The sequence below is a fragment of the Enterococcus sp. AZ091 genome (assembly GCF_051714805.1).
Classification (GTDB): domain Bacteria; phylum Bacillota; class Bacilli; order Lactobacillales; family Enterococcaceae; genus Enterococcus_D; species Enterococcus_D gallinarum.
Map to the genome: position 1 here is coordinate 1,498,217 of NZ_JBIOSO010000001.1, position 57,671 is coordinate 1,555,887.

53 protein-coding genes, 2 pseudogenes and 2 riboswitches (1 of these 57 cut by a window edge) are annotated in these 57,671 nt (G+C 39.4%); of the genes and pseudogenes, 50 read left to right on the forward strand and 5 right to left on the reverse strand.

The genetic code is table 11. From position 1 onward, the window contains the following. The first annotated feature begins 308 nt into the window (after nt 1–308). Nucleotides 309–737 carry a GNAT family N-acetyltransferase gene (locus tag IGJ28_RS07530; protein WP_086338632.1) on the forward strand — a complete coding sequence of 143 codons (429 nt, stop codon included), beginning with the start codon at nt 309–311 and terminating at the stop codon, nt 735–737. A gap of 138 nt (nt 738–875) precedes the next feature. On the opposite strand, the gene IGJ28_RS07535 is transcribed toward IGJ28_RS07530, so the two are convergent. Further along, nucleotides 876–1,733 carry an AraC family transcriptional regulator gene (locus IGJ28_RS07535; protein WP_170081572.1) on the reverse strand — a complete coding sequence of 286 codons (858 nt, stop codon included), beginning with the start codon at nt 1,731–1,733 and terminating at the stop codon, nt 876–878. A gap of 142 nt (nt 1,734–1,875) precedes the next feature. Between IGJ28_RS07535 and IGJ28_RS07540 the strand changes: the two genes are divergently transcribed. The 23 genes and pseudogenes from IGJ28_RS07540 (at nt 1,876) to IGJ28_RS07650 (ending at nt 21,974) form a co-directional block, all read left to right on the forward strand. Further along, the gene (locus tag IGJ28_RS07540; RefSeq protein ID WP_252712603.1) at nt 1,876–3,231 is read left to right on the forward strand and encodes a PTS sugar transporter subunit IIC; all 1,356 of its coding nucleotides are present in this window, start codon (nt 1,876–1,878) and stop codon (nt 3,229–3,231) included. Nucleotides 3,232–3,308: 77 nt separating this feature from the next. Continuing rightward, nucleotides 3,309–5,144: a glycoside hydrolase family 35 protein gene (locus IGJ28_RS07545; protein WP_305039383.1), complete on the forward strand. Its 1,836-nt coding sequence runs from the start codon at nt 3,309–3,311 to the stop codon at nt 5,142–5,144. A 568-nt stretch (nt 5,145–5,712) separates the two neighbouring features. Continuing rightward, the gene (locus IGJ28_RS07550) at nt 5,713–6,114 is read left to right on the forward strand and encodes an RNA polymerase sigma factor (protein ID WP_438845314.1); all 402 of its coding nucleotides are present in this window, start codon (nt 5,713–5,715) and stop codon (nt 6,112–6,114) included. After that, nucleotides 6,108–6,353 carry a helix-turn-helix domain-containing protein gene (locus IGJ28_RS07555; RefSeq protein ID WP_002360096.1) on the forward strand — a complete coding sequence of 82 codons (246 nt, stop codon included), beginning with the start codon at nt 6,108–6,110 and terminating at the stop codon, nt 6,351–6,353. The genes IGJ28_RS07550 and IGJ28_RS07555 overlap by 7 nt, the downstream gene beginning before the upstream one ends. A gap of 348 nt (nt 6,354–6,701) precedes the next feature. Continuing rightward, nucleotides 6,702–7,013 (forward strand): helix-turn-helix transcriptional regulator, encoded by a 312-nt coding sequence (locus tag IGJ28_RS07560; RefSeq protein ID WP_002297662.1) that lies wholly within the window; start codon nt 6,702–6,704, stop codon nt 7,011–7,013. A 102-nt stretch (nt 7,014–7,115) separates the two neighbouring features. Beyond that, nucleotides 7,116–8,294 (forward strand): tyrosine-type recombinase/integrase, encoded by a 1,179-nt coding sequence (locus IGJ28_RS07565; RefSeq protein ID WP_438845315.1) that lies wholly within the window; start codon nt 7,116–7,118, stop codon nt 8,292–8,294. Between the two features lie 425 nt (nt 8,295–8,719). Beyond that, a complete protein-coding gene (locus tag IGJ28_RS07570) occupies nt 8,720–9,559 on the forward strand; it encodes an MBL fold metallo-hydrolase (RefSeq protein WP_005471944.1) in 840 nt (279 codons plus the stop codon). 157 nt (nt 9,560–9,716) lie between these two features. Continuing rightward, complete coding sequence (locus tag IGJ28_RS07575) at nt 9,717–10,418, forward strand: hypothetical protein (protein WP_156232654.1); 702 nt, start codon at nt 9,717–9,719, stop codon at nt 10,416–10,418. Between the two features lie 123 nt (nt 10,419–10,541). Then, a complete protein-coding gene (locus IGJ28_RS07580) occupies nt 10,542–10,676 on the forward strand; it encodes a hypothetical protein (RefSeq protein WP_260279286.1) in 135 nt (44 codons plus the stop codon). Nucleotides 10,677–11,070: 394 nt separating this feature from the next. Continuing rightward, a complete protein-coding gene (locus IGJ28_RS07585) occupies nt 11,071–11,805 on the forward strand; it encodes a GntR family transcriptional regulator (RefSeq protein WP_438845316.1) in 735 nt (244 codons plus the stop codon). 15 nt (nt 11,806–11,820) lie between these two features. Then, the gene (locus IGJ28_RS07590) at nt 11,821–12,990 is read left to right on the forward strand and encodes an SIS domain-containing protein (protein ID WP_103301288.1); all 1,170 of its coding nucleotides are present in this window, start codon (nt 11,821–11,823) and stop codon (nt 12,988–12,990) included. A 15-nt stretch (nt 12,991–13,005) separates the two neighbouring features. Then, complete coding sequence (lacD, locus tag IGJ28_RS07595) at nt 13,006–14,001, forward strand: tagatose-bisphosphate aldolase (protein WP_252712363.1); 996 nt, start codon at nt 13,006–13,008, stop codon at nt 13,999–14,001. 46 nt (nt 14,002–14,047) lie between these two features. Further along, complete coding sequence (locus IGJ28_RS07600; protein ID WP_252712362.1) at nt 14,048–15,829, forward strand: glycoside hydrolase family 35 protein; 1,782 nt, start codon at nt 14,048–14,050, stop codon at nt 15,827–15,829. Further along, a complete protein-coding gene (locus tag IGJ28_RS07605) occupies nt 15,826–16,305 on the forward strand; it encodes a PTS system mannose/fructose/N-acetylgalactosamine-transporter subunit IIB (protein ID WP_003127719.1) in 480 nt (159 codons plus the stop codon). The genes IGJ28_RS07600 and IGJ28_RS07605 overlap by 4 nt, the downstream gene beginning before the upstream one ends. Before the next feature lie 10 nt (nt 16,306–16,315). Beyond that, nucleotides 16,316–17,203: a PTS mannose/fructose/sorbose/N-acetylgalactosamine transporter subunit IIC gene (locus IGJ28_RS07610; RefSeq protein WP_252712361.1), complete on the forward strand. Its 888-nt coding sequence runs from the start codon at nt 16,316–16,318 to the stop codon at nt 17,201–17,203. After that, the gene (locus IGJ28_RS07615; RefSeq protein ID WP_252712360.1) at nt 17,193–17,999 is read left to right on the forward strand and encodes a PTS system mannose/fructose/sorbose family transporter subunit IID; all 807 of its coding nucleotides are present in this window, start codon (nt 17,193–17,195) and stop codon (nt 17,997–17,999) included. The genes IGJ28_RS07610 and IGJ28_RS07615 overlap by 11 nt, the downstream gene beginning before the upstream one ends. A 22-nt stretch (nt 18,000–18,021) precedes the next feature. Continuing rightward, nucleotides 18,022–18,425 (forward strand): annotated as a pseudogene (locus IGJ28_RS07620) (PTS sugar transporter subunit IIA). 182 nt (nt 18,426–18,607) lie between these two features. Continuing rightward, entirely contained in the window at nt 18,608–19,033 is a 426-nt protein-coding gene (locus IGJ28_RS07625) for an Rrf2 family transcriptional regulator (protein ID WP_438845317.1), read from the forward strand. 130 nt (nt 19,034–19,163) lie between these two features. Further along, nucleotides 19,164–19,802: an NAD(P)H-binding protein gene (locus IGJ28_RS07630; RefSeq protein ID WP_003127726.1), complete on the forward strand. Its 639-nt coding sequence runs from the start codon at nt 19,164–19,166 to the stop codon at nt 19,800–19,802. A 184-nt stretch (nt 19,803–19,986) separates the two neighbouring features. Beyond that, nucleotides 19,987–20,448: a GAF domain-containing protein gene (locus IGJ28_RS07635; RefSeq protein WP_005471961.1), complete on the forward strand. Its 462-nt coding sequence runs from the start codon at nt 19,987–19,989 to the stop codon at nt 20,446–20,448. Nucleotides 20,449–20,686: 238 nt separating this feature from the next. Further along, a complete protein-coding gene (locus IGJ28_RS07640; protein WP_021149510.1) occupies nt 20,687–20,914 on the forward strand; it encodes a hypothetical protein in 228 nt (75 codons plus the stop codon). 295 nt (nt 20,915–21,209) lie between these two features. Then, a complete protein-coding gene (locus tag IGJ28_RS07645; protein WP_252712358.1) occupies nt 21,210–21,632 on the forward strand; it encodes a hypothetical protein in 423 nt (140 codons plus the stop codon). A 9-nt stretch (nt 21,633–21,641) separates the two neighbouring features. Continuing rightward, on the forward strand, nt 21,642–21,974 hold the full coding sequence (locus IGJ28_RS07650) for a hypothetical protein (RefSeq protein WP_021149512.1): 333 nt from the start codon (nt 21,642–21,644) through the stop codon (nt 21,972–21,974). Nucleotides 21,975–22,088: 114 nt separating this feature from the next. Here IGJ28_RS07650 and IGJ28_RS07655 read toward each other — a convergent pair whose 3' ends face one another. Further along, nucleotides 22,089–22,433: an antibiotic biosynthesis monooxygenase family protein gene (locus IGJ28_RS07655; protein ID WP_081131300.1), complete on the reverse strand. Its 345-nt coding sequence runs from the start codon at nt 22,431–22,433 to the stop codon at nt 22,089–22,091. 310 nt (nt 22,434–22,743) lie between these two features. Between IGJ28_RS07655 and IGJ28_RS07660 the strand changes: the two genes are divergently transcribed. Together IGJ28_RS07660 and IGJ28_RS07665 are read left to right on the forward strand one after the other, a co-directional pair. After that, nucleotides 22,744–24,399, forward strand: a complete 1,656-nt coding sequence (locus IGJ28_RS07660; protein WP_252712357.1) for a peptide ABC transporter substrate-binding protein — start codon at nt 22,744–22,746, stop codon at nt 24,397–24,399. Nucleotides 24,400–24,455: 56 nt separating this feature from the next. After that, a complete protein-coding gene (locus tag IGJ28_RS07665) occupies nt 24,456–25,340 on the forward strand; it encodes a C40 family peptidase (protein ID WP_003127735.1) in 885 nt (294 codons plus the stop codon). A gap of 138 nt (nt 25,341–25,478) precedes the next feature. Here IGJ28_RS07665 and IGJ28_RS07670 read toward each other — a convergent pair whose 3' ends face one another. Continuing rightward, nucleotides 25,479–26,180: a GntR family transcriptional regulator gene (locus IGJ28_RS07670; RefSeq protein ID WP_003127738.1), complete on the reverse strand. Its 702-nt coding sequence runs from the start codon at nt 26,178–26,180 to the stop codon at nt 25,479–25,481. Nucleotides 26,181–26,367: 187 nt separating this feature from the next. Here IGJ28_RS07670 and IGJ28_RS07675 point away from each other — a divergent pair, with 187 nt between their 5' ends. Both IGJ28_RS07675 and IGJ28_RS07680 read left to right on the forward strand, forming a co-directional pair. Then, on the forward strand, nt 26,368–27,672 hold the full coding sequence (locus tag IGJ28_RS07675) for a PTS sugar transporter subunit IIC (protein WP_003127739.1): 1,305 nt from the start codon (nt 26,368–26,370) through the stop codon (nt 27,670–27,672). A gap of 13 nt (nt 27,673–27,685) precedes the next feature. Next, nucleotides 27,686–29,104 (forward strand): glycoside hydrolase family 1 protein, encoded by a 1,419-nt coding sequence (locus IGJ28_RS07680; protein ID WP_113850069.1) that lies wholly within the window; start codon nt 27,686–27,688, stop codon nt 29,102–29,104. 65 nt (nt 29,105–29,169) lie between these two features. Here the strand turns inward: IGJ28_RS07680 and IGJ28_RS07685 are convergent, their stop codons facing one another. Then, nucleotides 29,170–30,270 (reverse strand): mandelate racemase/muconate lactonizing enzyme family protein, encoded by a 1,101-nt coding sequence (locus IGJ28_RS07685; protein ID WP_252712356.1) that lies wholly within the window; start codon nt 30,268–30,270, stop codon nt 29,170–29,172. Between the two features lie 254 nt (nt 30,271–30,524). Here IGJ28_RS07685 and IGJ28_RS07690 point away from each other — a divergent pair, with 254 nt between their 5' ends. Continuing rightward, nucleotides 30,525–31,502, forward strand: a complete 978-nt coding sequence (locus tag IGJ28_RS07690; protein ID WP_252712355.1) for a choloylglycine hydrolase family protein — start codon at nt 30,525–30,527, stop codon at nt 31,500–31,502. Between the two features lie 275 nt (nt 31,503–31,777). Here IGJ28_RS07690 and IGJ28_RS07695 read toward each other — a convergent pair. Further along, a pseudogene (locus tag IGJ28_RS07695) lies at nt 31,778–33,210 on the reverse strand (helix-turn-helix domain-containing protein). Nucleotides 33,211–33,411: 201 nt separating this feature from the next. Here IGJ28_RS07695 and IGJ28_RS07700 point away from each other — a divergent pair. The 21 genes from IGJ28_RS07700 to IGJ28_RS07800 all read left to right on the forward strand — a co-directional run. After that, complete coding sequence (locus IGJ28_RS07700) at nt 33,412–36,921, forward strand: vWA domain-containing protein (protein WP_195972115.1); 3,510 nt, start codon at nt 33,412–33,414, stop codon at nt 36,919–36,921. A 3-nt stretch (nt 36,922–36,924) separates the two neighbouring features. Then, on the forward strand, nt 36,925–38,340 hold the full coding sequence (locus IGJ28_RS07705; RefSeq protein WP_252712352.1) for a SpaH/EbpB family LPXTG-anchored major pilin: 1,416 nt from the start codon (nt 36,925–36,927) through the stop codon (nt 38,338–38,340). Then, nucleotides 38,337–40,214 (forward strand): SpaH/EbpB family LPXTG-anchored major pilin, encoded by a 1,878-nt coding sequence (locus IGJ28_RS07710; RefSeq protein WP_252712351.1) that lies wholly within the window; start codon nt 38,337–38,339, stop codon nt 40,212–40,214. The genes IGJ28_RS07705 and IGJ28_RS07710 overlap by 4 nt, the downstream gene beginning before the upstream one ends. A 276-nt stretch (nt 40,215–40,490) precedes the next feature. Continuing rightward, entirely contained in the window at nt 40,491–41,348 is an 858-nt protein-coding gene (locus IGJ28_RS07715) for a class C sortase (RefSeq protein WP_113850063.1), read from the forward strand. Nucleotides 41,349–41,586: 238 nt separating this feature from the next. Further along, nucleotides 41,587–41,752, forward strand: a riboswitch (cobalamin riboswitch). Between the two features lie 218 nt (nt 41,753–41,970). After that, nucleotides 41,971–42,930, forward strand: coding sequence for an ABC transporter substrate-binding protein (locus IGJ28_RS07720; protein WP_252712350.1), 960 nt, complete (start codon nt 41,971–41,973; stop codon nt 42,928–42,930). Continuing rightward, nucleotides 42,923–43,930: a FecCD family ABC transporter permease gene (locus IGJ28_RS07725; protein WP_002345869.1), complete on the forward strand. Its 1,008-nt coding sequence runs from the start codon at nt 42,923–42,925 to the stop codon at nt 43,928–43,930. The genes IGJ28_RS07720 and IGJ28_RS07725 overlap by 8 nt, the downstream gene beginning before the upstream one ends. After that, the gene (locus IGJ28_RS07730) at nt 43,927–44,694 is read left to right on the forward strand and encodes an ABC transporter ATP-binding protein (protein ID WP_041119380.1); all 768 of its coding nucleotides are present in this window, start codon (nt 43,927–43,929) and stop codon (nt 44,692–44,694) included. Before IGJ28_RS07725 ends, IGJ28_RS07730 begins: the two co-directional genes overlap by 4 nt. A gap of 130 nt (nt 44,695–44,824) precedes the next feature. After that, complete coding sequence (locus tag IGJ28_RS07735) at nt 44,825–45,265, forward strand: EutP/PduV family microcompartment system protein (protein ID WP_002345867.1); 441 nt, start codon at nt 44,825–44,827, stop codon at nt 45,263–45,265. Further along, the gene (locus tag IGJ28_RS07740) at nt 45,265–45,846 is read left to right on the forward strand and encodes a cob(I)yrinic acid a,c-diamide adenosyltransferase (protein WP_041119595.1); all 582 of its coding nucleotides are present in this window, start codon (nt 45,265–45,267) and stop codon (nt 45,844–45,846) included. Before IGJ28_RS07735 ends, IGJ28_RS07740 begins: the two co-directional genes overlap by 1 nt. A gap of 44 nt (nt 45,847–45,890) precedes the next feature. After that, a riboswitch (adenosylcobalamin (AdoCbl) riboswitch) is annotated at nt 45,891–46,040 on the forward strand. A 295-nt stretch (nt 46,041–46,335) separates the two neighbouring features. Continuing rightward, a complete protein-coding gene (locus tag IGJ28_RS07745) occupies nt 46,336–47,466 on the forward strand; it encodes a 1-propanol dehydrogenase PduQ (protein WP_438845318.1) in 1,131 nt (376 codons plus the stop codon). Nucleotides 47,467–47,625: 159 nt separating this feature from the next. Continuing rightward, nucleotides 47,626–47,973, forward strand: a complete 348-nt coding sequence (gene eutS / locus IGJ28_RS07750) for an ethanolamine utilization microcompartment protein EutS (protein ID WP_002345864.1) — start codon at nt 47,626–47,628, stop codon at nt 47,971–47,973. 27 nt (nt 47,974–48,000) lie between these two features. Further along, nucleotides 48,001–48,573 (forward strand): ANTAR domain-containing response regulator, encoded by a 573-nt coding sequence (locus IGJ28_RS07755; RefSeq protein WP_041119376.1) that lies wholly within the window; start codon nt 48,001–48,003, stop codon nt 48,571–48,573. Next, nucleotides 48,574–50,007 carry a sensor histidine kinase gene (locus tag IGJ28_RS07760; protein WP_041119374.1) on the forward strand — a complete coding sequence of 478 codons (1,434 nt, stop codon included), beginning with the start codon at nt 48,574–48,576 and terminating at the stop codon, nt 50,005–50,007. Nucleotides 50,008–50,092: 85 nt separating this feature from the next. Then, nucleotides 50,093–51,517: an ethanolamine ammonia-lyase reactivating factor EutA gene (gene eutA / locus IGJ28_RS07765; protein ID WP_103301274.1), complete on the forward strand. Its 1,425-nt coding sequence runs from the start codon at nt 50,093–50,095 to the stop codon at nt 51,515–51,517. Nucleotides 51,518–51,534: 17 nt separating this feature from the next. Continuing rightward, a complete protein-coding gene (locus IGJ28_RS07770) occupies nt 51,535–52,899 on the forward strand; it encodes an ethanolamine ammonia-lyase subunit EutB (protein ID WP_002345860.1) in 1,365 nt (454 codons plus the stop codon). Nucleotides 52,900–52,916: 17 nt separating this feature from the next. Beyond that, nucleotides 52,917–53,819, forward strand: coding sequence for an ethanolamine ammonia-lyase subunit EutC (gene eutC, locus IGJ28_RS07775; RefSeq protein WP_208775192.1), 903 nt, complete (start codon nt 52,917–52,919; stop codon nt 53,817–53,819). A 12-nt stretch (nt 53,820–53,831) separates the two neighbouring features. Further along, the gene (eutL, locus tag IGJ28_RS07780; protein ID WP_002345858.1) at nt 53,832–54,485 is read left to right on the forward strand and encodes an ethanolamine utilization microcompartment protein EutL; all 654 of its coding nucleotides are present in this window, start codon (nt 53,832–53,834) and stop codon (nt 54,483–54,485) included. A 13-nt stretch (nt 54,486–54,498) separates the two neighbouring features. Further along, nucleotides 54,499–55,140: a BMC domain-containing protein gene (locus tag IGJ28_RS07785; RefSeq protein WP_171918045.1), complete on the forward strand. Its 642-nt coding sequence runs from the start codon at nt 54,499–54,501 to the stop codon at nt 55,138–55,140. Next, on the forward strand, nt 55,131–56,603 hold the full coding sequence (locus tag IGJ28_RS07790; protein ID WP_252712346.1) for an acetaldehyde dehydrogenase (acetylating): 1,473 nt from the start codon (nt 55,131–55,133) through the stop codon (nt 56,601–56,603). The genes IGJ28_RS07785 and IGJ28_RS07790 overlap by 10 nt, the downstream gene beginning before the upstream one ends. Nucleotides 56,604–56,756: 153 nt before the next feature. Further along, on the forward strand, nt 56,757–57,044 hold the full coding sequence (gene eutM / locus IGJ28_RS07795; RefSeq protein ID WP_002345855.1) for an ethanolamine utilization microcompartment protein EutM: 288 nt from the start codon (nt 56,757–56,759) through the stop codon (nt 57,042–57,044). A 68-nt stretch (nt 57,045–57,112) separates the two neighbouring features. Further along, a protein-coding gene (locus tag IGJ28_RS07800; protein ID WP_252712345.1) for a hypothetical protein crosses the window boundary here: on the forward strand, nt 57,113–57,671 show its 5' portion. The gene runs 5 nt beyond the window's last position; only the first 559 of its 564 coding nucleotides appear in the window; it begins with the start codon at nt 57,113–57,115; its stop codon lies beyond the right edge, outside the window.

The following is a 57,671-nucleotide window of genomic DNA, read 5'->3' on the forward strand; positions in this document are numbered from 1 at the left end:
ACAAGTTGCCTGATTCTTTTTTAATAAAAGAATTAGACTTTAAAGATCAGTTTAAAAATGGAGAAGATTAGTATGTATAGATATATAATAGAGAGTATTAATTAAACATTCTATTCGTACAAAAAAATGGCTAGGGAACAAAATATTGAATCTATAACAATAGATTACCCTAAAATAAATGGGTGACTTATTACCAAGATTTCTATAGGAATAAAATTAAGAGTTATGCGCGTTTGATAGGTAAAATGTTTAAATAATCACTTTCTATATTTCTAAAGTTAAATCTAAGTTATTGAAGTATTTATTATATGATTGAAGGTTATAATGTGATTAAAAGTTTTGATATTCTAGAAAATAAAAAAAGAATTAATCAAATATTGCTAGAGGAGTTAGCTGAGAAAAAATCAATTTATAAAAGAGAAGAAAAAGAAATATCATTCTCATATTTTATTGAAAATGATTACGCAGGAGGAATTGTTGGGAAAGTAATATTCTCTACTTGTTATATCGATTTATTCGCTGTAAAAAAGAAATATAGGAGTAAAGGTATTGGAAGAGAATTATTTAATACAGTTGAAAATTATTGTCGAATAAATAGTGTTAAATATATTTATTTAACAACTCAAGATTATCAGGCTTTGGAATTTTATTTACATTTTGGATGTAAGGTATTTGGAGAATTACCTGATGTTCCTTTTAAGAATACAACAAAATTTTTTTTGATTAAGATAATCTAGTACTATATATGAGCTATAACATTAACTTGTTACCTTTAAAAATTAGTTGAAAGCAGAAATATCATTAAGCGTAATAATAGTTGAAGCTAGTTAAGTAGGGAAATAACTAGTTTCAACTATTTTTTAAACGTGTATTGTTTATTTAAATCTTATGTTTTTTAACTGATCTTTATTAAGCTTTCTAAATTTAGAAGGGCAGTAACCTAGAGTTTTGGAAAAAGTTTTAGAAAATAAAAATTCATCTTTGTATCCAACTTTTTGAGCTATTTCTTTAATTGTATTATCGGAATCAATTAGTAGATCTACAGCGACTCTAATTCTATGATTGGTTATTATTTTTTTAGGACTAGAGTTAAATTTAGATATACATAGTTTATATAGCTGACTGTAACTTATGTTAAAATATTGAGCTATTTTTTTAGGAGAAATATCGTTCATATAATGGTTATTAATATAGTCAATAATGTTAACTTGAGTTGGTTTATTTGTGATTAAAGAAGGTGCCAAAAAAGTTTTTTTAATATGATATAAAAAATCATATATACTTGCTATATTTCTTAATTCTTTTAAAGTTTCCGGTTCATCAATTAGTTCTCTATTTTCACATACTATTTTCAATAGTATGTTTTTTATTTTTTTATTCATATTCTTAGTCAAGCTAACTGTATGAGTATTTAGTAAAGTTGTTTCTTTCAAAAATTCAGAAGTCTTATCACCTTGTATACCTAACCAAATCAGTGTCCAAGGTTCCTTTTTATCTGTATAATACTTCACTTTTTGACCTTGAAAAAAAAAGAAAATATCGTGTTCTTTAAGTTCAAAATGTTGAGCTTCTACTTCTAAGAATCCCTTACCAGATAAAACATAATGAAATATCCATTTTTGTTGAACTATATAATTACGAATAGAAGAATTGGGATGATAAGATTCATATCCGCATTGGGAAAGGGAAATTGGAGCAGAAACTGACTTATTATGATACCAAAAATCCTCCATTATTATCCTCCTCTATAGAACTAATTATGAAGAAAATACCATGTTTTAAGTATAAATTATCATGTTCAAATGGTCAAAAAAATTTATATACTATAACTGGATAGCGCTTTCTAATTTTTTTCTTTTTGAAGGAGTGAATGTGATGATTGATAAAATAATGAATACAATTCAGAATAAAGTTTTACCTATAGCTACTAAGATTGGGAATCAACGATTTTTGGTAGCTTTAAGAGATTCATTTATAGGGACAATGCCTATAGTAATGACAGGTTCAATTGCGTTGTTAATCAATGCTTTTTTGGTTGATATTCCTGATCAGTTTAATTTACAAAAGATTACGTCGTTCTTCCAATGGTGGGTGGATATTAATAACTTGGTTTTTAAAGGTAGCATTTCGATAGTAGCTTTGCTTTTTATTTATTGTTTAGGAGTAAATATTGCCAAAATATATAAAACAGATACTTTGTCTTCAGGACTAGTCGCACTGTCTTCATTTATTATTTCCATAGGTAATTCTATGACTTCAACTTACAATTTATCGAATAATAATAATATTGACTTAACAACACTATTTACTGGGGTTGAGGGAATAAAAGTTACAGGTAGCAGTTTAAATGTGACTATATCAGGATTGTTGCCTGGTACTCAAATTAATTCAAATGGTTATTTTACTGCAATAATCATAGGTTTTTTATCTTCAATTATTTTTTGTAAACTCATGAATAAAAATTGGACAATTAAATTACCTGATACAGTTCCTCCAGCTATTGCTAAACCATTTTTATCAATAATTCCAGCTCTAGTTTCATTGTATATAGTAGCTATTTTTACTTTTTCATTCACTAAAATTACGGATTTATTAATTATAGATTGGATATACAAAGTATTACAAACACCGATGTTAGGCTTATCTCAAAGTTTTCTTGCAGTGGTATTAGTGGCAGCCTTAACACAATTTTTCTGGTTTTTCGGTATTCATGGTGGAAATGTTATGGCGCCTATTATGGAAGGTGTATTTGGAGTGGCTCTATTAGCTAATTTAGAAGCTTATCAAAACAATGAAACTATTCCTTATGTTTGGACAAGCGTATCATACGGATCGTTTGTCTGGTATGCAACTTTAGGTTTATTAATTGCGATTTTTTGGGTATCAAAAAATAGTCATTACAAAGAAGTTGCAAAACTTGGAATTATGCCTGTTTTGTTTAATATTGGTGAACCAGTAATGTATGGATTACCTACTGTATTAAATCCTATTTTATTTATTCCATTTTTGTTATGTCCTGCTGTAATGTCTAGTGTGGCTTATTTAGTAACAGATTTAGGTTGGGTTTCTCCAGTAACACAAAATGTAACTTGGGTAATGCCACCGGTCTTATATGGATTCTTTTCGACAGGATTTGATTGGAGATCAATTATTTTATCAATTATTAATTTATTTTTAGCCACGTTAATTTATTTGCCATTTGTTAGAATGGCAAATAAGAAAATTGGATAATTTTTTATTAAGTCGTAGTTAGTGTGTATTAGAAGTATGATAAGCCTCATTTTTGATATATTAAGGAAGTAGAAGACATGCAAACGTTTGAGATAAAAGAAGAATTTTTGGTAGATGGAAAACCAACTAAATTGATTAGTGGCGCGATCCATTATTTTCGCATGACACCGGCACAATGGGAAGATAGTTTATACAATTTGAAAGCACTGGGTGCGAATACCGTAGAGACTTATATTCCTTGGAATCTGCATGAGCCAGTGGAAGGCATCTATGACTTTGAGGGGATGAAAGACATCGTCGCTTTTGTGTCATTGGCGCAAGAACTTGGCTTGATGGTCATTTTGCGGCCATCTGTCTATATTTGTGCGGAATGGGAATTCGGCGGGCTACCTGCTTGGTTGCTGAAAGAGCACGTGCGATTGCGTTCAACTGATCCACGATTTATGGCAAAAGTCCGTTCTTATTTCAGTGTGCTTTTACCAAAATTAGTTCCTTTGCAAGTGACACATGGCGGACCAGTCATCATGATGCAAGTCGAAAATGAATATGGTTCTTATGGTATGGAGAAAGAGTACTTGCGGCAAACGAAACAGTTGATGGAAGAATTCGGTATTGATGTTCCGTTATTTACGTCAGATGGTGCTTGGGAAGAAGTGCTGGATGCGGGCACACTGATTGAAGAGGATGTTTTCGTAACAGGAAATTTCGGGAGTCATTCCAAAGAGAACGCTGCAGTGATGAAGGCATTTATGGCAAAACACGACAAAAAGTGGCCGATTATGTGCATGGAATACTGGGACGGTTGGTTCAATCGTTGGGGAGAACCGATTATCAAGCGTGATGGCCAAGATTTAGCTAATGAAGTCAAGGATATGTTAGACTTGGGTTCATTGAATCTCTATATGTTCCATGGCGGAACCAATTTTGGTTTTTATAATGGTTGTTCTGCTCGTGGTGTGTTGGATTTGCCACAAGTGACTAGCTATGACTACGATGCGTTATTGACGGAAGCTGGCGAGCCGACTGAGAAATACTTCCATGTACAAAGAGCCATTAAAGAAGTATGTCCTGAAGTGTGGCAAGCCGAGCCCCGCAGGAAAACATTTGGTTCTTTAGGAACATTCCCTGTGCAAAACAGCGTCTCACTGTTGGCGGTAAAAGACCAGATGATGACGGCCCAAGAAACGATGTATCCAATAACGATGGAAGAAGCAGGACCTGGTTATGGGTATATGCTTTATTCAGTAAACTTAAAAAATTATCATCACGAAAATAAGCTCAAAGTTGTGGAGGCCAGTGACCGATTGCATCTTTTTGCAGACGGTAGCCTGCAGACAATTCAATATCAAGAAAACCTTGGGGAAGAAGTGATGATCAAGGGTACGCCAGAGAAAGAATGGATTGAACTAGATGTTTTAGTAGAGAACTTAGGCCGAGTGAACTATGGCTTTAAATTGAATGGGCCGACACAAGTGAAAGGCATTCGTGGGGGAATCATGCAAGACATCCATTTTCATCAAGGCTATCGGCAATATGCATTGACATTGTCAGCAGATCAACTCAAAAAAATCGATTATACTGCCGGTAAAAATCCGGCCCAGCCTTCTTTTTATCAAGTTGAATTCACATTGACTGACCTCGCGGATACATTTATCGATTGCCGCAGCTATGGCAAAGGGGTGGTCATCGTCAACGGTATCAACTTAGGTCGTTACTGGCAAAGAGGACCGATTCATTCCTTGTATTGTCCGAAAGAGTTTTTGAAAAAAGGCACAAATGAGATCGTGATTTTTGAAACGGAAGGGATAGAAATTAATGAGCTCATCTTTTGTGGACAACCGATAGTCAAGAAACTTTTGACTAATGATTTTTCTGAAATAGGTTCAAATATCCATAACCATATAGACAGCTAGTTTAAATTTATTGCAGCAAACCAATCATTGTATGTGTCGCGATTTTTCCAAATCTCAATACTTATTCTAACGCATCACAAATATTTATCTCAACAAGTCTCGAATGATTTTTACTTTTCATTTATGGTTCAAGAAGTGAATAGTTTACACTTTCTTTTGAGATTGACTTATATTCGCGATAAACATCCTAAATGATAGTAGATAATTTAAGCATTTGATCGTTGATAAAAGGTATAATTATAGATTTATCACAGATACATTGCTTTTTTCGAAGAAACTATAAAAAATGAGAGTCTAGGTTATTTGAGAATATCAATTGAGCAAGTACAAATAACTCCAAATTTAGTAATATTCCTAAGTGATTATTGGTGAGTAATTAAAAAGGAATACTCAAGCTACATGTATAGCATAGAAAATCAGCATTCAATCAGACAATTAGGATTGAATGCTGACTTTTTTGTTATATTGATATTTTTAATTATCTTCTTTATTTTCTTCTAGTTTTTCGAAAAATAGGTATTCTCTGATTGTTGTATTAGTGGAAAGGGGATAAAGGAGCATATTGATCGTGCAACAAAACAACAATGAGATATCTACACAACACCAATTTGATGCCTACTGTAAAAAAGTATTACGCAATGAAGCTAAGTCTATTCGAAAACGAAACGATAAAATAAAAGAAAATGAGGAACCATTAAATGATTTAAATGAAGGTAAGTATTCACAAACTCATTTAGATGAGCAAGATGTTTATTTCTTATTTGGAATGGAGATATTAATTTCAGATCAGAAGTTATCAGCAGCAATTGATCAATTATCGGATACAAGGAAAAAGATTGTTTTACTTTATTATTTTGCAGGTTTTAATGATACTGGGATAGGTAAAATTTTCAACATGAGTACAAGTGGTATCTGGTATCAACGAACGAAAGCGGTTGAACAATTGAAAATGGAATATGGCTTATGGTAGACAAACAAAGGAACCAACATTACCCATTAGTTCCTATATCTATTATCTTATCTGCTTTGAAAGAAGACCCAATTTCAATCAAAATGATACTTAAACATTACCACGGTTATATAACTAAGTTATGTTTAAAAAATGGATTTAATGAGGTGGGGCAATTTATTACCTATGTAGATGAATATATGCTAAGACAGCTAGAAATTAAATTGATAGAGGCTATATTGAAATTTAAAGTTAACTAATTAAAAAGTCCCCTTTCCACTTTTTCTATCTAAAAGAATCTTCTAATATTTGAGAGATATGTTTTTTAGTTAGAAAACCTATTGATCATTGAAAATTAAATAAATTCTATCAGTACGTTAACACTTCAAGGAGCATATTTTAGTTGCGCCATGATCTCTTATTGTAAAGAAGGAGCGATTAAAATTCTGAAATAGTTTTTATAGTCAATAAAAAGCGATGATTTGAAGTTGGGATAATGATACTTCCGTAAGGCTCGCCGTAAACTTGGGGAGAGGTGAAATTCCTATGTACTTTTGACAAAAGTGGCTGATAGATTAATTATTGTTAATAGAAAGGAAGAGACAATCATGTCAAAGAATAACAATAAAAGTAATTCATCAGAGTTAGAAAAATATTTGTTTCATCCAGAAAAGATAGAGGATTCTAATAATAAAATGAAGAGGATAAATCAACTACCATTAGTTTTAACGAATAAAGATTTAAAAGAACAATTTCAAATAAGTGATAGTACTTTAAACCGTCTTATAAAATTAGGTGATTTTCCAAGCTGCTGGTTTGGCATTAGAGGACATTACCTTAGAGATGACATTTTAGAATGGGTAAAAAAAGGAAATGAAGAATATTTTTGCGATCAGTTTCGTTTATTACGATTATTGTAGAATTTATCTTTTCGTCTGCATGTTGTATAATTATTTCATAGATAGAAAGATTTTCAAGCACTTCCGATTGTTGGGTTCCTTCGTAATTGGAGGTAAGAATAAATGGAAAATATGAGTCGTTTTAAAAAACATATTACTGCAACGGGAAAAATTACTTGGTACTTTCAGGCTTTTCGAACTACGAGACGAGGTTTTAATTCTAAACGTGAAGCTCAGCTTGCTTATCTTGAAATGGAAAAACAACACAGAAATAAGCAAAAAAGGCTTGCTAGTAATGATAAATTTAGTGTTGTTAGTCAAAAGTGGTTTGAATATTATCGATCACTAAACGAACAAAAGGTGGCAACGTATGATAAACGAGAAGAACAGGTGAAAATACTTAATCGATGGATTGGTGGTAAAAAATTAAGTAGTTTATCATCAGAAGAACTACAAAAATTCCTTTTCATTTTAAAAGAAAAGGGAATTGATGGCGTTAATGTTGGTTATGCTAAAAATAGTTTACAATCTCTTGTTCAGGTTCTAAATATGGTTTTTAATTATTGTAAGAAAAAGAATTTGATAAATGAGAATCCAATGAAGTTTGTTAAAATGCCTAAATATCAGTTATCTGTTAAAGATTTAAAAGAGTCTGTCAACAGTTTAGAAGATAAGTTTTTAACAGTGGATGAATTACGAGCTTTTTTAAACTATGGGATAGTTTATGAAGAGTTACCCATGTCTGTTCTTTTTCATGTTTTGTTTTATACTGGGTGTCGTGTGAGTGAAGCGCTTGCTTTACAGCCTCAAGATATAGATTTTGAACGAAATGAAATTTTGTTTTATAAACAGACAGCAGTAAAAGGAAAAAGTAAAGATTTTCGAATAGAAACTACAAAAACTGTTAGTTCTGCAAGAAGAGTACCCGTCACACCATTAGTAATGGAGAAATTACAAGAATTAATTGATGTATTAAATAAAACAAAAAGAAATAGTAATTTTGTTGTAGATGAAACTTATTTATTTGTTTATCTCGATCCTGGAAAGCGTGGAGTTCCTTATCGTCGTGAATATGTAAACGATCATGTTAAACGTTGTGTAGAGCGATGTGGAATTAACAAAGATTTTCACACCCATTTGGCTCGTCATACTATGGCTAGTTTAGTGGCAGAGTATTGCAGTTGGGATGTTTTAAAGGATCGTTTAGGTCATACAGACAGTACAACCTCAAAAATATATCGCCATTTAACATCAACTGAAAAGTTAAAGCTTCTGACTGCTTTTAATTCTTTAGAAGGTTAAAAAGATGGTGAAAGTACTGGTATTACAGGATTCTTGAAAAACAATTTTTTAATAGGTTAGTCAAAGTGTAGTCAGAGGCAATAAAAATTCTTTTATATCAATACTGTAAAGACTTTTCACAAGTATCAAAGAAATTCGTCGTTAATCATTTATTATCAGATGAAGCAAAAGCCCTTGTTTTCAAGGGCTTTTTTCTTTTGGTCAGGAGGGGTCTATCATTTGCTTTAATACCTTATGCGCAAGTAAATAAGGCTGATCATGTAGCTGCATGTTTTTTAACAGTATCCCGAAAATTGTCTTTTGTTCTGACTGAGGATTCGATTGAATCCGAAGAAAAGTTTGATTAGAATCTCGAAAAAGTCATGAAAGTCGATAAAAATTATGCTATACCTAAACAAAGATAAAAATTGAAATGAGGGATGAGGATGAAAGTCACTTATTTGGGTACTGCTGCGGCAGAACGTGTTCCAGCCATATTTTGTAATTGTAGGATCTGCCGTCATGCGATGGAGAAAAAAGGCCGGGAGATTCGGACCCAAACGCAAGCGTTGTTGGATGATGGCAAGCTTTTGATCGATTTTCCTGGGGACAGTTACCTGCACCGATTGAGTGGTCGAGTGGATTATAATCGCGTCGAAGCATTATTGCTGACCCACTGGCACTCAGATCATTTTTACGGAGAAGATTTAGCTTATCGAATGTCCGGATATGCCAATGGGATCACGACTCAATTGGCTGTCTATGGCAATGCCTATGTGAAAGGTTTTTATGACCGAGCGTTCCAATTGGAAGGACGTTACGATGAACAACGCCTGACGTATCATCTTTTGGAAGCGTATCAAAAAACATGGATCAATGGCTATGAAGTGTATTCTTTACCGGCACAACATGGTCATTTTGCCGAAGATTGTTTTATCTATGTCATCAAAGATCCAACAGGCAAAACACTTCTCTATGGACACGATACAGGCTACTTGACGGAAGAGATGTTTGCTTTTTTAGAAGCAAATAAGTTTATTTTTGATTGTGTATCAATGGATTGCACGGGGCAGACCAATGCTGACCAGATGGCCAATCATATGAATTGGTCGCAAAATATTCAAATGAAACAGGAGCTGATGGATCGCAAGTTAGCGACTGAAAAGACGATCTTTGTCGCCAATCATTTCTCTCACAATGGAGGGAGAACCTATCAAGAGATGGCAGATCTCTCAGCTTCAGAAATGATCATTACCGCATATGACGGGTTGGAGATCCATCTTTAATCCGTCTGACGATTAATTCATGAATACTGAATGTCAACAACTCAAAAGGGAGGCAAACAATAAAAATAGATCATGAAAATAGCGTGTTAAGTGGGAAACGATGTCCAGCGAGATTTAGGTGCTAGAGAAATGAGTAAATAAAGAGGAATGATTTTTCATGAGAAATCAGAAATTTGAATACTATATGCGAGAATTAAACCTGATTAAAAGACAAAACTGGATTGAAAATGACCTATATCATCTAGTTGCGGAAATGATTAAGGCTGGCAAAAATATGTCTAGGCTATCTTTAAGAGATGTAAGCTTGCGAAGTAGGAGTCCAAAAGGTCAGATATTCTATGGCTTATCTTCATTTCCTGATTTTGTCATCTTGGATGAACGGTTTGATAATTCAGATAATCTTGCCGGGGGAAGTGTAAATATAGCGAATAAAAATTTGATTTATGGCTGCGTTGAAGTAAAAAATGTCGATGAGAAGCTATTAGATCTAGAATCAATCGATCTAATATCAGAATTTGAGAAAGCAAAAAAACCAGGAAATGAACTGAATCAAGATTTAGGCCAACTCTTAGGACAAATACTATGGTTTAAAAAAGTTTTGTATACAAATGGCAATATATGGAAATTCTACAAACGAACAAGTCAAGAAACAGATAACTTTCTTACTGACAAATGTATAGAAAAGTTATTTGAGGATCGTATGAAAAATGAGGCCCCTGATTACAAATGGTATGCAGGACTAAATGACGATAATTTAAAGATTGAAAAAGTTTTTGAGTTTGTCTTAGAGAGTGATATAAAAAAAGAAGTATGGGAAGAATTTCTAAATAGCTTATATTCGATTAACTGGGAAGGATAAAGACGCTATTGTGGAAGAATAATCATCTTTTAGAAGTGGATCAGGTTGTTTTACTTGCGGCTCAATGGATTGCAGGGGGCAGAAACATGCTGATTCAATGGCCAATCATATCACAATAGTCGAATGAAGCAAGAATGGATGGATCTCAAGGGATTGACTGAAAAAGGGATCTCTGTTGCCAATTACTTCTCACAATGGGTGAACTTATCAGCAAATAACGGATCTCTCAGCTTCAGAAATGATTATTACCGCATATGACAGGGGTGGAGAGCTATCTTTGAGCCACTTGGAAATCGTCTAGCACGTATAACGCTATCGTCAGTTTAATAAGCGAGTTGAGGACCTATATTTGATCTCCTCGATTCGCTTTTTTTGATAGTCTGAGATAAACCGCTTGCTGATGAAGGAGTGTAGCTAATAAAAAAAAGATACCAGTTGAAGTGCGAAAAAGAAAAAAATAGAAGTTGTTCTTGAATGAAAATAGTTGGAAAATCATTTTTCATTTTCTTTTATGCCTGTTAAAGTCAATGATACCAATCATATTAACAAGACCAAAAATGAAAATACAAAAAAAACTGTTCTTAGTATTGACTCATAAAAAATACCACTACTATACTTGTATTGTGGTTATAACCAGTTAGGAGAGACATCGATGCAAAATACATTTCAATCAAAATCACTTTATTATCAGCTGGTAGAAATATTGAAACAACGAATCGAAAACAGTATGGTCGCTCATGATAAGCTGCCATCAGAAAGAGAGTTGACCAGTTTTTATGGCGTTAGTCGCACGACGGTGCGACTAGCATTGCAAGAACTGGAAAAAATGGGCTACATTTATCGACAACATGGAAAAAGAACCTTTGTTTCGGAATTAAGGACAAATGCGACTGATCTAGCTGGCGCATATAGTTTTACCGAACAAATGCGGGCAATGGGCAAACATCCTGAAACCAAGATATTGGCCTTCAAGAAGATTGAAGCAACCAAGTATTTAGCGGGGCATATGAATGTTCAATTAGGTGAACCTTTGTTTCAGTTAGACCGTTTGCGTTTAGCCGACGATCTGCCAATGATGATCGAGAAATCCTATTTGCCAGTGAAGCTATTTATGACACTATCTCGGGAACTGCTATCGATAAAACCGTTATACGATTTGTTTTCTGAAGATTTCAATCAAATGGTACGATCGGCTGACGAAGAATTTTATGCCAGTATTGCCCAGAAAGAAGATAGTGAGCTGCTAAATATTCCAGAAGGATCACCAGTGCTCCATTTAGTTCGCTCAACCTATAATCTCGAGAACGAAGTGATTGAATTTACATTAAGTGTGGCACGGGCCGATAAGTTTCATTATAAGATCAGGCATCTGCGTTCCACTAACTGAATTGGAGGAAAGAAAATGTTTATGTTGTCAAAAGAAGAACTGCAAAAGCTAGGAGCAGAAAATACTACCCGAGAAATTCGACAACAACCGGAACTGTGGCATGAGACGTTTGACCGTTATCAAGAAACAGTCGCAGATCTAGATCGTTTGTTTACAGATGCGAAACAACATGCTGGAGAGCGACCGATCCGCGTCATTTTTACAGGGGCCGGAACCTCTCAATATGTGGGGGATACACTAATTCCGTTTCTTACTAGTCAAGGAAATACGAATCAGTTCATTTTTCAAAGTATTGGTTCGACCGATATCGTTGCTACGCCAAAAGAATACCTGATTCCTGATGAGACAACGATCTTGGTCTCATTTGCCCGTAGTGGAAATAGTCCAGAAAGTCTAGCCGCAGTTAAGATGGCCAATCAGCTGGTCAACAAGATCTATCATATCGTGATCACCTGTGCACCAGACGGATTATTGGCTACACAAATGCCTGCAAAAAAAGAAAATCTAGTTTTACTAATGCCAAACAAAGCCAATGACGCTGGTTTTGCTATGACAAGCAGTTTCAGCTGTATGACGCTGACTGCGCTACTTATTTTTGATCAAGCAAGCAATCAGCAAAAAGAAAGATATGTTCATCAATTAAGCCGACTAGGAGAAGAAGTCATCCAACGAGAATCAGAGATCCAAGGGTATCTGGCATCAGACTTTCATCGCATCATTTACTTAGGTTCGGGAAGCTTAGGCGGATTGACTAGAGAAGCGCAATTGAAAGTTCTCGAGTTGACTGCTGGAAAAATCGCAACCGTTTTTGATACATCTTTAGGATTCAGACATGGTCCCAAATCTTTTGTCAATGAGCAAACATTGGTTTTCCTGTTTGTCAGCAATGACTCATATACGCAGAAATACGATGTAGATATGCTGGACGAAATCAAAAATGACGGTATTGCCCAACGCGTTGTTGGAATTGGTCAAAAGGGTTCATTGTTTAGTGGTGATTCCTTTGAATTAGCTGCAGATTCGTTACTGCCGGATGGCTATCTTGCTTTAGCAGATATCATGGTAGCCCAAACGATCGCATTACTTTGTTCGGTGAAGGTTGGTAATACACCAGATACACCATCGCCAAGTGGAACAGTCAATCGTGTGGTCAAAGGTGTAACGATTTATCCATATGAAAATTAGGAAAGAGTGTGAAGCATGTTAGAATGGTCCGAAAATAAAAGACAAGCAATGGAACGTTTATCGACGCCGCAGGGCATTATTACCGCCCTGGCGATTGATCAGCGTGGTGCACTGAAGAAAATGATGTCAGCTTTAGGGATGGAAGCGACGAAAGAAACGATTGAGCGGTTTAAAACCCTGATTTCACAAGAATTGACGCCCTATGCCTCAGCCATTTTATTGGATCCAGAATATGGGTTGCCTGCTGCACAAAAACGTGCAGCAGAGAGCGGTCTTTTGCTAGCATATGAGAAAACCGGTTACGATCAAACCGTTCCTGGTCGCTTTCCTGATTTACTTCCGGATTGTTCAGTTATTCGGCTTAAAGAATCAGGTGCTGATGCGGTGAAATTTTTGCTGTATTACGATTGCGATGAAGAAGAGGAAATCAATTTTCACAAGCAAGTTTTTGTTGAACGAATTGGAAGCGAATGCATGGCTGAAGGACTGCCATTTTATTTAGAGTTATTGTCATATGATGCTAAAAATGTAGACACGAAATCGCTTTCCTATGCCAAAGCAAAGCCGCGCAAAGTGATCGAAATGATGAAAGAATTCTCGAAAACCCAGTATAAAGTAGATGTCTTAAAGGTTGAAGTACCAGTAAACATGTCATTTGTTGAAGGGGGTGCAACAGGGGAGATCGCCTATACACGTCAAGAAGCTGCCGCTTATTTTAAAGAACAAAGCGACGCAACAGATTTGCCATATATCTTCTTAAGTGCTGGGGTCTCAGCGGCATTATTCATGGAAACATTGCGTTTTGCCAAAGATGCTGGGGCACGATTCAACGGTGTACTCTGTGGCAGAGCAACTTGGAAAGATGCAGTCGCTCCTTTTGTTGAAAAAGGAGAAGCGGCAACTTTAGAATGGCTGACAGAACAAGGGACACAAAACATTCGTCAATTGAATGAAGTGATAAGAGAAACTGCCGTTTCGTGGCATGAGAAAGTAGTACAGCCAGTCCAATAGAGCAATTCACCTTGCAAAGCTGACTACTAATGAATGGGAGCAGAACATGGCTACGTTTGAAATAAAAGAAGAGTTTTTAATGAATGGTTCTCCTTTTAAACTACTATCTGGTGCGATTCATTATTTTCGGGTCCATCCGGATGATTGGGGGCACTCTCTTTATAATTTGAAAGCGCTTGGATTTAATACCGTCGAAACCTATGTGCCTTGGAATTTGCACGAACCGCATAAAGGGTTATTTCAGTTTGAAGGCATTCTTGATTTAGAGCATTTTTTGTCCTTGGCACAAGAGCTTGGTCTGTATGTCATCCTGCGACCTTCTCCATATATATGCGCCGAATGGGAATTCGGCGGGTTACCTGCTTGGCTACTAAAGGAGTCTGGACGATTAAGAGCATGTGATCCGAGCTATTTAGCGCATGTGGCGGAATACTACGATGTATTACTTCCAAAAATCATTCCCTACCAGTTGAGTCATGGAGGGAACATTCTAATGATCCAAGTGGAAAACGAATATGGGTCATATGGTGAAGAAAAAGCTTATTTGAGAGCTATCAAAGAAATGCTGATAAACCGTGGCATTGATATGCCTTTATTTACTTCGGATGGTCCTTGGCAAGCCGCTTTACGAGCTGGCAGCTTGATTGAAGACGATGTATTGGTCACAGGGAATTTTGGTTCCCGGGCAAAAGAAAACTTTGCAGCGATGCAGGATTTTTTTGATCAGCACAACAAAAAATGGCCTTTGATGTGTATGGAATTCTGGGATGGCTGGTTCAATCGCTGGAATGAACCAATTATTCGGAGAGACCCAGATGATCTCGCTGAATCAGTCAAAGAAGCTTTGGAAATCGGTAGTGTCAATTTATATATGTTTCACGGGGGAACTAATTTTGGATTTATGAATGGTTGTTCGGCTAGAGGCGCAGTCGATTTACCGCAGGTCACTTCCTATGACTACGATGCACCATTGGATGAGCAAGGGAATCCGACAGCAAAGTATTACGCATTGCAGAAAATGCTAAAAGAACATTTTCCAGAATATGAACAGCACGAACCGCGCAGCAAAACATCTCTATCAATGGAACTTCAACTACAAGATAAAGTCAGTTTGTTTTCTGTTATCGATCAAATCAGTCAGCCGGTCAAGACGGTTTATCCGCAAACGATGGAACAATTGGACCATCCTTATGGCTATTTGTTGTACCGCACGAAGAAACGGCGGGACGCGGAAACAGAAAAGCTCCGGATCATTGATGGAAATGATCGTGCCCAGATTTTCTTGAATGAAACATTCCTTGCAACGCAATATCAAGGAGAAATTGGTGAAGACTTATTGATTAAGCAAGCGGCAGAAGAAAATCAATTGGATATTCTAGTAGAAAATATGGGGCGAGTCAACTATGGACATAAGCTGACAGCAGAGACCCAGCGAAAAGGGATTTGTAGAGGTGTGATGGCTGATCTGCACTTTGTGACCAACTGGACTCATTACTGGCTAGACTTCAGTAAGTCATCAGCAATTGATTTTACGCGGGACTGGCATCCAGAACAACCCGGGTTTTATCGTTATTCCTTTGTGCTAGAGGAAAAAAGAGATACTTTTATTGATTTGACAGGATTCGGCAAAGGAGTTGTTCTGGTCAACAATGTCACTGTTGGACGCTTTTGGGAAGTGGGCCCCATTTTATCATTGTACGTACCAAGCGGATTTTTGAATCACGGGGAAAATACAATCATTATTTTTGAAACGGAGGGCTGCTTTGCAAAAGAAGTACATTTGAGAAAAGAACCGGTTTATAAAACGATGGAGGCGAAAAAAGTATGAGTATTATTGGTGTACGTATTGATGGACGATTGATTCATGGACAAGTGGCAAACTTATGGACGACCAAGCTGAATATTAGCCGAATTATGGTTGTGGACGACGATGTAGCAGAAAATCCAATCGAAAAGAGTGGCTTGAAATTAGCAACGCCTGCAGGGGTCAAGTTAAGTATCTTGCCGATTGAGAAAGCAGCTGCCAATATTTTGGCTGGAAGATATGATTCTCAACGGTTGTTGATTGTTGCTAAAAAACCTGACCGTTTGCTCAAACTAGTGGAATTAGGTGTGCCGATCACTGAAATAAATGTTGGAAACATGTCCCAAACAGCTGAAACAAAGTCTATTACCAAGTCAATCAATGTTGTTCCCGCAGATATTGCTGATTTCAAAGAACTTGCTAGCAAAGGTGTGAAACTTTTTGCACAAATGGTCCCTAGCGATAAAGCTGAAAACTTTATGAGCCTTTTAGAAAGATAGGAGAATCAATATGGAAATTCATTGGTGGCAAATTTTATTATTATCATTATATGCAGGTTATCAGATTCTAGATGAATTACAGATCTATTCTTCAATGAGTGCGCCCGTTTTTGCTGGTCTTTTTTCAGGGTTAGTGATGGGAGATATCACAACCGGTTTATTGATTGGTGGTAGTATGCAACTGACAGTCCTTGGTGTAGGAACTTTTGGCGGTGCTTCGCGGATCGACGCCAATTCGGGAACGGTTTTGGCCACGGCATTCTCTGTTGCATTAGGAATGGATCCAGAACAGGCAATTGCTGCAATTGCTGTACCGGTAGCTAGTTTGATGATTCAATTAGATATTTTAGCTCGTTTTGCGAATACGTATTTTGCTCATAGAATCGATACCCACGTGGAAAATATGAATTTCAAAGCCATCGAACGAAACTTTTTGTTGGGCGCAGCACCGTGGGCGCTATCACGACTTGTTCCTGTATTTCTCGCGTTGGCTTTCGGTGGCGGATTAGTCGAAAACGTTGTTAGTTATTTGAATGGTGATTTAAAGTGGTTAGGCGATGGATTATCCGTTGCCGGAGCAGTCTTACCAGCTGTAGGTTTTGCAATTTTACTTCGTTATTTACCAGTAAAAAAACATTTTCCTTATCTTATTTTAGGCTTTGTTTTGACAGCATTATTAACAACGGTATTTAGCAATATCCAACTATTGGGCAGCAGTGTAGCAAGTGTTGTAAAAGATTTCAGCGGTACCTTCAACGCATTACCAATGTTGGCAATCGCACTAATTGGTTTCGCATTTGCCGCTATCAGCTACAAAAATGGACAAGCACGTCCAGCAAATAATACCGCACAAAACGAGCAGCATTCGGAAGGAGAGATTGAAGACGATGAAATCTAATGTTAAATTAACGAAAAAAGACTTCCAACAAATCAATCGGCGCAGCCTATTTGGTTTCCAACTAGGATGGAACTATGAACGGATGCAAGGCTCAGGTTACTTGTACACCATTTTGCCGCAACTACGTAAAATCTATGGGGACAACACCCCTGAATTAAAAGAAATGATGAAAACGCATACGCAGTTTTTTAATACATCAAATTTCTTCAATACCATTATCACGGGGATTGATCTAGCGATCGAAGAAAAAGAGGGATTTCAGGCAAAAGATACCATTTCAGGGTTGAAAGCCGGGTTGATGGGACCTTTCGCAGCGATCGGTGATTCGATTTTCGCAGCCCTAGTGCCAACGATTTTTGGTGCATTGGCTGCGAATATGGCCATCAATGGAAATCCGATCGGCATCTTTATCTGGATCGTTGCACAAATCGTAGTCATGATCTTTCGTTGGAAACAACTGGAATTTGCTTATAAAGAAGGTATTTCCCTTGTGACAACCATGCAAAGCCGCTTAACAGCATTAACAGATGCAGCGACATTACTGGGTGTTTTTATGGTAGGAGCATTAGTGGCAACAATGGTCAATGTAAAATTTGCTTGGGCACCAAGTATTGGTGAGGTCACATTGAATATGCAAAACAATATTGATATGATTTTGCCGCGGCTCTTACCAGCAGCTATTGTCGGGATTGTCTATTGGATGTTAGGAAAGAAAAACATGACATCAACCAAAGCAATTTTCGTCGTATTGATCGTCAGTGTGGCACTGTCGGCGTTAGGAGTTATTTCGAAGTAGATGGAAAGTAGGTAGGAAGTTGATGGAAAAGCAATTAGTCTTGATTAGTCATGGCCGGTTTTGTGAAGAATTGAAAAAAGTACAGAAATGATCATGGGGCCTCAGTCAGAGATCCAGACAGTCCCATTATTACCAGAAGAAGGTGCCGATGATTTTCGCCAAAAACTAGCAGCTGTCATCGCTGACAGTCAAAACCCTGTGGTCTTTGCTGATCTGCTAGGAGGAACCCCATGCAATGCGGCTTCTCGGTTAATCATGGAAGGTGCGACATTTGAGCTGTATGCAGGAATGAATATGCCGATGGTGATTGGCTTCCTCAACCGCACATTGACAGGAGATCCATTGGATTATGAACAATTTGGTAAAGAGAATATCCAACATGTCAACACGCTTCTCACTGCATTAGCAGATTTTGAAGAAGATTAAGCAGAGGCAAAGACATTAGAAGTTGATCAGCAAAGAAAAACCGGCATTAGCTGTACTTCTTACCTATCACCTATTTGCCTTAACCAAACGACAAAAAGCGCTGAAAAGCCCCAACTCTTTGAACAATTCCCTAAAAAAAGGTATGATAACTAAAAGTATATTTTTGAAGGGACATCAAAGGGATGAAGTACTCAACGAAATACAGCGATGCCATTCATATTCTGGCCTATATTGAAATGTTGAAGGGAACCGATCTATCCAGTGATCGAATTGCTCAAAGTGTCGAGACCAATCCAGCCTATGTCCGCCGAATCATGAGTGATTTGCGAACAGCTGGCTTGATTGAGAGTCAACGGGGAAAAGCTGAACCTAAATTACTAAAAAAACCCGAAGAGATCACTTTGCTAGACATTTATTCAAGTGTTGAAAAGGACCAACGATTGTTGCATATTGACAAAAAAACCAATCCTAATTGTTTGATTGGCGGTAGCATTCAGGAAGTTCTAGATGAGACCTATGAGCGTCTGCAAAAAAAAATTGAGTTAGGGATGCAACAGATCACACTAGCAGATATCATAGATAAACTCAATGTGGCTGCTGAAAAATGAAGAGAGACAGCTCCGTTTCAAAAGCAAATGCTTGACGAAAAGGAGCTTTCTTTTTATAATCAACATGTAACTTTAAAAGTTACATGTATTTTTCTACATGTACAAGTTTAAAGATGAAAGGAAGAGAGCAATGAAAATTGGAATTATTGGTGCAACAGGAAATGCTGGTTCAGCGATTTATCGGGAAGCAAGTGCACGAGGACATGAAGTCGTAGCTATCGTACGCAATGAAGAAAAAGCAAAGGAAATGTTTGGGAATTCTGTCAAAACAATAACCAAAGACGCGTTTGAATTGAAAAGAGGCGAGTTGGAAGGTTTTGATGCTATCATTGATGCGTTTGCTACTAGCCCTGATCAAGCCTATCTACATGTCGACTTAGCAGCCCGTTTGATCCATCTTTTCCGTGGAAAGAAAACTAGATTGTTCTTCATTTTAGGGGCGGGTAGTTTACTGAATGATGCTGGCGACTTGAATGTTAATGACTTGAAAAAAGCACCTGATAGTGAAAGCTGGATCGCGATTCCAGAAAATCAATTAGACGAGTACAATTTTTTATTAACTGTTAAAAATGTTGATTGGGTAGGAATTTCTCCAGGGAACCTTTTCCAAGCTGGGGAAGCTAAACCGGCTATTTTAGGAAAAGATCACTTGCTTCAAAATGATGCCGGACAATCTGTCACATCTAGCGGAACATTGGCAAAAGCTATTTTGGATGAGTTAGAAGTCCCTCAATATCAACAAACAAGATTTACAGTTATTGATGCCTGATTTTTTTGACGATCGGGATGGTCTTGAGGAGCAAAGGAGCGGAAAGAACAGTAATGCTTTCATAATGTTTCTTCCAAGAAAACAGGAAAGAAACCATTTTAGAAGAAAGAGTTTTCGAAATTCAAGAATTCTACCAAGACAAAACTCTGCGAGTTGCTTATAATCAATAGCAGAGGTGATGGATATGGAGAAAAAAGAAGCATACGAGCTGATGCTCCTTCAGTTAAAAGGATTGTTAGAAGCGGAGAGTAACTGGTTAGCGAATCTGGCTAATTCTTCCGCATTGCTGAATGAAACGTTACCAGATACGGTCTTTGCCGGCTATTATCTGTTTCAAGAAGGCGAATTGATTCTAGGTCCTTTCCAAGGTCGCGTGTCTTGTACCCGCATCCAGTTAGGAAAAGGGGTCTGCGGGGAGTCCGCTGCTGAGAAAAAGACTATGATCGTCGATAATGTCAAAGAACATGAGAACTACATATCTTGTGACTCGGCAGCAATGTCAGAAATCGTTGTGCCAATGCTGGACAATGACCAACTGATCGGAGTATTAGATATCGATAGTTCGAAAACAAGTAGTTATGACGAGATCGATCAACTTTTCTTAGAAAAATTTGCCGCTTCGCTAGTAGCTGCACGGCGTAATTGATAAAACGAGCAGCGAATCGTGTTCGCTGGTACAAAAGAAATACCCAAACGATAGAAAGCGCAACTTTAGTTCTTGAAGTTGCTGAATTGCCGGCTTGTTTCTGAGGCAACTTCTATTCGTTTGGTTTTTTTGTCTGTACTGGTTTTTTGTGCGAATCAATGCGTATTACTTTTAATTATTAAAAAACGATGATATTATGATAACATAATTAGAAAAATTAAATTTGAAGGTGGAAATTATGAATTGTGATAACATTGTTTTAGGAAAAGCGTATGAATGTAAACCGGTAGGTATGCAAAGGAGGATCATCGGTGAGGTAATCCGAAAAATGGAAAATTGTGTGGTGATGAGTGTCGTAAGATATGATGGCATTGATCATGATGAAATCGAGGAACGATGTGGAAGAGTCGTTGCTCGGTATAATGAAATCTATGGACCAGCTTTAGTCGAATGTTTTTTTAGTTAAAAAAAGACAGAAGCTTATTGTTTAAAAACAGGAAAATAATGAGCTCAACAATTAAAAATAACAATTTAATCAATAATGTTTACGATGTTAGCCAAATTTTTTCAGCAAAGAGTATCCTTTGCTGTCTGGGACAGTAACTTTCAAGGGCAGAATACTTGCCTAATAGTTACGGCTCCTATTTTCTGCTATCATCGTTTTTTGTATGCTGCGATAAACTGTTAGGCGGCCAATAAATTTCAATAAAGACTTAATGATGGTACAATAAATTAAAATCGTACGCCTGGAGGAGAATGTTATGAGAGCTGAATTAGTGATCTTAGAAGAAGAGGAGTTACTGTTTAAGCTTCCCAATGAACAAGGTTTATTACAAATTGCAGATCATGATCGTGTGACACAGCTTGATAATACTGTGTTTTTTCTTGTTAAGAATCATGCGGTAACAGCTATTACAACGGATACATTGCTGGACTTGACTCAGCCCCATGATCGAATCATTAGTATTACTCCTAGCTGGGAAATCCAGGCACCTTACCTTGCACATTATTATCAGGAGAAGTATGGTTTGTTGAAGAAAAAAAGTGAAGCGATCCCAGGTGAGCAAAGTGAGCTCATTGCAACTTGCGCAAAAAATTTTGACTTATTGTTAGATAAACTTGGCTATTACCAAAATACCACTTCCCTTGATCCAGTGAAAAAAACAAAAGCAAGGCATCAATGAAAAAAAGAATTGCAGGATCGACCTTTCTATATTGACTATCAAGGAAGTCAGGCAACTGTTTATTGGCAAAAGCGCAATGAAATGCGAATCGAAAAAGGGGCAAAATTAGCCGAAGAAATTCCATATAATAAAGACGGTTCCTTGGGATTTTCTGCTCGCTTAGGAGAAAAAATCCGCCAAGATCATCAAGCAGCGATTAAGGATCATTGCACGATAGAAGAAGTTATTTTAAAAAGTGTCAATGAGGTTGGTCTGTTTCTTTACTACGGAGGGACCAATGGTTGGTTGCAGTTAAAAGACCCATCCGGGCAGACACTCCACGAACTAACCGTGGTGGGCTGACACGACAAATACGCGATACGCAGTCGAAGGACAACGCTTGTCAGATGAAATGGATTCTCATCGGCAAGCGCTGCCCTTCTTTTTTAGCTGAACTTTCTTGAAATAAGTTTCAACTCAGTTCTTGCTGAAAGATACAAGTGAGTCGTCAAATAAGGAATAATCTTGTCCACTCTTGTTTATTACTACGGAAGGTTTTCCGTTTCCTTCTTTTTCTGCACGATAAGCTTCACGGTGTTTTTGCAAGTGTTCGGGCCGCTTTAGCCAGGCTTGGAAATGTTTCTTTTCTTGCCATTTTGAGACGAGTTGAAAATCGACTGATGCTTTTTTTTCGTTGATCCAACATTCAGATTGGAGACAGCCTTCAAACGTTTTCATCGAGGCGATATCTTTGCGGATCTTTTCTGAAAATGTTTCTTTTGCTTCTGCTAAAACTTCAAATGTCACAGTTTTGATATACATGACCAACACTCCTTTTTGTGGTAAATGCACGATTTGACTTTGCATCATCATTTTCCAATTAGTATAGCTGTAATTGAGAATGATTGTCAATTAGGTCGGTATTTTTCTTAGAAAATACTTGCTTAGTGAAAAAAGATGTTTCTTTCCTACCTAAGAACAGCTAGGAAAGATCTCTCCATAGGACCTTTCTCTAGGTATCTTTGAAGATTCTTTCAAGTAAGGGAATTTGACAGAAAGATTCGAATCACGGTAAACTTCACTTAACAAAACAGAATTTTTAGAATTATCTGAAAAATAGGAGGCGTCAAGAATGACAACCAAAGCAAGAGTTATCGGATCACTCATCGTTTATAGCTTTTTTCTAGCAGCCTGTCAACAGCCGTCATCGAAAACCACAGATTCAACCAAGTCAGCAAATGCCAATCAGCCAATGCTGAATGTTCAGTTTTCTGCTGAAATGGGGAGCGCCGATTTGTCGTTAGCAACCGATTCTTACAGTTTTATTACCTTGAACAATGCCTATGAAGGACTTTATCGCCTCGATGAAAACAATGAACCCGTGATTGCCGGTGCGAGTGAAGACGCAATGGTCAGTGAAGATGGGGTGGTGTACACGATCAAATTACGAGAAGATGCCAAATGGTCCAATGGGGAACCTGTCACAGCAGAGGATTATGTCTTTAGCTGGCAACGAACGGTTGATCCTGCTACCGCCTCCAACTATGCCTACATGCTAGCACCAGTCAAAAATGCTGCAGCTATTTCCGATGGAACGAAGGATAAAAGTGAACTAGGGATCGAAGCCGTCACGAGTCATGAATTGAAGATTACATTGGAAAAAGCAACGCCTTATTTTAAATCTTTACTCGCTTTTCCTACTTTTTTCCCGCAGAGTGAAGCGGTTGTTCAAGAACATGGGGATCAATATGCCTTAACAAGTGCGAATGCAGTCTACAATGGTCCTTTCACATTGGAGGATTATGATGGTCCAGGTACAGATATTCAATGGACACTCAAGAAAAATCCTGAGTATTGGGATGCAGAGTCAGTGAAGTTATCCGGAGTTCAGTTTGATGTCGTCAAAGAATCTTCAACTAGCTATAATTTGTATGAAAGCGGGCAAGCAGATGACATCACATTGAGTGGGGAACTGGCGATGCAAAATGTAAATCACAAGGATTATGTTGTTCAACCGAGCGCGACGACCCAGTATTTAGAAATGAATCAAGCAGCGGAGGACTCACCGTTTCGGAATGAAAAGTTGCGGCAAGCAATTTCCTATAGCCTTAATCGTCAGCAAATCGTTGATCAGATTTTAGGTAATGGGTCACTTCCAGCTGTTGGATTTGTTCCTTCTGATCTAGCCTTTAATCCTGAAACGAAAACAGATTTTGTTAAAGATGCAGGGACTTCGCTGCCTTATGATGAAGAACAAGCCAAGAAATTGTGGGAGCAAGCAAAATCCGAACTAAGAAAAGATACCCTCACCTTTGAATTACTCACCTCAGATACCGATCAATCAAAGAAATTAGCCGAATACATTCAAGGAACGCTTCAACAGACCCTTGAAGGATTGACTGTAGAAGTGACTAATGTTCCTTTTTCTGTGCGATTAGATCGTTCCAATAGCGGAGATTTCGAAATGGTCATGAACAATTGGATCGGTGATTATGCAGATCCGATCAATTTCTTGGAACTTTTCAAAAAAGATAGTTCATACAATCGCGGAAAATGGTTAGATGATACCTATGATAACTTGATTTCAGAAGCATCCGATGCATATGCCAACGATCCTCAAGCACGTTGGCAAAATATGGTGGAAGCTGAGCAGATTTTGAATGAAAAATTGGGCGTGATTCCATTATTTCAAAGCGCAGAGGCTCATTTACGTTCCCCTAAAATCAAAGGCTTAGTGGTCCATAGTGTCGGTGCAGCCTATGACTACAAGAATGTTTCCCTAGAGTAAAGAAACAAGCAGTAAGTTAGAAGAGAATGATCAATAAATCAGCAAAGGAGAACCTAGTGAAAAAAGCAGTCCAAGCAGCTATGACTTTTTTATGGAAACAGCCGCAGCAAAATGCAGTTTTAACAAAAATCAATGCGCAACCTTTAGAAGCAGTCCATTCGTTTTTATCAGCAGCAGATGCAATGACTCTCTATGAAGAGGACTTGGTTGATTCAGAGATTCTTTATGGGACCGTTGTCGAAGTCGTTCAAGAAAAAGAAGAATGGGCAGAAATCATTGTCTTAGACCAAGCAAGTAATAAAAATCCCCGAGGCTACCCAGGGTATGTTCCTAGCAACGTATTGACTGTCATAGACGAGAAATATGGATTGGGGAAAAATCAGAAGGTAGCAGTAATCAAACCAACTGCTGTCCTGCAATTCAAAGATCATCAAAGAATCCTTTCTTTCGGAACACTGCTGGATTGGCTTTTTGAGGACGCTGAGTGGTATCATGTGATGACACCTGAAGGACCAGCTGAAATTTCTAAAACACAAGCCCAACGAATCGATCAAGGAAACTCAACAACTCCCCGACAGTTGATCGAGATGGCAGAACAATTTCTGGATTTGCCTTATGTATGGGCAGGGATCAGCAGCAGTGGCTTTGACTGCTCAGGGTTTATGTATAGTTTGCATCGGGTCAATGGTATTTTGATTCCTCGGGATACCATTGAACAAGCGCAAGCGGGTGTACAGCGATCTTATGAACAGGCGCAGCCAGGTGATCTATTGTTGTTCGCATATGAAGAGGGAAAAGGAAAAGTCCATCACGTCGGTCTTTATTTAGGTGCAGACGAGATGATCCACTCACAGACCCCAGGCTCCAAAGTCATGAAAACAAAGATCACTGGTTCTGCTTATGAGCCGGAATTGGCAGTTGTCACTCGGTATATCGACTAGAAACAGCCGCAATAAGAAAGAATGAGGTAGAAATCGCAAGTGATAGAAACAAAAAAATAGCAGTAACCGAGGAAAGCCCACCATTTTTGCAGAATGCAGCAAGAAATGGCGGGCTTTTTGACCGATCAAAAAAAGAGATCAGTTATTAGCGACAATAAAGTCACCCATATCGTATCGATGCCGGGATTGTGAAAATTCAAAAGGTATCCCATTTTCTAAGTAAACCGTTTGCTCGACTTCTAAAATGGGGTCATTGGGGGAACAAATCAAATGCTGCTGGTCATAGATATCTGGACGGTCGGCTTTGATCCTTCGAATCGATGTGCCAATCGGTAAGTGCAATGTATTGGAAATGTATTCATAAACGGAAGCTTTGAGAACCTCTTCGGTGATGCCGGGAATCACTGCGACTGGCATAATGGTATATTCCAGCGCGACCGGGACGTCATCCAATAATCGCAAACGAACAATATCATAGATTCGATCTTCTTTACCAAGTCTCAATTTTGTTTGTTCTTGCTCATCAGCCAAAAGCGTATCAAAGGAAATGATTCTGCTTGTGAGTTTGCCAGTCTTTCCTAAGCGCTTGGTTAATCCGCGGTTCACTCGGGCGTTATAATCGAAGGTAGAATAGGCTTCACTGACAAAAGTGCCAGTGCCTTTTTTGGCATAGATGATTCCCTCTACTTGCAACAAATTCAACGCCTTTTGAATGGTTACTCGGCTAGTTTTATACGTAATGGCTAATTCAGTTTGTTTAGGCAGCTTCTGATTCTTCTCATACTTTCCATGACTGATTTGTGTACGAATATCTGCTGCAATATCATGATAGTAAGCCAAATCATTTCCTCCTTTTTTGAAGCATAATCGATTTTGCTGAGTATGTAAACCTCGACGTTTACATACTCAGCTTTTTGCTTCTTTCGACGATTTACAGAATGAAAAAAATCCAGTAAATTGAGATTGTAATCGGTTGCATTTGGTTTGTTTATTTTGGTTAATCATAGAGGAGCTAGGAGGAGTAAAAATGGAAGGGTTTATGGATCGATTGGCAAATGGCTTAGGTAAAGTTGCTACGAGAATCAATAGTTGGCGGTACATCATGGTAATTAAGAACGCTTTTGCCGCTTTGATACCAGTCATTATCACAGGTGCCTTTGGGACCTTATTTTCAGCAATGGTTTTTGATTCGGAGAACGGCTTAGCAAAAATTGATGCGCTCAGCTTTTTAGAAAATCTAAAGCCGATCTCTTCGGCAGTCAGTTATGTAACACTTAGTTTTCTAACGATTTATGCTGTTTTTTTAATTGGGATCGAACTGGCAAAACTGAACAAAATCGATGGTGTTTTCCCTGGGATCATTGCAGTGATGTCTTACTTATCGGTCAATCCGATGGTTTTTGAATTCTTACATGAAGATGCTACTGTTATTGCCGAGAATGTTTTAGCGAAACAATATACAGATACGAAAGGTTTATTCTTGGGCATGTTCGTGGCAATCCTATCAATTGAACTTTATGCCTGGCTTTGCCGCCAAAAAAGATTGCAAATCAAGATGCCGGAAAGTGTTCCTGCCAATGTCTCAGCAAGTTTCTCGGCGCTTTTCCCTACAATATTAACAGTAACGATCATTGCGACAGTTGGCTTTGCTATCAAAGCCATCACAGGAATGTATGCTTACGATATCATTTATAATATTGTGCAAAAACCATTAGAAGGGATAGTACAAGGTCTGCCTGGTATCTTGTTGTTGATGTTTATTGCACAAGTTTTCTGGGTCATTGGTATCCACGGCAATCAGATGGTCAAACCAATTCGTGAACCATTACTGCTAGCGGCTATCGCCGTGAATACAGAAGCCTTTGAGGCAGGAAAAGAAGTGCCTAACATCATTACGATGCCATTCTGGGATATGTATATGAGTATGGGAGGATCAGGTGTCACCATTGGCTTGCTGATTGCTATCTTGATTGCAGGCAAGCGTGAAGATATGCGTCAAATCACGAAGCTGTCCTTAGCACCAGGCATTTTCAATATCAATGAACCTGTTATTTTCGGTATGCCGATCATGCTGAACCCGATCTTGGCAATTCCATTTATTCTGACCCCGATTATTACCGGCACGGTGGGTTATATTGCTACATCCATCGGTTTTGCAGCAAAAGCGGTTGTGATGGTACCGTGGCCAATGCCGCCAATCGTCAATGCCTACTTAGCTACAGCAGGAGACATCGGTGCAGTGGTCACACAAATCATCTGTATTTTATTATCGATCATTATTTATTTGCCATTCGTTATCGTAATGAATCGTTCAACGAACGAAGTGGCATAAAAAGGAGAGGCTTATGTTAATTGAAATACCAGAAACATTTATCTTAGGGGCCGCTTCTTCTGCTTGGCAGACAGAAGGCTGGCAAGGAAAAAAAGCGGGTCAGGATTCTTTCTTGGATCAATGGTATCAACAAGAGCGTTTTGTCTGGCATGAAGGCTATGGACCGGCCGTTGCAACGAACTTCATGGAACAGTATGGTGAAGACATTGAGCTGATGAAAGAGATTCATCTGACACATTATCGCACATCCATCAATTGGGCACGCTTTTTTACCGACTATGAGAAGTTGATCGTCGATGAAGAATATGCAGCCCATATCGATGCGGTGATCAATGCATTGATTGCTGCAGGAGTAGAACCCATGTTGTGTCTGGAACACTATGAATTGCCTGCCTACTTATTAGACACGTATGATGGCTGGAGTTCTCGGTATGTTGTCGAATTGTATAGCAAGTATGCAGCAATCGCCTTTGAACGTTATGGTGATCGGGTCAAGCACTGGTTCACTTTCAATGAACCTATCGTGATCCAGACCCGTTGCTATCTTGATGCGATTCGCTGGCCCCATGAACAAAATACGAAGAAATGGATGCAATGGAATTATCATAAAACATTAGCTTCTGCATTAGCGATAAAAACATATCATGAAAAAGGCTATCAAGGCAGAATCGGCTGCGTATTGAATCCTGAAATGGTGTATGCTCGTTCTTCTTCGATAGAAGATCAGCAAGCGAAAAAAATGTACGATCTTTTCTTCAACCGAGTCTTTTTTGATCCGATGATTAAAGGCATTTATCCCGAAGAACTGATTGCATTATGTAAAGAGCATGATATTTATTTTGATCCTGCAAAAGAAGACTTAGAAGTGATCCAACAACATACGGTTGATTTTTTAGGAATCAATCAATACTATCCAAAGCGTGTGCGGGCACCTTATTATCAGTGGAATGCTGAAACACCGTTTCATCCGGAGCGATTCTATGAGAACTTTGATCTTCCCGGCAAACAAATGAATCGTTCTAGAGGGTGGGAAATCTATCCGAAAGTCATGTATGACATGGCAAACTACCTCAAAGAAAATTACGGCAACATTCCTTGGCTGATCACAGAAAATGGCATGGGTCGGGAGAATGAAGAGGCGTTCATGGATGAGAATGGTCAGGTAGTAGATGACTATCGGATCCAATTCATTTCCCAACATCTTTATTGGCTTTTAAAAGCAGTGGAAGAAGGGGCGAATTGCGAGGGTTATATGCTCTGGGCTTTTACCGACTGTATCTCACCGATGAATGCCTTTAAAAACCGTTATGGGCTGGTGCGGATCGAAAGAAATGCTGCCCGTACCCGTTCTTTGAAAAAATCAGCCTATTGGTATCGAGAATTAATTGATGAACGTCGCTTGTCCTATGAGGAATTGCCGCTTATTCTTTAAACTAAGTACATTAAGATTAGAGAAGCTGTGACAAATCTTTTGTCACAGCTCCTTGTGTATATTGCTTAAAAATCCAATTGATGAGGGGCTAATTTGTCCCAGTCAAAGGTCACACCAATTCCCGGTTCTTCTGGCGCGATAGCCATTCCATCCTCTGGATCAATCATCAGAGGGCGAGTGGTGTATTGATCGATCGGGAAACTATGCATCTCTAGGTATCCGGCATTAGGCATGGCAGCCAGCAGACTGACATGAAGCTCTTGCATGCCGTGAGTCGAGATACTGACATTATGCAACTGTGTCAATGCCGCAATTTTCAGCCAGCCAGTGATCCCTCCACAATTCGAGGCATCCGGTTGAGGAAAATCGACTTGACCATAAGATAACATATGAGCAAATTCAATTGGTGTTCGTAAATTTTCTCCGCCAGCAATTGCTATTTGACCTTCTTTAGCGATTCGAGCATATCCTTCGTAGTCTTCGGGAATCGTTGGCTCTTCCAAAAAGAGAATATCAAAAGGCGCCATCAATTTAGCGGCTTTGACGGCTTGTTCAACGGACCAGCTCATATTGGCATCCACCATAAAGGTAATATCGGGACCGATCAATTTACGAACGGCTTTGATGCGGGCGATATCTTCCGCCAGTGTTGCTTGCCCTAACTTGATTTTGACAGCCCGTAATCCCATATCCAAATATTTTTGATTGTTGGCTAATAATTTTTCTAATGGAAAATTCAAGTCAATGGCACCGCCATAGCAGTTTACTTTATTGCTGTGTCCTCCCAAAAGTTTATATAATGGTTCTCGTGCTTTTTTTGCGCGCAGATCCCAAAGGGCAATATCACAGGCGGCAATGGCAAAGCTTGCTAGACCACCTCGGGCAATGTAATGGATGCCCCAATTCATCTGTTCCCAAAGAGCTTCCACACAAGCAGGATCTTTTCCTAGCAGGATATGTTTCAGTTCTTTGTCGATCAATTTAGCGATCGACTCTCCTCCAAAACCACCCGTATACGTATAACCGATACCTTCTCTACCATCATCCGTGCGAACTTTGACGATTGGCACCTCAAAGTGAGTGTGTAATCCGTGTTTGGCATCTTCCATTAATTCTGGTAAGGGAATCCGATAGTAGGAAGTTTGGATTTCTGTGATCGTGGACATAAAATTCCTCCTTTTCCAATAATGTTAACGTGTGCATTATTATCTTAACATCCACGTGGTAAGAATTCAAGCGGTTTCATTTGTAGTTTGAGTTGTCAATCTCTTTCTATTATTGTAATAATCCTGTTTTTCCAGCGACCTTTAACCAAGTGATTCCGATCTGAAAAGGAGTCAAATTTCTTGGTGGGAACACGCTGAAATAGTTGAACTTCTGTGCAACCCAAGCTATGATGAACAAAAAGGAGATCACACATATGTGTACAAGTTTCACGCTGACTGCTCATGGACAGACTTTTTTTGCTCGGACGATGGACTTTGCATTTTTGCTAGACGGCGAACCAATCGTCATGCCACGGGGGTATCAATGGTCTTTACAACTAGGGGGACAGGTCACCAATACCTATGGCTTTGTTGGAACGGGCAAACAGTTAGAAGAATTTCTTTTTATTGATGGGGTCAATGAGAAGGGACTAACGATTGCTGAACTCTACTTTTCGAATGAAGCTGTTTATTGCGAATACACAGCGGAGAAAATAAACCTTGCACCCCATGAATTGTTACATTGGGTATTAGGAAACGTAGCAGACATCCCTGATTTGTACCAAAAAATCAGCAGGATCAATCTAGTACAGATAGAAACGGCGCTACTAGGTATCACAGTCCCATTGCATTTTATTGTAACGGATACTACCGGAAGATGTGTTGTCATTGAAACCAATCGTGGTTTTATCGAAATAAAAGAAAATCCAATCGGCGTGATGACTAACAGTCCAGAATTGGAGTGGCATGTAAAAAATATTGGCAACTATTTAGCTGCGAGACCTGTTAATTTTCCTCCCGCAACAGTCAATGGAGTAGAGGTGCTCCCCTTTGGTCTTGGAAATGGAACATCTATTTTACCGGGCGGATTGACTTCCCCTGAACGATTTGTTCGAACCGTTTATCACAAACAGTTTGTGAATGTAGGAGAGACTGCCGAAGAAACAGTCAATGCCATGTTCCATCTCTTAAATAATGCCACGATCCCCAAAGGACTGATGGTCGAAGATAATGGTCAATCTGAGTATACTCAGTATCGAGTGGTCTATAATGTGACAAATGGTACTTACTATTTCAATCCTTATGAAACCCAAGAAGTTTTTTCATTGCAATTGAAGAAAGAGTGGTTACAATTGAAACAGCCCCGGATTTTTGCGGTTTCCAAGAGTTTCACAACAAAAACGATGGTGTAATAATCGGCCACACAACGGTCGATGCAAAGATAGATAAGCAGAAAATAACTTAGTTTAACGAAGAGTCATCTCTCCAATTAAGAGATCCGCGGTGTGTCATTACCGCAGATCTTTTTTTCGTGTGATTTGCCGTCGAAATTTTTGTAGTAGGTAGCTGGGGAGTTTATCTATTCTGATGCTGAAAAAAACGGTTCAAAGGAAAAGCGTATTCTTATGATAATCGTTCATTGAAACTACGAGAAGAAAACAAGAAATAATTTTTTTACTTTCAGATATTAAAAAAAATCTTTGAAATACAATAAGTCCAGTAATTTTTTTTTATTTGAAAATAGTAAGGCGTCATTGATAACAACACTGGGAACTTTTGTTTCAGAAATCGGCTGATTCGTGATGATCAAATCAAAGGATTCCAAGTCATAGTTACCTAATTGCTCACCATTGATGGGCAGGATATCTGAACGAATTTTATGCAGATCAAGAATATCTTGAACATAGTAACTGATGTATTGACTGTGATTGATCCCCATATCGCTGATCACTAAGATCTTTTTTGACACCAAAGTCTGATTGATCTCCGGAAAAGAAGTCAATAACCAGAATACATAAGAAGACAAATAACTGATCAGATTCGTTTCCAACAATTCAGAAAAAAATGCAGTTCTGCTTTGAGTCGTGCATACAATTGACGCTGTGTAAATTTGATATGTCTTGTAAAAAAAGTGGCACGCTGTGTCAGCTCTGTCGTATCAAAGGGCAGTAATTGCGCATAGGAATAAAGACAAGTCAGCAAGTGTACAACGAAGTCGCCGACCTCGTCTGTGATTTGTTCCAACTGCAGAAAAGTATTGAAGGTCAAATTGTCACGTATCTTCTCACTGATCACAGATCTATTCTCTGAATAAAATTGCTGGAAAGCCCCTTTTTGAAAGTAGTCAATGACTGTTTGGCAAGACTCTAAACTAATACCACTCAAATGGCGTTTAATCAATGAATAGTCTTCATTACTGATTTTTGCTTTCACGGCTATCTTGGTGATAGGGCGTTGCCGAAATCCTTGACTCTCTCTTAACAAATCAACGATAAAATACATAATGAAAAAGTCATGTTCATAGCTGTTGTCCAAGCTGATACTATTCAAAATGCAGTGATTGCGCCGCATCACTTGTTTTAGTTCTTGTTTATCAAAGTGATAAGGCAAATCACAATGGCCATAATACATCAAAAAAAAGTAGGTCGTAAATATCCGCAGAGACAGCTCATCGTCCTGACTCGTTAACTGATACCCGCGATCCACAATGACCCGAAGTGAATAGGCAGCCAACACTTTATTGCAATGTTTTAGTTTTCGTGCAAAAGATGATCGACTGATATTGATTGCCTCACAATAATAATCGATCGTTTTGCCTGGCTGTTGAATAAATTCATGAAGGAGTTGTGTCGTTGTTGAAGTTCTCGCCATATCTGTGAGTATTTGAAGATACAATGTAGCATTGAAATTCTCTAGACGATACCCTAATTTATGCGATGTTTTGATGGTTAAAACATTTCCCCAGCGTTGCTTGATCTCTTCAATATATCGGATAAACGTTGATTCGCTGCTACCAATGTGTCTTGCAAGTTCTTTTTTAGTCATCCACTTATCAGAAATGGATAACACACGAATGATTTCTTCCATCTTCCGATAATTTTTCTCCAAAAACCTAATCATTTCATTTCCTCCCAAGTCCTTTACTTTAATAAAACAATCAACGAAACAATAACGCAATCTCAATAATGAAACCGCTTGGTATGAAAGCTGGTGTGATTTGATTCTTCCCTTCTATGTATACTTAGGTATCTGATTAGAATAACAAATTTCCAGCATGCAGGCTATTGGGATTTGCTATTGGTTCGCAAATGAAAGGGGAGAATGAAAATTAATATACTGAGGAAGTTGTGGGTTTTAGGAGCAGTATTTATGCTGGTTAGCTCCTATTTCACATCCATAATCGTTAGAGCAGAAACTATTAATGGGGCAGCTATTCTATCTGCCAAAATCATATCAGATGATTCTGAGCAGCCACAGCTATTACTAGATGTCGCACTCACGAATCAAACAAATGAGCCCATAAAAAAAGAAATAAGAATGGATCATGCCAAGCTAAAAGAAGTAGAAGAAAAACAAGAGGGATACGGTTATCAAATTAAACACAATACCCTCTATCTGACAATAGAGCCTCAACTAAATCAGACCATTCAACTGACGCTGCCCGTTGAGAAAAATTCTTTTTTGACCGAGCAAGCACCAGAATTAATTTACGAAGGTCAGATCCAAAAGGTCTCTGTTGTCATGCCGCAGGCAACAAAGGAAAAACCGACTGACACCCAGGACAATACTTCTAGAGCAGAAACGGATGCTGTAAAGGAAACAGCTGCTACAGATACACATTCAGCAGAATCCGAAGAGTCAAAATCAATAAATCCATCAAATACCAACGAAACGCTGACAGAAAACAGAGAAACAGAAGGACCTGAAGCATCTGAAGCATCTGAAAGATCAACAGCTGCAGATGAAGTGATAAAACCTTTTTCACTCCCTAGCGTTGCTTCTGATCCAGTGTTCGATCGCAGTCATAAAGCAATCCTCCCTCAGTATACGACAGATGCGTCAGGAACCTATCCGACAGCAAGCTGGCAACCGACTGGGAATCAGAATGTGCGCAACCATCAAGGAAACAAAGACGGAGCTGCACAATGGGATGGGCAAACGGAATGGAACGGGGAACCAACGAACAAAACCAATTCCTATATTGAATATGGTGGGACTGGTTCCCAAGCAGACTATGCCATTCGCAAGTATGCCAAAGAGACCACGACACCTGGATTATTTGATGTATACCTAAATATTCGCGGAAATGTCCAAAAGGAGATCGCACCGTTAGATTTGGTTTTAGTAGTTGACTGGTCAGGTAGTATGAATGACAACAATCGAATTGGCGAGGTCCAAAAAGGGGTGGATCGATTTGTAGATACGCTAGCAGAAAGTGGAATCACAGACAACATTCATATGGGCTATGTTGGGTATTCAAGTGATGGATACAAGAATGATTCGGTCGCGATGGGCCCCTTTGATTCGGTCAAAAATGCCATTAAGACGATTACTCCAAGCAGTACTACTGGGGGAACCTTCACGCAAAAAGCCCTGCGAGATGCCGGAAACATGTTGGCAACACCAAATGGACACAAAAAAGTGATTGTTCTACTGACAGATGGTGTTCCCACTTTTTCCTACCAAGTCAGCAAAGTTCAAACAGAAACGAATGGCAGCTATTACGGCACCCAATTTACCAATAGACAAGACCAGCCGGGCAGTACTTCTCGTATTTCTAACAGCTACTATGCTCCAGACCAAAGAAATACCAATAAATTGATCAACAGTACGTTTATCGCAACTATTGGTGAAGCAATGGCATTAAAGCAGCGAGGAATTGAAATTCATGGATTAGGCATTCAACTGCAAAGTGATACTAATGCGGGATTATCCAAACAAGAAGTAGAAAACAAGATGCGGCAAATGGTGTCTGCGGATGAGAATGGTGATCTTTACTATGAATCAGCCGATCATGCACCGGATATTTCTGATTATCTCGCGAGAAAAGCGGTTCAGATATCTGGAACTGTGGCAAACGGCAAAGTAACCGATCCGATTGCTGAACCGTTTAGTTACGAACCAAATACATTAACAGTCAAAAGTGTCGGGTCCCTTCAAGTACAAGCCATGCCCACACTCTCATTTGAAGGGAACACCGTTCGTAGTGATGAAATTTATTTAGGGAAAGATCAAGAAATTCAGATCCATTATCAAGTCAGGATCCAGACAGAATCAGCAACGTTCAAACCTGATTTCTGGTACCCGATGAATGGCAGAACAACCTTCCAACCAGTAGCAACAGCAGATGAAGTGGTAGATTTTGGAGTGCCATCGGGGAAAGCACCAGGAGTCAAGCTTGATTTCAAAAAAATCTGGGAAGAATATGATCATGATCCGAGCAGCCGCCCAGAAAATGTTATCTATGAAGTGACCAGAAAACAAGTTTCAGATACGACAAATTGGCAAACAGGCTACATCAAGATTTCGCAACCGTCAAATGATACCGGAAGCTTATGGGAACGCACTAGTGTAACACAGCTTTCAAAGTCAGCAGATGATGCCTATGCCGAAACCTTAGGTCTACCCAAATACAATAATCGGGGACAAGATTTCAGCTATCAAACGACTCGAGAGCTAACTGTCCCCGGTTATGAGCAAGAAAAAGTAGATGAAACAACGTGGAAAAACACGAAACAGTTTCAGCCATTAGCACTTAAAGTGATCAAAAACTCTTCTGCTGGCGAAAAAAATCTGGTAGGTGCTGTGTTTGAATTAACTGGCAAAAATGGCCGTACGACATTGATCGATAATCAAGATGGCAGCTACTCCTTGCCGCAAAATGTCCGACTGCAAAAAGGTGAAACCTATACTCTCACAGAAGTGCAAGCTCCTGCTGGACATGAACGTGGGAAAACAACTTGGCAAATCGAAGTCACTTCAGAGGGAATTGTGACAATCGATGGGGATGAGGTTTCTACAGAAGAACAAGTGATCACACTGACCGTGGTTAATCAATTTTCAGAATTGCCAATCGGCATTCGCAAGTATACGCTGCAAGACGGGAATGAAGTAAATTTATCTGGGGCAACATTTTCGTTGCAAAAGAAAAATTCTTCAGACCGTTATCAAACGATCGCTACGGAAAAAACAACGGATTCAGGGGTAGCCCATTTTATATTGGATCAGCCAGGTCAATACCGAATGGTCGAAGATTCAGGTCCATTGGGGTATGACACGATCGCCGGCAACTATGAATTTACGGTGGATAAATATGGAAAGATTCACTACGACGGCAAAAATGTGGATAAACAAAGTAAAGAATGGACGTTGAATCATCAAAACCAGTTAAAAGCCTTTGACTTGACCGTCCACAAAAAGGCCGACGATCAGACGCCATTAAAAGGGGCGGAATTCCGTTTGACGGGTCCAAATACAGACATTGAACGATCAGGAGAAGAGACGGATACGTTTGTCTTTGATCAGTTACAGCCGGGAAAATATGTCTTGACGGAAACATATACGCCAGAAGGGTATCAAGGATTGAAAGAGCCAATTGAAATTGTGATCAATGAAGATGGCTCAGTACAGATTGCTGGCGAAGAAGTCGCTGATGTGTTAGTTGCTGGAGAAAAAAACAACCAGATTACACTAGATGTGACCAATCAGGCGAAAGTTCCACTGCCGGAAACAGGTGGAAGTGGTCGATTAGGGATTTATCTACTCGCCTTTAGTTCGATCGCCATCGCTGGTATCTACTTATACCTCCAGCGATTAGAAAGGAGGGGGTAGCGGATGAAAAGCATGCGTTGGTTTAGTGTATGCATTTTTCTAGTTGTGTTACTAGGTTTCTCCCAACAAGTTTCAGCAGGAGAAATGCAAGCGAATGTTCGCATCACGTTACACAAGTTACTATTTCCTGAAGGGCAGTTACCCCAGGAACAAATCAATTCCGGAGAAGGTACATTGCTTCAAGCTTACCGCGGTTTAAATGATGTCACCTATCACGTATACGATGTCACCGATTCTTTCTATCAATTACGGGCAGATGGTGAATCGGTGGAAGCTGCGCAAAGAAAGTTGGCTGAGCAAGGTCCTGCAGCCGGATCCCTGATTGCCGAAGGAAAGACCGAGAAGATCCAAGGAGAAGATGGTTTACTTAGCTTCACATTAGCAGCCAAGGACAGCCAGCAGCGGGATAAGGTCTATTTATTCGTGGAAGCAGAGGCTCCTAATGTCGTGAAAGAGAAAGCCGGAAACTTGGTCGTTGTTTTGCCAGTTCTTGATCAGAAAGGGAATCAAATGACCACGATTCATTTGTACCCAAAAAATGAAGAGAAGGCATACGATTTGCCGCCTCTTGAAAAAGAAGTGCAGTCCAAAACCTCTGATTTTACCTATGGCGAGAGAGTGGATTATCAGCTGTCAACACATATCCCAGAAAATATCTTGGATTACCAACAATTCCAACTATCGGATACAGCAGATTCTGCCTTATTTCTCTTACCAGAAACGATCACAGTAAAAGTAGGAACATCCGTTATGACAGGATATACACTTCAAACAACGGATCATGGCTTTGTCCTGGATTTCTCTATTCAGCAGCTAGAAAAATTTGCCAATCAAAAATTGCAAGTCTCTTACCAAATGAAAGTAATGAATGCAGAGCCTGACACAGAGATCGTAAATGAAGGGCAATTGCTGACAGATAAACATACCATCAACAAAAAAGTTGACATACGGACTGGTGGGAAACGGTTCGTCAAAAGAGATAGTCAAGATCCGCAGCGAACATTGGCAAATGCCGTATTCGTCGTAAAAAATCAAACGGGAGCCTATTTGCATGAATCAGCCAATGGTTATCAATGGCAAAGAGAAAAAGCGGGAGCTAAACGATTCACTTCTGATCAAGCCGGAGAATTTTCCGTCAAAGGGTTAAAAGATGGCCACTATTTCTTGGAAGAAATCCAAGCCCCCAAAAATTACTTGCTTAATCAAAAAGCCATTCCGTTTGTGGTTGAAAAAAATTCCTATACAACAAATGGAAAAGCAGCTACCCCACTGGCAATCATCAACAAGAAACATACTGGTTTTTTACCAAAGACTAATGAGCAACAAGCAACAGGATTGATCTTAGCCGGTGTAGCATTGATAGGTTTTGTCATTGCTGGGCTGATTGACCAAAAACAAAAACGAGGAGAAAGAAAATGAAACAAGCAAAAAAAGTATGGTACTTATTAAGTACGCTATTACTAACATTACCTGTTTTTATCAATGGGTTGGGTACAGCAGCTTATGCTGAGGAAAATGCAAGCAATGCCCAAATCGTCATTCATAAAAAGAAAATGACCGATCTTCCGGATCCGCTCATTCAAAATAGTGGGAAAGAGATGAGTGATTTTGATCAATATCAAGGTCTTGCAGATGTCACTTTCCGCATTTATAATGTGACGTCAGAATTTTATGCGCAACGAGCAGCCGGGGCAACTGTCGAAGCTGCAAAACAAGCAGTTCAAGGTCTAACCCCAGGTTCGCCAATAGCTGAAGGTATAACAGATGCAGATGGCAATATTAACGTAAATGTACCGAAAAAACAAAACGACAAAGATGCTGTCTACGTCATCAAAGAAGAACCAAAATCTGGGGTAGCGGCTGCTGCCAATATGGTCATTGCCTTCCCGGTTTATGAGATGATCAAGCAATCAGACGGCTCGTATAACTATGGGACAGAAGAATTATCTACGGTTCATGTTTACCCCAAAAATATCGTTTCAAATGATGGGGCATTACATGTGAAAAAAAGAGGTACTGCTGAAAATGAATCGTTGAATGGTGCAGAATTCGTACTCTCAAAAAATGAAGGTTCCCCAAGTACGACCAAGTATATTCAAGGGGTAAAAGATGGTCTCCACACTTGGACAACCGACAAAGGACAAGCAAAGCATTTTATTACTGGTAAAAGCTATGGAATCGGCGAAGATGATTTTACAGAATCTGAAGAGAAAACTGGTGAACTAACGGTGAAGAATCTTGAAGTGGGTTCCTATACGCTTGAAGAGGTCAAAGCACCGAACAATGCTGAATTGATTGATGATCAAACAAAGACACCCTTCACTATTGAAGCGGATAATCAAACCCCAGTAGAAAAAACCGTTAAAAATGATACATCAAACGTTGAAAAAACAACGCCTAATTTAAACGGCAAAGATGTAGCGATTGGTGAAAAGATCAAGTACAAGATTGCGGTCAATATTCCATTAGGTATTGCTGATAAAGAAGGAAATGCCAATAAATACAACAAATTTAACTTAGTAGATACCCATGATGATGCATTGACCTTTGACAATACACCTTCAGGAGATACAGCCTATGCTCTTTATGATGGTGATACACTGATCGCATCTGAAAACTATCAAGTAACTGAACAGACAAATGGCTTCACCGTCGCTGTCGATCCAGCGTTCATCCCTTCTTTAACACCAGGAGGTACATTAAAATTTGTTTACTTCATGCATCTAAATGAAAAAGCAGATCCAACGAAAGGCTTTAAAAACGAAGCCAATGTTGATAATGGTCATACCAATGACCAAACGCCACCAACAGTAGAAGTCGTCACCGGTGGGAAACGATTTATCAAAGTCGATGGGGATGTTTCATCCACGCAAGCTCTAGCAGGTGCCTCTTTCGTTGTACGTGATCAAAATAGTGAGGGTGCAAACTATTTGAAGGTCGATGAAGCAGCGAAAACAGTGACTTGGGTGGCAAACAAAGCAGATGCAACAACATTCACGACGCAAGCTGATGGTCTAGTCGTCATTACTGGACTAAAATATGGTTCCTATTATTTGGAAGAAACTGCAGCGCCAGAAAATTATGTATTACTAACAAATCGAATCCAATTTACAGTGGATGAGCATTCTTACGGAACCACAGAAGAATTAGTTGCTCCTGAAAAAGTGCCTAACAAACACAAAGGAACATTGCCTTCTACAGGCGGAAAAGGCATCTATCTTTATTTAGGCAGCGGTACGCTGATCTTGATCATTGTGGGTTTGTATTTCATGAAACGAAAAGAAACTCGTTGAGTTTCTGTTTTGCTAGATTTTCACTTCTAGAAAAATTGGCAGCCTCAAAAGCAGATCTCAGCTATTTCGACCTAGTCAGATAAAAACGGGAGGTTGCAACAGACGTGGTCCGCTTCAAGAAATAAGAAAGGATTTTCAAAAATAGCTTTTCCCATTTTTTTGAAAAGCTATTTTTGAAGAAGCTGATTCTAACCGCTTGTTGAACCACTTGTTCGGAAAACGGAGCTGTGACAAGTCTTTTGTCACAGCTCCTTTAATTTTTTTGAGGAGGAAACGATGAAACAAAAAAGAGGACACCAGATAGTCGATCGATTGATGATCCTTTTGTTGTTGATTGGTGTAGGGATTTTTTCCTACCCATTCATTAGCGATGCACTGAATAATTATTTGGACCAACAGATCATTGCGCATTACCAAGCAGAAGCAAATCAAGAAAATGCCGCCGCAATGGCGAAGTTGCAAGCGCAGATCGACAAAAATCAACAGTTAGCCAAAGAAGGCGGCTCCCCCGGACTGGATCCATTCTCTGAAGCAGAGAAAATCAGTAAAAAACCAGATAAATCGTATTTTGAAAGCCATACGATCGGTGTGTTAACGATCCCCAAAATCAATGTACGAGTCCCTATTTTTGACAAGACCAATTCAGCATTGTTGGAAAAAGGCAGCTCATTACTGGAAGGGACTTCTTTTCCTACAGGAGGCAAAAATACCCACGCCGTCATTTCGGGTCATCGTGGATTGCCGCAAGCAAAACTATTTACTGATTTGCCAGAATTGCAGGAAGGCGATGAGTTTTATTTAGAAGTCTACGGCGAAACACTCGTTTATCAAGTCGATCAAATCAAAACTGTTGTCCCCACCGATACACAAGACCTTCAGATTGAATCTGGTAAAGATCTTGTCACATTGTTGACCTGCACTCCCTACATGATCAATAGTCATCGATTATTGGTAAGAGGACACCGGATTCCTTATCATCCGAAAGTCACTGATGACATAAAGAAAGTCAAACAGCAACAACAGCAGTTTCTGTGGATCCTCATTTTTACTGCCTGCGGCTTCCTCGTTTTTTGTATTTGGTGGTATAAGCGGCGAAAGAAAAAAACTGGGAACCCTCCAGTATCTAGCAGATAAAATGAGTTGGCTGATCAAAGAAACCCTGTTTTTAATAAAAAATTTTTTTGATTTACAGGGCATAAAGAAAGCTGATTTATTTGCTAGCCAGCACAACCTTTGTATCTCTTATGCTATCGAACCTGCCGTAAGACGTTAAGAGGATTGACAAAATATTCGTAAACGCTATAATGAGGGTGTATTAGTGGACAAGGACGTCTGCTGATCCTTTTGAAAACTAGCTATCAAAGAAGATACAATAAACGTATACTTATGAAGTGTCAGGGAAAGAGGTGTGAATCCTCTACAGACCTACCTACTGTATGGTGGATGAAACCAATAGAACCACAGAATGATTCTATTCTGGAAGGATTGGGAGTAAGAAGAAGCTAAGTCAGGATACCGGCTTGATAAGTCTATTCATTCTTTTGTAGGAAAAAGAAGGGGCTTCGACGATAACTGGCTTGATCTACTGTTAGTACTGTTAATGAACCACTTTTTCTATTAAAGGAAAAGTGGTTTTTTTTGTTTTTTGATACAAAGTAAAAGGAGGGATAGACAAACCGTAGGAAAGAAGAATAATCGATTTATCCGTAAGGGTTGGAAGAAAAATTCAAAAAAAGTTGAATGCGAGGAAAAAAAGATGAAAAAAATTCTAATGACGATCATGACCATCGGACTAGTTGCTGGGATTGGATTAGCGGGTTGCGGCAAACAAGAAAACGAAGCTACGGCTTCAACTGAGAAAACAGAACAAAATTTGCCGACGAAAGACCGTAGTGGGAAAGAGATCTCATTGCCTAAAGAGGCAACTAAAATCGTTTCACTGGTTCCATCAGTAACAGAAGTTATTGATGATATAGGAAAAACGAATGATTTGGTTGCTGTTGACATGCAAAGCGGGTCACTGAATGAAGCGCTTCAGGCATTACCTCAAATGGATATGATGGCGATTGATGCAGAAAAATTGATTGCATTGAAACCGCAAATCGTCTATGTGAATGACATTAATTTAGCAAGTTCTGAAAGTGTCTGGCAGCAAGTAGAAGATGCCGGGATCACGATTGTCAATATACCGACAAGTACCAGTATTCAAGCCATTAAAGAAGACGTCCAATTCATTGCTGATAGTTTGTCAGAGCATGAGAAAGGACAAAAACTAGTCGATAAGATGACTCAAGAAATTGATGATGTTGCAAAAATCGGCAAAACTATCAAGAATCAAAAGAGTGTTTTATTTGAAGTAGCTGCATTACCAGATATTTATAGTTTTGGAAGTGGGACATTTTTAAATGAAATGATCGAAACGATTGGTGCCAAAAATGTTCTAGCAAACGAGAAAGGCTGGCTTCCTGTCGGAGAAGAAGCAGCAATTGCTGCAAAACCCGATGTTATCCTAACGAATGTTGACTATATTGACGATCCGGCAAAAGAAATCTTGGAACGGAAAAATTGGGAAAAAGTACCTGCGGTTCAAAACAAAGAAGTATTTGCCATTGATAATCGATCGAGCTCTTTGCCAAATCACCACATGACAAAAGCTTTAAAGCAAATGGCAAAAGCCATTTATCCAGAAGCGTACAAGGATTTGAAAGATGAATAAAAAGCGTTTTCTCTTACTATTGATCGTCATTAGTTTGGGAATGCTCTTACTTGGCATCAAGATTGGCAGTGTGCCAATCTCCAGCAGTGATCTGTTCAACATTCTAGCAGGAAAGAAGATTTCTGAAGATGGTATTTTGGAAGGGATTATTTGGAATGTTCGTTTACCGCGAGTCGTGCTGGCATACTTAGTAGGTGCTGGGTTGGCTGTTAGTGGAACAGTGATGCAATCTCTTTTGGGAAACCCATTGGCTTCTTCCTATACATTAGGCGTTTCAGCGGGGGCTTCCCTCGGAGCAGCATTGATCATGGTCGCAGGTATATCAGCCACGATCATTGGCAGTCTATTATTACCTTTTACGGGCTTTCTCTTCGGGTTAACGACTGTTTTTCTTGTTTTACTATTTACTCGTACGATGGATCGCCAGATGTCCAATCAAACAGTCGTTTTAGTGGGAATGGTCATGACTTTATTTGTTGGTGCAATTTTAACGTTGATTACGGCGCTCTTTCAAGATTATTTAAAAGAACTCGTCTTTTGGCAAATGGGGAGCTTTTCCGGCAGTAATTGGACAAAAATCGTCATTTATTGCCCTATCGCTATCCTAAGTACATTATTTTTATGGGGTGACGCAAATAATTTGGATGTTCTGGGTTTAGGTGAGGAGCAAGCCATGCTTTCAGGAGTTGAAGTGAAAACTGTGAAGTTAAGAATCATACTTTTTGCAAGTTTACTGGCAGGAAGTGCCGTGTCGTTTGTTGGTGTGATTGGTTTTGTAGACTTGATCGCACCGCATATTGTTCGCCGTTATTTAGGTGCTACCCACCGGTGGCTAATCCCCGGATCGGCTCTATTAGGAGGGACATTGATGGTGCTAGGAGATACGATAGCACGGACGATCTTATCGCCAAGAGAAATACCAATTGGTGCGGTGACGGCGCTTATTGGCGCCCCATTCTTTTTGTATATTTATTTCCAAAAAAGGGGAGCTGTAGCATGATTCAATTAGAAAAAGCGGCAGTGACTCTGCAGCAATCTCGTATCTTAACAGACATTTCTTTAACCTTTCAGCAAGGAAGCAAGACCTGTATCTTGGGACCTAATGGCTGTGGGAAAACGACCTTGCTAAAAACGATTGCTGGCTTGATTCCTTATAAAGGGTCTGTCATGATTGATGGACAAGAAGTAGGCGGATTAAAAAGAAAATTCTTAGCTGATAAAGTTGCTATGATGAGTCAGTTTACAACGGTGGCCTTCGATTACACGGTCTATGAAACCGTCTTGATGGGGGCTTATCGCCAACAGTCACATCGTTTTTTGCCTATCGTCTCTAAACAAGAAAAAGAACGGGTTCTTCATTACCTAGAGACTGCTCATCTGATCGATATCAAAGATAAAGTTGTCAATCAACTCTCTGGAGGACAGCAACAACGTGTTTTTTTAGCCAAACTATTCCTGCAGGATCCCGAGATCATTTTATTAGATGAGCCTAATAATCATCTGGATATTCGCTATCAGCAAGAATTGATTCATCAGTTGAATGAATGGGGCACTCACTCTAAAAAAACAATTATTGGTGTGTTTCATGACATTCGTTTAGCACTGACATTGAGTGAAGAAATCGTTTTTATGAAAGAGGGGACTATTGCTGCGAAGGGCGATTTTCAAGACATCGCTTCGAAAGCGTTTCTTGAGCATATTTTTGATGTAGATATCGTCTCTTATTTTCAACACCAACATGAAGCTTGGAAAAATATCCAGTAACTTTTGACAAGTATTTTTTTAACAGGTAATATAAAAGAAAACACAATGACGTGTTTCAATAAATGGCAACGGAGCCTAAAGTTTTCGTGTATGACTACACGTGCTTTAGGCTTTTTTTATGGAGGAAAGTATGAAACGAATGATTCTTATGGGGGCGATAGGTTGCGGAAAAACAACTTTATGCCAAGCGCTGCAAGGGAAAGAATTGCGTTATGCCAAGACACAAGCAGTCGAATTCCATACAACGATGATTGATACACCAGGAGAGTTTATATTGCATCGTCAGTACTACAATGCCTTAAACGTCACAGCAGCTGAAGCTGATGTCATTGGCTTAGTACAGAGTGCTCTCGAGACAGAACAGATTTTTTCCCCAGGATTTGGTGGCATATTCCCTAAAAAAGTGATTGGCATTTTAACGAAAGTGGATTTAGTGAATGACCCCGATCAATTAGCACATATTCATCAGCAACTGAAAAATGCGGGGGCAAAGGAGATTTTTGAAGTATCTTCTGTAGAAAAAACGGGTTTACAAGAATTGATCAATTATTTAGAAGAGGATGAGGTATGATGAAAATTTATACAAAAACAGGGGACAAAGGTATGACCAAACTCGTGGGCAGTACCACAGTCGCTAAAGATTCCGATCGGGTAGAAAGTTATGGGACGATCGATGAATTGAATTCGTGGGTAGGGTATATCATCAGTCAACTACCTTCAGAAAATCAAGCCGTCAAAAATGAATTGAAACTTTTGCAAAATTTTCTTTTTGATGTAGGAACGGATTTATCAACACCAATAGAAGCCAAGCGTCCGTTTAAACTACAACCAGAAAGTGTCACTTGGTTAGAAGAAAGAATCGACTATTTTACTGCCGAATCTCCGGATATAGATCGGTTTATTTTACCCGGTGGCACACCAGAAGCTAGTATGGTCCATGTGGCGCGAACGATCGCTCGTCGTGGGGAACGCGCGATTGTTCGTCTAAACTGGACAGCCAAGATCAATGAGCAAGTGCTGATTTTTACGAATCGATTGTCAGATTACTTTTATGCATTGGCACGCTATCTCAATGTTCAAGCCAATGAACCGGATATTTTTTATGAAAGAGGAGAAAAGGTTTTCCATAAAATAAAAGAGGAGGGATTGTAGACAGTTGCTTTTCTAAGTAAGATGTGGTAAATTCCAAGTAGATTAAACGAATATTTTATGAAGAATATGAATGGAAGTCAGTGAAAATCTGGCACGGTCCCGCCACTGTGATAAAGCAGGGTTGCTTTTAAGTCAGGTCTTTTCAATTTTTCATTATTGGGCATACTGTTTCGAGGCAAAACAGGATGTTTCTTTCCAACGCTTGTGTTGAAAATCCAGCCCAAGATATTTGTGTTAATCCATATGTTCGCACGAAGGCGTGCGTCTAGGGAATTTTGGGCTGGTCTTTCAACGATGAAGGAGATTTCAGGTACAACGGTGTACTGCTAGATTCCCTTTTCTTATTGACAATCATTTAATGACGTTGTACTCTATTTGTAAGGTTTGGTGTACAATGGCGTATACATAATGAAGCAAAGACGCTTCAAACAGACGTTTTTCGTTTGTTTGAGGCGTTTTTTTGCTATTTTTTGATTAGGAGGAATCCATATGGAAACTATTCATTTTCCTACCCAAATATGGGCAGGGGAAGGGGCATTAACCAATCTTGAAAAGCTTCGAGAAAAAAGAGTTTTTGTGGTTACCGATCCATTCATGGTTGAATCAGGTTTTGTGGATCATTTAACGAAGCATTTGTCACACAACAAATACCTTATTTTTAGTGACATCGTACCAGATCCGCCGATTGACAAGATTGTTTCAGGTATCAAGCAATTGGTTGATTTTAAAGGAGATACGATTGTCGCTTTAGGCGGAGGTTCGGCGATTGATGCAGCAAAAGCAATGAAGTTTTTTGGAGAACAGACGATGAACATCAAAGTGGATCAATTCATTGCTGTACCAACAACGAGTGGGACCGGTTCAGAAGTCACCAATTTTTCTGTGATCACAATTGCTGAAACTGGAACAAAAATACCTTTGGTTACGGATGAGATCCAACCGGATGTGGCCATTTTAGATACAGCTTTAGTCATGAGTGTTCCCCCGAAGATTACCGCTGATACTGGAATGGACGTGTTGACTCACGTCATAGAAGCATACGTGTCGACAGAAGCAAATCCGATTGCAGATGCTCTATGTGAAAAAGTGGTTCGATTGGTTTTTGAAAACTTAGAAATAGCCTATCATGATGGCAACAATAAGCAAGCTCGAGAAAATATGCACCTAGCTTCTTGTATGGCCGGCATGGCCTTCAATGGAACCTCATTAGGGCTCAACCATGGGATCGCCCATGCGGCAGGAGCACGATTGCATGTACCCCATGGGCGTATGAATGCGATTTTGCTACCTGATGTGATTGCATTCAATAGTGGTTTGGCAAGTGGAAAAGTAACAAATGAAGCAACAGCAAAACGTTACGCACAGCTAGTTGATTGTATCTATTCTACGAAAACAACGAATGCTCGAATCGGCGTTCAGCAACTCATTCGACAAATCAAGCAATTGCGGAGAAAACTACAAATGCCAGCTTCTTTTACTGAATATGGATTAACAAAAGCGGAAGTACGTGAGAATAGTGAGAAAATCGCGAGTGCTGCTCTGATAGATGGCTGCACGAGAACGAATCCCATTCAGCCAACAAAAGAAGAAGTCATAGAAATTTTGAACTCTGTCTTATAAGCGATTGACAGGATGTAGCCAATAAAATATAATGTGGGTAGCACAACGGCGTGCTTCAAAATTTAAGAGCAAAGAAGCTCCTTAGTAGAAAGCGAAAGTGGAATCTTTACGTTTTTTATTGAGGATTTTTTATTTGCTAAATTAAGGGAGCGAGTCTTGTTGGAAGAAAAACAACGAATGATTCAAGAATATGTTCCTGGGAAACAAGTCACATTGGCGCATATCATTGCAAGTCCCAATAAAGAGATTTATACAAAGTTGGGGTTACCTGAAGGAACAAGCAATGCGCTAGGAATTTTAACGATCACCCCGAGTGAAGCAGCAATCATCGCAGTGGATATTGCAACGAAAAGCGGGGATATCCAAATCGGTTTCATCGATCGGTTTTCTGGTTCGGTCGTTATTTCAGGAGATGTTAGTTCGGTTGAGGCGGCTTTACAAGCAGTAATCGAAGGATTGCAACAGATTTTAAATTTCTCCGTAACTTGTAAAATCACTAGAACATAGTCTCGAACGGACAAGGGCGTGAAGAGAATGGATGGACGAATTGTAATAGTCGATGATGAACCTATTACGAGATTGGATATTCGTGATATTGTGGCAGAGGCAGGATATGAAGTGGTCGGTGAAGCGGCAGATGGATTTGAAGCGATTGAAGTTTGTAAAAAGACACGTCCTGATTTAGTGATTATGGACATCCAAATGCCAATTTTAGATGGTTTAAAAGCTGGTAAGAAGATCGTTCAAGACCAGCTAGCCAGTAGTATTGTCTTTTTGTCCGCCTATAGTGATGTCCAGAATACGGAAAAGGCAAAGAAACTCGGTGCACTAGGTTATTTAGTCAAGCCATTAGATGAAAAGTCGTTGATACCTACAATTGAAATGAGCATTGAACGAGGAAAACAGACGCAATCTTTACTAAGTCAAATCGATAAATTAAGTTTGAAGTTGGAAGAACGAAAAATTATCGAAAAAGCCAAGGGGATCCTTGTTAAGGAGAATCATATTACTGAAGAGGAAGCCTATCAAATGTTAAGGACATTAAGTATGAATAAACGAGCGCGGATGGGTGAAATTGCTGAACTAATTGTAATGGATGATGAGTAGATGAAACGATTAGCGCAATTATGTAGACAATATACCAATCTATCTGAGTCAGATATCAAAGAGTTACAACGAACAGCAAACTATCTTTCTTCAACAACACTCTACCAAAGTGCGGATGTATTCATTGATGTGTATAAAGAAATGTCGCAACAAGCATTAGTCGTTTATCACAAACCACCTACAAAAGCAGACTCTTTATACAGTGGTGATGTTGTTGGTATGGAAGCATTGTTAGAAAATGAACCAGGTGTGTTGCGAACCATGCAAACAAGCTTGAACAGTATCGGCCTGCTAGCTGTGACGCAAGAAAATCGGTTGATCAAGCAAAATATTTATCCGATTCGAAATGAGCATCGAACAATTGGTGTCATTATTGTTGAGATGGCAGCAGATGGAGAGATTCAAGCAGATCTGCATAAGGAAGAGCTGAATCATTGCCAATTAGCTAAAGTGGCGAAATCAACGAGTCAAGTAGATGCGTTGTTTATTGATCAATTAGCTGAAGCTGTTTTGATTTTTGATGCAGCGGGTCATCTATTGATTACCAATAATAATGCACAGGAATTGTATCGAAAATTGGGCTATCGCGATAATATTATTGGTATGAGCTATGATAATTTGTCCATTGACTACACGACATTTGAGTATGTTCTTTACCAAATGAGGTATAAAGTCAGCAATCAACCAATTGAAAGCAACACAACTTACTTGAATTATTATTTTAAAATCCGCAAAGTTTGGCTGGAATCCGAAGCGCAATTAGTGATGATCATTCAAGATAACACGGAATTCAAAGAAAAAGAAGCCGAAATCATTTCCAAATCAGTTGCGATTCGTGAAATTCATCATCGTGTCAAAAATAATTTGCAATCTGTTGTCTCTTTATTGCGTATTCAAGAACGAAGAACACAGAGCTTAGAAGCAAAAAAGGTCCTTCATGAAAGTGTGAACCGAATCATGGCCATTGCGGCCACCCATGAATTGCTGTCCAAACAGGTCAAGGACGACGTGGCATTACGGCAAACATTGGAAGCAGTGATGTATAATTTTCGGCATCTTTTTCAAGGGGCACAATCGTTAGAAATGACCATGGATGTGGATCCAGCAATTATGGTTTCCAGTGAGCAAATGGTGACGATCTCTTTGATCGTCAACGAACTGCTGCAAAATATTTTCGATCATGCGTTTGATTCACCAGCTAGCGGCGTTGTGAAAGTGATTGGAACATTAGATAACAAAATGATTACTATCACAGTGATGGATAACGGTAAAGGCTATGATGTTCATCAAAAGAATGAGAATAGTTTGGGCTTAATGATTGTAAAAAGCTATGTTAAGGACAAACTAAAGGGAAAAATTATGATAGAATCAAATGATCAGGGGACCAAAACCTGTTTTTATTTCGAACAGAACACCAGTGATGTTGTTCAGTGATTAAGCAAAGGCGCTTAAAGAAAAGTAGAAAGAAATTTTCTACGAATTCTTTAGGCGCTTTTTTGTATGCAAAAGGAGGGAAAACATGTCTAAGGAGACACTCTTGACGGTTGGGATCGATTTAGGGACATCCACAACGCAACTCGTATTGTCGGAATTGACGGTTGAAAACTTTGCTTCGGCTTTTACAGTTCCCCGAATCTCCATCTCCAATAAAAAAGTCATTTATCGGAGTGATATCATCTTTACACCTTTATTGAATCAGACAGAGATTGATGCAGAACCGATCAATGAATTTGTCGCGGAACAGTATCGTAAAGCTGGGATTAAAAAGCAAGATATCCAGATGGGTGCCGTCATCATCACCGGTGAAACAGCCAGAAAGGCCAATGCGAATAAAGTTTTAGACGCATTAAGCGGGTATGCTGGGGATTTTGTCGTCGCAACGGCAGGCCCAGACCTAGAAAGCATTATTGCTGGAAAAGGAGCAGGAGCCCAAACGTTTTCGGAGAGCAAACGAAAACCAGTCGTTAATTTGGATATCGGTGGTGGAACGACCAATTTAGCTGTTTTTAAAGATGGCGAGGTCATAGACACGGCTTGCTTTGATATTGGTGGTCGGTTGATCAAAGTCGATAAACAGCAGCGAGTCACTTATCTCGCACCAAAAATCCAAGAAATAATTAGGAAAAAAGAGCTTTCTCTTACCATTGGGGATCAGGTGACGGAAGCAACTCTCAAGCCGATTCTTTTAGAACTTGTTCATGTCTTGGAAAACAGTGTGGGTTTAGGAGAAAAAAGTCCTTTCTTTGATTTATTAGTGACCAACCATCCCCTCAAAAGGAATGAAGAAATCCCGCTTGTCACATTTTCCGGTGGGGTGGCGGACTGCTTTGTTGCCGAAGAAAAGGAGCCATTCAAATTCGGGGACATCGGCTTGCTATTAGGAAAATATCTCCGCCAGTCGCTGATTTTTTCGGAAAAAGAAGTGCTTCAAAGCAATGAAACGATTCGTGCAACTGTGGTTGGCGCAGGCTCCCATACGGCTGAAATCAGTGGCAGTACGATTGCTTATCGCGAACAGATTTTACCTATAAAAAATATCCCCATTTTGAAATTAGCCAAAGAAGATGAAGAATTGGCGGCTTCCGAATTGAGTGAGCGGATTCGAGAAAAGCTCAATTGGCATACAACAGAAGGGACACCCCAAGTGGCTTTGGCCATCAGAGGGGATAAAAATCCGACTTTTGACGACATTCAGCGATATGGAAAAGGAATCGTGGCAGGTTTGGACAGTCTAGTGAAAGAAGCCATTCCTATCATTGTTATGGTGGACGAAGATATGGCTAAAGCTTTGGGCCATGCGTTAAGTGCCAATTTACCTCCAGAATATCCTTTCATCTGTATCGATTCTGTCAAGGTGGAAAATGGCGACTATGCGGATATCGGCCTACCAGTTGCAGAAGGTGCAGTCCTGCCTGTGATTGTTAAGACATTAGTATTTAATTAAAAAGGAGCGACACGGATATGATTTTAAAAACCAAATTATTTGGCAACGTATACCAATTTACGTCAGTGAAAGAAGTATTAGCTAAAGCAAATGAAGAAAAGTCAGGTGACAAACTAGCTGGCGTTGCAGCAAATTCTGCAGAAGAGCGGGTGGCGGCAAAAGTTGTTCTAGCTGAGCTGACATTAAATGATTTGTTCAATCATCCTGTTGTCGATTATGACGAAGATGAAGTGACACGGATTATTATCGATCAAGTCAATATGCGAATTTTTGAGAGTATCAAACATTGGACAGTAGCTGAACTAAGGGAGTTTATCTTGTCTTCAGAAACGACTGATTTCGATATCAAACGTATTTCTCGCGGCTTGACTTCAGAAATGGTTGCTGCTGTATGTAAGCTAATGTCGAATATGGATTTAATCGTCGGTGCCAAAAAAATTCACATCGAAAAAACTGCGAACACGACCATTGGCCGCCCGGGAACATTCTCCAATCGGTTACAGCCGAATCATCCAACAGATAATGTAGATGGCATTATGGCTTCTGTCATGGAAGGACTTTCTTATGGAGCAGGTGATGCTTTGATTGGCTTGAATCCAGTAGATGATTCCACAGAAAGTGTCAAACGAATTCTAAATAAATTTGAAGAATTTCGGAGTGAATGGGAAATCCCAACACAAACCTGTGTTTTAGCTCATGTGACCACACAAATGGAAGCCATTCGGCAAGGGGCACCTACAGGGCTAGTCTTCCAGTCCATTGCTGGTTCTGAAAAAGGGAATACCGCATTTGGCTTAAATGCCGCTATCTTGGAAGAAGCACAAGATTTGGCATTACACAGTGGGCAAGCGGCTGGACCGAATGTAATGTATTTTGAAACCGGACAAGGTTCTGAACTTTCTTCTGAAGCCAACTTTGGTGCTGATCAAGTAACGATGGAAGCACGTTGTTATGGACTAGCGAAAAAATTTGACCCTTACATCGTTAATACAGTAGTTGGTTTCATCGGACCTGAATATTTATATGATTCAAAACAAGTAATTCGCGCTGGGTTAGAAGATCACTTTATGGGGAAATTGACTGGAATATCAATGGGATGTGATGTATGTTACACCAACCACATGAAAGCGGATCAAAATGACATGGAAAATCTGGCTATGTTGCTGGCAACAGCAGGATGTACCTATATTATGGGGATCCCTCATGGCGATGATGTCATGTTGAATTATCAAACAACAGGCTTCCATGAAACTGCTACGATCCGTGAGACGTTAGGGCTACGACCAATTAAGGAATTTGAAGAGTGGATGGAAAAGATGGGCTTTATGGAGAATGGCAAGCTGACCAGTTGCGCTGGAGATGCATCTGTTTTTATTAAATAAACGAGGTGAGTACACGAATGAATGAAAAAGAATTAAAAGAAATGATCGTTGGCATTTTGTCCGAAATGGTGGACGACCATGTAGCGCCTGCAACTGTTCTTACAGAAGAAAAACCAGCAACTCAAATGACAGAAACTGCTGAAATAGAAACAGGGATGATACCTGATATCACAGAAGTTGATTTACGGAAACAATTATTGCTAAAAGGAGCAAAAGATCCAGAAGGATTATTGAAAATGAAAGCTTACACACCAGCGAGATTAGGGGTTGGGCGTACAGGCACCCGCTACTTGACACCTTCTACACTGCGTTTTCGTGCGGATCATGCAGCAGCACAAGATGCTGTCTTTTCAGATGTCAGTGAAGAGTTAGTGAAAGAAATGGGCTTTATTGCTACAAAAACGATTTGTACGAGCAAAGATGAATACCTTACGCGACCAGACTACGGACGACAATTCGATGAAGAAAACTGTGAGATCATTCGCAAAAATACAACACCGAAAGCAAAAGTGCAAATGGTTGTTGGCGATGGCTTGAGTTCAGCTGCAATCGAGGCCAATGTCAAAGAAGTTTTGCCTGCCATCAAACAAGGATTGAAAATGTATGGATTAGATTTTGATCAAGTTCTCTTTGTAAAATATTGTCGCGTTCCAGCAATGGATAAAATTGGTGAAATCACAGATGCAGATGTTGTTTGTCTATTAGTAGGAGAACGTCCAGGATTGGTAACGGCAGAGTCGATGAGTGCGTATATTGCATATAAGCCAACTGTCGGTATGCCGGAAGCCCGACGAACAGTGATCTCAAACATTCATCGTGGTGGTACTCCAGCGGTTGAAGCAGGCGCTTATATTGCTGAAGTTATCAAAAAAATGCTCGATAAGAAAAAATCGGGTATTGATTTGAAAGAAGCAGAGTAAAGGAGGAAGGACATGAAAAATGATCGTTTAGGTGCCAACGTATTAAGCATGAAAGTCATTCCCAACGTGGATCCAGCTTTGGCCAAAGAGTTATCGTTAAAGCCAGAACATCGATCCCTAGGAATTGTGACTTCTGATTGTGATGATGTGACATACGTTGCACTGGATGAAGCAACAAAAGCGGCGGATGTCGAAGTCGTTTACGGAAAAAGTATGTATGCTGGAGCCGGAAATGCATCAACGAAGCTTGCCGGTGAAGTGATAGGCATCATTGCGGGACCCAGTCCAGCAGAAATCAATAGTGGATTAAGTGTGATAAACCAAGTCATTGAAGAAGAGGCAAGCTTTTATAGTGCCAATGACGACGATAGTATCGTATATTTTGCACACGTTGTTTCTAGAACTGGTAGTTTTCTTTCTGAACAAGCTAATATCCCAGAAGGCGAAGCAATTGCTTACCTTATTGCACCACCATTAGAAGCGATGGTTGCTTTAGATGCTGCCATGAAGGCTGCAGATGTGCAAATGGGCGTCTTTTATGGCCCACCTTCTGAAACAAATTTTGGTGGGGCATTGTTGACAGGAAGTCAATCTGCCTGTAAAGCTGCTTGTAGTGCATTTGAACAGGCAGTACAGAATATTGCCGATAATCCATTGGGTTATTAAGGATGTGTAGCAGATGAAAGCATTAGGTATGGTCGAGGTACGGGGCTTCTTAGGTGCCATCAGTGTGGCAGATGCAGCCGTTAAAGCAGCTGATGTCACATTATTAAAAGCGGAAATTATTCATGGTGGATTAACAACCGTCGAAGTTATTGGTGATGTGGCAGCCGTCAATGCAGCAGTAGAAGTGGGTGTTGAAGTAGCTAAGGAGCTGAATTGCTTGATAGCACACCACGTCATTTCTCGAGTGGATGCCCAAACAGAGATCATTTTGTCTGATTTAGAGCCAAAAAAAGAATCGCAATCAGAAGTAAAGACAGAACCACAAACAGACCCAATATCAGATCTACAAACACAAACAGAATCTAAAGTGACACTGCCAAACACTGAATCAGAATCAAGAGTGATGCCAGAGCCTAAAGATAATTCTGACGCAGTGCCATCAGTGCTAGAAACCAAAGCATCAGACAAAGTACCTGTTGTCGATGCCGCTCAATTAAAAGAACTACAACGTAAACGAGTAGTGGATTTACGCAAACAAGCATACAAAATGAATTTGAGCACATTAAAGAAAAGTGAAATCAAATTAGCAAATAAAGAATCGTTGATCCAAGCAATTATGGCAGAAATAGAAAGAAGTGAAGACGAGTGGAATTAGTAGATAAAGATTTACGTTCCATCCAAGAAACAAGAAATTTGATCAGAAAAGCCAAGGAAGCGCAGCAAGAGTTAGCAACATTCTCACAAACACAAATCGACGCAATCGTAAAAGCTGTGTCTGAGGCCACCTTTGCCCAACGAGAAAAACTAGCAAAAATGGCCCATGAGGAAACAGGTTTTGGTATTTATGAGGACAAGATCATCAAAAATGCCTTTGCTTCAAAGGTCGTTTATGACGAGCTGAAAGATAAAGCGACTGTGGGCGTGATTCATGATGATGCGGCTAAAAAGGTCACAGAAATCGCTGTACCAGTAGGTGTGATTGCTGGACTTATTCCTTCGACCAATCCTACGTCAACAGTCATTTATAAAGCGCTGATTTCCTTAAAAGCAGCAAATAGCATTGTGTTTTCCCCCCATCCCAATGCACTAAAATCGATTGTTGCCACTGTTGAGATCATTCAACAAGCAGCAACAGCGGCAGGTGCCCCTGAAGGCTGTGTCTCGGTCATTCAAACACCTACAATGCAAGCAACAAGTGAATTGATGAAAAATAGCGATACGAACTTAATCTTGGCAACTGGCGGCAATGCAATGGTCAAAGCTGCGTATTCCTCTGGAACACCCGCAATCGGAGTGGGGCCTGGGAATGGTCCAGCCTATATTGAACGAAGTGCTAATATTCCTCATGCAGTTAAGCAAATCATGGACTCTAAGACATTTGATAATGGAACCATTTGTGCTTCTGAACAATCCATTATTGTAGAAAATGTCAATCGTGAAGCGGTCAAAGAAGAATTGATCAAGCAAGGGGCTTATTTCTTGAGTACAGACGAAGCGGATAAGTTAGCTAAATTTATCTTACGACCAAATGGAACAATGAATCCGCAAATCGTCGGTCGCTCGGTTCAACATATCGCATCCCTAGTTGGTTTGGCTATACCGCAAGATCGTCGCTTGATTGTGGCTGAAGAAACCCATGTTGGATTGAAGTATCCATTTTCAAGAGAAAAATTGGCACCAATCATCGCTTTTTATACAGTGGAGAATTGGGAAGCTGCTTGTACTTTATCGATTGAGATCCTTAAAGGTGAAGGTGCAGGCCACACAATGGGCATCCACACTGAAAATAAGGAAGTCATTCGAGCATTTGGTGCCAAAAAGCCCGTATCGCGATTGCTTGTCAATACATCTGGAACACTTGGTGGTATTGGCGCATCAACGAATTTAGTTCCAGCACTGACTCTCGGCTGCGGCTCTGTTGGAGGAAGTTCAACTTCAGACAATATTGGTGTTGAAAATTTATTCAACTTACGTAGAGTTGCTTATGGCGTTCGTGATCTAGAGGATATTCGTCGAGAATTTAGTCAGACAACGATCACACCAAACACAGCTATCACGGATAACAAAGAGGAGTTGATCAATACGATCATCGCTCAAGTAATGGATCGGCTTAAATAAGCCATCTCAACAAGCACAAAGAAGCTACAAAAGAAATTACAAAAGAAACTGCAAACAAAATAACTTTAGGATTTAAAGTTTAAGACTGAAATCCATTTGAGGATCGTCTTGAATTTTTAAAAATAAAAACAAACATTTTAGGAGGAAAATATAATGTCAAGTACAAACGCTTTAGGAATGATCGAAACTCGTGGTTTAGTAGGTGCGGTAGAAGCAGCAGATGCAATGGTTAAAGCGGCAAACGTCACATTGATTGGGAAAGAACAAGTTGGTGGCGGATTAGTTACTGTCATGGTTCGTGGAGATGTCGGTGCTGTCAAAGCAGCAACAGATGCTGGCGCTGCCGCTGCTGAACGAGTAGGAGAATTGTTATCTGTTCACGTGATCCCTCGTCCACATACGGAAGTAGATGCTATTTTACCACATGCTGTAACTGAATGATCATCTTAAATGTTTGGGACAGAAGTGAGTATGGCTTCTGTCCTAAACATTAAGTGAGGAGGGGTGTTATGACAGTCATTACCGAAGATGAACTTCGCAAAAAGGTACTTAGTAAAGAGTTATATGAGGGAATGGATCTCATTATTCCTTCAGGAAGTTTGCTGACACCAGCTGCAAAAAGTTATTTGCGCGAGCATCATATCACTAGCGTAACGACAAGTACTCAGAAAAGAGCCGATAGTTGTCCTATTCGGACCTCCTCGATCAAAACAAAGTCACTATCACGAAAGATAGAATATGAAATCCAGCACTTGAAGCATCTTCTTTATTTTCCTATGTTGAGAGATGACACGTTTCCTGCAGAACTATGGCTGTACTTTGAGAAACAACAAGCTTGGTTGGAGAATATCATTCAAGGAAAATTCTCGGTGATTGAACAAGCGATTGATCAAGAGCAAGTAGTGATAGAGAGCAGTCAGCGAAGACAATGGGATTATTCTTCAGAGGAAATCCAACTTCAATTGAACAAAATCCTATTCTTATTCGAAGAAAAGCCTGATAGGCGCTATCAGTATTTCCAAGAATGGGCGGATGCGTTGATCCAAACAATGACTGTAGTAAAACTGA

Excerpts from the sequence above, each read along its gene's own strand:
- IGJ28_RS07530 (WP_086338632.1), top strand. The coding sequence starts at position 309 with ATGATTGAAGGTTATAATGTGATTAAAAGTTTTGATATTCTAGAAAAT.
- IGJ28_RS07535 (WP_170081572.1), bottom strand. The coding sequence starts at position 1,733 with ATGGAGGATTTTTGGTATCATAATAAGTCAGTTTCTGCTCCAATTTCC.
- IGJ28_RS07540 (WP_252712603.1), top strand. The coding sequence starts at position 1,876 with ATGATTGATAAAATAATGAATACAATTCAGAATAAAGTTTTACCTATA.
- IGJ28_RS07545 (WP_305039383.1), top strand. The coding sequence starts at position 3,309 with ATGCAAACGTTTGAGATAAAAGAAGAATTTTTGGTAGATGGAAAACCA.
- IGJ28_RS07555 (WP_002360096.1), top strand. The coding sequence starts at position 6,108 with ATGGTAGACAAACAAAGGAACCAACATTACCCATTAGTTCCTATATCT.
- IGJ28_RS07560 (WP_002297662.1), top strand. The coding sequence starts at position 6,702 with ATGTCAAAGAATAACAATAAAAGTAATTCATCAGAGTTAGAAAAATAT.
- IGJ28_RS07565 (WP_438845315.1), top strand. The coding sequence starts at position 7,116 with ATGGAAAATATGAGTCGTTTTAAAAAACATATTACTGCAACGGGAAAA.
- IGJ28_RS07570 (WP_005471944.1), top strand. The coding sequence starts at position 8,720 with ATGAAAGTCACTTATTTGGGTACTGCTGCGGCAGAACGTGTTCCAGCC.
- IGJ28_RS07575 (WP_156232654.1), top strand. The coding sequence starts at position 9,717 with ATGAGAAATCAGAAATTTGAATACTATATGCGAGAATTAAACCTGATT.
- IGJ28_RS07580 (WP_260279286.1), top strand. The coding sequence starts at position 10,542 with ATGAAGCAAGAATGGATGGATCTCAAGGGATTGACTGAAAAAGGGATC.
- IGJ28_RS07585 (WP_438845316.1), top strand. The coding sequence starts at position 11,071 with ATGCAAAATACATTTCAATCAAAATCACTTTATTATCAGCTGGTAGAA.
- IGJ28_RS07590 (WP_103301288.1), top strand. The coding sequence starts at position 11,821 with ATGTTTATGTTGTCAAAAGAAGAACTGCAAAAGCTAGGAGCAGAAAAT.
- lacD (WP_252712363.1), top strand. The coding sequence starts at position 13,006 with ATGTTAGAATGGTCCGAAAATAAAAGACAAGCAATGGAACGTTTATCG.
- IGJ28_RS07600 (WP_252712362.1), top strand. The coding sequence starts at position 14,048 with ATGGCTACGTTTGAAATAAAAGAAGAGTTTTTAATGAATGGTTCTCCT.
- IGJ28_RS07605 (WP_003127719.1), top strand. The coding sequence starts at position 15,826 with ATGAGTATTATTGGTGTACGTATTGATGGACGATTGATTCATGGACAA.
- IGJ28_RS07610 (WP_252712361.1), top strand. The coding sequence starts at position 16,316 with ATGGAAATTCATTGGTGGCAAATTTTATTATTATCATTATATGCAGGT.
- IGJ28_RS07615 (WP_252712360.1), top strand. The coding sequence starts at position 17,193 with ATGAAATCTAATGTTAAATTAACGAAAAAAGACTTCCAACAAATCAAT.
- IGJ28_RS07625 (WP_438845317.1), top strand. The coding sequence starts at position 18,608 with ATGAAGTACTCAACGAAATACAGCGATGCCATTCATATTCTGGCCTAT.
- IGJ28_RS07630 (WP_003127726.1), top strand. The coding sequence starts at position 19,164 with ATGAAAATTGGAATTATTGGTGCAACAGGAAATGCTGGTTCAGCGATT.
- IGJ28_RS07635 (WP_005471961.1), top strand. The coding sequence starts at position 19,987 with ATGGAGAAAAAAGAAGCATACGAGCTGATGCTCCTTCAGTTAAAAGGA.
- IGJ28_RS07640 (WP_021149510.1), top strand. The coding sequence starts at position 20,687 with ATGAATTGTGATAACATTGTTTTAGGAAAAGCGTATGAATGTAAACCG.
- IGJ28_RS07645 (WP_252712358.1), top strand. The coding sequence starts at position 21,210 with ATGAGAGCTGAATTAGTGATCTTAGAAGAAGAGGAGTTACTGTTTAAG.
- IGJ28_RS07655 (WP_081131300.1), bottom strand. The coding sequence starts at position 22,433 with ATGTATATCAAAACTGTGACATTTGAAGTTTTAGCAGAAGCAAAAGAA.
- IGJ28_RS07660 (WP_252712357.1), top strand. The coding sequence starts at position 22,744 with ATGACAACCAAAGCAAGAGTTATCGGATCACTCATCGTTTATAGCTTT.
- IGJ28_RS07675 (WP_003127739.1), top strand. The coding sequence starts at position 26,368 with ATGGAAGGGTTTATGGATCGATTGGCAAATGGCTTAGGTAAAGTTGCT.
- IGJ28_RS07680 (WP_113850069.1), top strand. The coding sequence starts at position 27,686 with ATGTTAATTGAAATACCAGAAACATTTATCTTAGGGGCCGCTTCTTCT.
- IGJ28_RS07685 (WP_252712356.1), bottom strand. The coding sequence starts at position 30,270 with ATGTCCACGATCACAGAAATCCAAACTTCCTACTATCGGATTCCCTTA.
- IGJ28_RS07690 (WP_252712355.1), top strand. The coding sequence starts at position 30,525 with ATGTGTACAAGTTTCACGCTGACTGCTCATGGACAGACTTTTTTTGCT.
- IGJ28_RS07700 (WP_195972115.1), top strand. The coding sequence starts at position 33,412 with ATGAAAATTAATATACTGAGGAAGTTGTGGGTTTTAGGAGCAGTATTT.
- IGJ28_RS07705 (WP_252712352.1), top strand. The coding sequence starts at position 36,925 with ATGAAAAGCATGCGTTGGTTTAGTGTATGCATTTTTCTAGTTGTGTTA.
- IGJ28_RS07710 (WP_252712351.1), top strand. The coding sequence starts at position 38,337 with ATGAAACAAGCAAAAAAAGTATGGTACTTATTAAGTACGCTATTACTA.
- IGJ28_RS07715 (WP_113850063.1), top strand. The coding sequence starts at position 40,491 with ATGAAACAAAAAAGAGGACACCAGATAGTCGATCGATTGATGATCCTT.
- IGJ28_RS07720 (WP_252712350.1), top strand. The coding sequence starts at position 41,971 with ATGAAAAAAATTCTAATGACGATCATGACCATCGGACTAGTTGCTGGG.
- IGJ28_RS07725 (WP_002345869.1), top strand. The coding sequence starts at position 42,923 with ATGAATAAAAAGCGTTTTCTCTTACTATTGATCGTCATTAGTTTGGGA.
- IGJ28_RS07730 (WP_041119380.1), top strand. The coding sequence starts at position 43,927 with ATGATTCAATTAGAAAAAGCGGCAGTGACTCTGCAGCAATCTCGTATC.
- IGJ28_RS07735 (WP_002345867.1), top strand. The coding sequence starts at position 44,825 with ATGAAACGAATGATTCTTATGGGGGCGATAGGTTGCGGAAAAACAACT.
- IGJ28_RS07740 (WP_041119595.1), top strand. The coding sequence starts at position 45,265 with ATGAAAATTTATACAAAAACAGGGGACAAAGGTATGACCAAACTCGTG.
- IGJ28_RS07745 (WP_438845318.1), top strand. The coding sequence starts at position 46,336 with ATGGAAACTATTCATTTTCCTACCCAAATATGGGCAGGGGAAGGGGCA.
- IGJ28_RS07755 (WP_041119376.1), top strand. The coding sequence starts at position 48,001 with ATGGATGGACGAATTGTAATAGTCGATGATGAACCTATTACGAGATTG.
- IGJ28_RS07760 (WP_041119374.1), top strand. The coding sequence starts at position 48,574 with ATGAAACGATTAGCGCAATTATGTAGACAATATACCAATCTATCTGAG.
- eutA (WP_103301274.1), top strand. The coding sequence starts at position 50,093 with ATGTCTAAGGAGACACTCTTGACGGTTGGGATCGATTTAGGGACATCC.
- IGJ28_RS07770 (WP_002345860.1), top strand. The coding sequence starts at position 51,535 with ATGATTTTAAAAACCAAATTATTTGGCAACGTATACCAATTTACGTCA.
- eutC (WP_208775192.1), top strand. The coding sequence starts at position 52,917 with ATGAATGAAAAAGAATTAAAAGAAATGATCGTTGGCATTTTGTCCGAA.
- eutL (WP_002345858.1), top strand. The coding sequence starts at position 53,832 with ATGAAAAATGATCGTTTAGGTGCCAACGTATTAAGCATGAAAGTCATT.
- IGJ28_RS07785 (WP_171918045.1), top strand. The coding sequence starts at position 54,499 with ATGAAAGCATTAGGTATGGTCGAGGTACGGGGCTTCTTAGGTGCCATC.
- eutM (WP_002345855.1), top strand. The coding sequence starts at position 56,757 with ATGTCAAGTACAAACGCTTTAGGAATGATCGAAACTCGTGGTTTAGTA.